The organism is Streptomyces phaeofaciens, assembly GCF_014648915.1.
Classification (GTDB): Bacteria; Actinomycetota; Actinomycetes; order Streptomycetales; family Streptomycetaceae; genus Streptomyces; species Streptomyces phaeofaciens.
Window position 1 is genome coordinate 1 of sequence record NZ_BMSA01000022.1, and the last position, 55,990, is coordinate 55,990.

Consider the following 55,990-nt stretch of genomic DNA (forward strand, 5'->3'; position numbering starts at 1 on the left):
CATCCCGCGTCATCAGCGTCACCCCGTGACGAGCGCCCGTGTCATCGGTGACGCAGAGCCCACCCCGCTGCGTCACCGAAACCCGCAGGTCAGAGGCCTGATTGACGCAGGTGACGCGATGACGCAGAAATCCGCGCTTCGGACACAGTCCGGCATACCGGGGACTCGCTCTCTCCTTTTTCCCCGCAGGAAGGACGGCATGAAGAAGTACCTGACGACTGCGGAAGTCGCCGAGCGCTACCGCACGTCGCCCTCAACTGTCCGCTACTGGCGCTACGCCGAAACCGGCCCGCAGTGCTTCATCAAGCGCGGTCGACATGTTCTGTACGACGCCGAAGCGCTCGACAAGTACGACGCCGAGGAGATCGGAAGCCGACGCGCAGCATGACCCGAAACAGCAACAAACCGCACCTCATGGCCGACTTGACGTGCCCTGAGAGGGAGGGGAACTGATGGCTGACGTGTACGACCGCTGGCACCTCTCCCGACCGCCAGCCGACGCCGAGCCGTGCGAGGCGCACAGCAGCAAGACGCAGACGGTGTACCCCACCACCGCGCACGGCGTAGGGAAACGCTGGCAGGTGCGCTACCGGGACTTGTCCGGCAAGCAGTGCAAGGAGAACTTCGAGAAGAAGACTGCTGCGGACTCCCGAGCCGCCAAGGTGACAACTGAACTCGACGGCGGCACCTTCGTGAACCGGGAGTTGGGCCGGCAGAAGTTCAGAGCCATCGCTGAGCGCTGGCAGGAGACGGCCGTACACCGCGAGCGGACCGAGACGAACGTTGAGCGAGCCCTGCGGCTGCACATCTACCCGACGTTCGGAAACCGCGAGATCGGCCGTATCCAGCGGGCCGACGGGATGAAGTGGATCAAAGAGCGGTCGGCGGTCATCGCTCCGTCGACCTTTGCGACGCCCTGGAACGTCTGCACCAGCATCCTGAAGATGGCCCACCAAGAGGGGATCATCCCGAAGTACCCATGGGAGGGGCTGAAACCGCCAGAGGTCTTCTATCCGGAGATCCACCCGCTTCATCCGGAGGCGGTGAAGGCGCTCATCGTGACCGCGTCTCCCCGATACCGCGCCCTGGTGAGGCAAGCTGCATCGACCGGCCTGCGGCAAGGTGAGCTGTTCGGACTGGAGGACGGAGAACCTGCCGAGACTGTGATGGTCAAACAACAGTTGATCGGTCCCGACAAGGGGGTGCCGTACCTCGGGGAACCCAAGACCAGGCAGAGCTACCGGTCTGTCCCGCAAGGGCGTTCGGTCGTGGACGAGATCGCACGGCACCGTGAGAAGTTCCCGCCGCAGGTCGTGTACATCGAGGATCGAACGAACCCCAGGAAGCCCGTATGGCGCCACGCCCGACTGCTGTACACCAGCGAGACCGGCGGAGCGATCCGGCGCGGCAGTTGGGCAAAAGTGTGGGCCCGAAACGTCAAGCGGGCGAATGCCCACTTGAAGAAGTCGGGTGCCAAGGTGAGTGTCCCCGAAGACACGACGCTTCATGATCTGCGGCACTTCTACGCCTCAGTTCTGATCAAGAACGGGGCGACGCCCAAACAAGTGCAGATGAGGCTTGGTCACGCTAAGCCATCAATCACGCTGAATGTCTACACCCACCTGTGGGAGGCAGAGGACGACCGGACCGCCGACATGATGGAGGCCGCGCTGAACGATGTGCCCTGAGAGTGCCCTGTAAGTGGCGGTACACCCCGAACCCCCTGCTCAGGGGGTTGGTCTTGCACCCTGTGCGGGGGTGCCGCCCTCTTGTGGTTCCTGCGGTTTTTGGCTGAGGGTGGCTGGAAGTCGATCACCTGATGTGGTGGTCATGGGGAAGGCAGATCGTTTCTCTCTGTTTTCGTAGGGTTACAGTCCGTGATGCCTGGTGACTGTGGGAGTCGCTGGTGATCGCGGAGGTTCGTATGAAGAAGGTAGTGCTCGGCGTGGCCGCGCTCGGTCTGATGTTCAGCGCGGCGGTGGCGGCGTTTGCTTCGCCGCAGAAGGCGGATATCCCCACCCTCGAAACTGATGGAGTCAAATTCAGCGCGGGCAAGTACGAGTTCAACCGGCCGGGAGTCAATCACGGCGCGTTCGAATGGAAGGGGCGCCTCACGGACGCGTTGTCCGAAGATCGGCACAACGTCTATGTCGAGGTCAAGATCCACGGACACGACTGGGTCCGCTACTACGGCAAGCAGGGCGGTTCTGTTCGGCTGCACAAGTCCAACTGGGACGGTGCGCAGCGCTACACGGGGAAGGCGCGACTCCGAGTATGCCGAGACCGAGGCAGTCTGCGCCCGGACAACTGCGCGCCGGTGAAGGTCTTGTCTTACAACTGGGACCGCTGAACTCGTCCGGGTTCTCGAGCCCAGGTGAACACCTGGGCTCGCGCCTGATAGGGGAACAAGATCAACACGTCAGAAGTCTTGTCCGCCAGGGGAGTCGATCTCTTTTACGGGGATACGCCAGCCGTCCGGAGCGCGGAAATCTCTGTGCGGCGAGGAGAGGTCGCGGCGATCACCGGTCAGAGCGGGTCCGGTAAGTCCTCGCTGCTCTACTGTCTGGCAGGCGTGCTACCGGTGGCGCGCGGCGAGGTGTGTTTCGAGGGGCGTGCGCTGGGCGCAGTCGGCGACGAGGAACTCAGTGCGATCCGCCGTGAACGGTTCGGCTTCGTGTTCCAGTACGGCGAACTGCTGCCTGAGCTGACGGTGGAGGAGAACACCGCACTGCCGCTCCGGCTCGCCGGCCAACGTAAGTCCGACGCCCTCGCGGCAGCCGGTGAGATCCTCGGCCGGCTCGGCCTGTCGGAATTGCGTGGGAGGCGTCCCTCGCAGGTATCCGGGGGGCAGAGCCAACGCGTTGCTGTAGCAAGGGCATTGGTGCACAAACCCACTGTCGTCTTCGCCGATGAGCCGACCGGTTCGCTGGACAGCGGCAACGCCACTGCCGTACTCGAGGAGTTTCTCCACCTCGCGCGATCACAAGGAACCGCGGTGCTCCTCGTCACCCACGACGCACAGGTGGCGGCTCGCGCGGACAATCGCTACACGATGCGCGACGGAGTTCTCACCGCCCAGGTGCGGGAGGCGTCATGAAGGAACTCCTGCTGGGACTGAAGCTGTTGATGGGCAGCGGGCGAACCAACCGCGTGCGCTTCCTGCTCATGACTACGGGCAGCGCGATCGGGGTGTGCTGTCTTGCCGTCGTCCTCGCGATTCCCGGCATCCTGGCCGCACAGGACGCTCGCAAAGCCGCCCGTGAGCCCGACTGCTCGAACGGCCGTGGCGCCTGCCTGTCGACTGGCGGGGAGGGGCTGGCGCTCACCCGAGTGGATCCCTATGGTTCGGAGACGCTGATCCGGATCTTCGTGGCTGCGGGCGGGACGTCCATCGAGCCACCGCCTGGTCTGGACAGGCTTCCCGGCCCTGATGAGGTCTACGTCTCCCCCCGGCTGCACGCGCTCGCCGAAGTCGACCGCGACCTTGCCCGTCTCCTGCCAGGAAGGGAAAGGGGGATCATCTCGGCCCAAGGGCTGGCGCACCCTGATGAGCTCTACGCCTACGTCGGCGGGAGCCGTGAAGAGCTGAGGGACGGCGGACACCTGTCTGCCTTCGGTGATCGATCCGCGCGCTACCCCACCGTGGAACCCTCGACTCTCGACATCCTCCGCTTCACCCTGGCCGGCGTCGTACTGCTTCCCCTCGCGGTGTTTCTTTCCGTCTGTACTCGGTTGTCCGCCGCCTCTCGTATGAGGCGGTTGGCCGCCTTGCGTCTGCTCGGACTGAGCAGGAAGGGCACGCAGCGCGTCAATGCTGCGGAGACGGTAGCCGCGGCCTTCCTGGGATCCCTACTGGGACTGGGCGCCTACTGGGTCGTCAACCAGCTGGTGTCGCGGACCGGGCTGCCCGGGTTCAAGTGGTACCCGGCCGACGGCACACTGTCTGGATACCCGCTCCTCGTCTGCCTGGTGGGCTGTCCTGCGCTGGCCTGGTTCGTCGGCCGGGCCGGGGCGAAGAAGGCCGCCACCAACCCGTTGGCCGTGCGGCGCAGTGCCGTGGAGAAGCCGCCCCGCTTGTGGGGCCTGATCCCGCTCGTGCCCGGGATGGCCATCGTTGTCGGCTACTGCTGGGTCGGAGCCGTGGGGAATGTTCCCACGGACACCGCGCTCTCCTCGATCCTGATGCCACTGGCCGTCGTGCTGGTCGGCACCGGGCTGGTGCTGTCACTTCCGGTCCTGTCACGGGCCCTGGCCAGGAAAGTGGCCCGCAGCACCGGTTCGCTGTCGCTCGGCCTTGCCATGCGTCGCAATGAGGTGGAACCGGGTGGCGCCCTGCGCGTGGCGACGGGGCTCGTACTGCTGGTCTTCGCGGCCTCGCTCACGCAGGGAGTGCTCATCGAGCTGGACCAGGTGTCCAAGAACAACGCGCCGGTCCAGCTCTACACGATGCCTTTGAAGGAAGTTCCCCGGGGGAGGGAACAGGACGTGGCGGAAGTGCCAGGGGTTCTGGGATATGCCGTGTCGATGCGCTCATGGACCGACCCGGAAAGCGACGACATCCCGCCGAGCATCGAAGGGCTCATCGCCACCTGCGAGCAGTTGCAGAGGGTGGCGTCAGTTGTCGAGAACTGCGTCGAAGGGCGTAGGGCACGGTTGGTGGTTCCAGGCGTTACTGAAGATCAGTTCAGCAAGCCTGGCAGCCGTTTTCCCTTCCATCTGCGGAACTCTGAAGGGCAACTCCGCGTCGTCGACGTAGAGGTGCCACGGCAAACCGTTCGCTACCACGACGACTCGCTGACGCAGTTGGCCGACTATGGAGCGGTCCTGATCCCCCCGTCATCCCTCCCCGCAGGATTCCGACCCCAAGGGGAAGCCACCCTGGCTCTGATGAGTCGGTCCGGCTCCAAGGTGGTGACCTCCGTACTCGCGGGCATCGCAGGGGTCGACCCCACGATCGAGGTCGACACGGAAGGCGTCGACGCCGCGGCCCTTCAGCAGATCAGCGTCATCAAGACCCTCCTCGCCGTAGGTATGGTCCTGGGCCTCATCATCGGTGTCGCCGCGTATCTCGTCGCCGCCACGGACCGGGCTGTCGAGCGTCGGCCGCAGGACACCGCGTTGGCGTTGCTCGGGGCCAGGCCCTGGACCTTGCGGGCCGTTCAGGTCGCGCAGGTCGTGCTGCCCCTGGTGGTCGGGCTCGTGCTGGCCGTCGTGACGGGGAAGATGGCGGAGTCCAGCTACCTGGTGACGGGTGGCGGGTCCGTCTTCTGGGACGGTGAGGGGCTCCCGCTGCTGCTCGTCTGCGCACTCGGCGTCGTGGTGGTCGCCGCACTGGGTGCGATGCCCCTTGTCGGTCGGCGGATCGACCCCGAGCTGATTCGGCGGGATTGACGACCGTAAGCAGGCGAGGAAGGGGCGGCACCCTGTGAGGGTTCCGCCCCTTCGTGCTGCGGGCGCGCCCCCGGGCCGGCCTGTTCCGCAGGGCTAGGCGAAGGCCCAGCCGCTCCACTGATCGACTCTGACGGCCACCACGGGACCTTGGGGAGGTGAGCCCTCGTACTGGGTGTACTTGGCGCGCAGCAGTTCGAGCGCCCGTTGCCTCTCCAACCCGCCTTCCAGCACTTCGCCATGGCCGTCGGCGCGTGCCCACCACAAGGTCGACCAGTCGTCGTCGTAGTGGTCGACCAGCACCGTCGTGGCGGGGTTCTCCCGGAGGTTGCGCAGTCGCCGCAGATCCCAGGTGCTCTTGGGCTTGTGGTCCACCGCGAAGTACAGGACGTCATCCATGACGGCGAAGGTCACCGGGACCGCGTGAGGGATTCCATGGGCGTCGGCTGTCGCGAGTCGGGCGACGGGCGACGCGACGAAGCGGTCCCGGGCGATGTGCGGCGAGAGCCTCATGAGCCAACGGTAGCGAGGCGGCTGTGACGCGTCCGGCCGAGTGAGCCTCGGTAGGGTCCGTGGGCATGACCGATGAATGGCGGAAGGACCGGATCGGCAGTGCCCTGCGGGGGGAGAATCCCACCGTGCTTCGCAGGCTCGGAGCCGGGTTTGCCGTGATGGGGGACGTGCAGTTTCTGCCCGGGTATTCCGTGTTGCTGGTGGACGATCCCCGGGTGCGGCGGTTGTCGGAGTTGCCGAAGGGGAAGCGGCTCGGCTTTTTGAGTGACATGGATCGGTTGGGGGAGGCGGTCGAGCGGGCCTGTCGGCGGCTGGATTCGGGGTTTCGGCGGGTGAATCTGGAGATTCTCGGGAACACCGATCCGTTCCTGCACGCGCATGTGTGGCCGCGGTTCGACTGGGAGCCGGGCGAGCTGGTGGGGCTGCCGGTGTGGCTCTATCCGCGTGAGCGGTGGAGTGAGGAGGAGTACGCGCTTGGGCCGCGGCACGACGTGCTGCGGGCGGCGATCGGGGAAGAGCTGGATCGGCTCGGTGACGGGTGAGGCTCTGAGGCTCATTCGCAGGCGGTGCCGTCGCCGTCGCGGTCGAGGTGGCGGCCGTAGCCCGGGTCGCCCGTGTGGAGCGGGGTGACTCCGGCCGCCCGTGCCTCCGAGCAGTTGCCGTAGTAGGCGCTGGTCGAGTCGGCGGTGTCGGCGGTGTCGGCGGAGTCGTCGGCTTCGGCCGCTTTCGGCGCCGCCGCCGTCACTGTCTCGGTCTCCGTGACACGGACCGTCGCCGTCACCGTCGTCGCCGGTTCCGTCTCCGTCGCCGTCGCTGTGACTGTCACCGTCGGGCGTGGTTTCGCGGCGGCCGGTTCGGGGTCGCCGTTCCCGTCGGCGCCGATGCCCATGCCGATGAGCAGGGCCAGCGCGAGGGCGGGCAGGACGTACCGCTTCCGGGCCCAGCGGGGAGTGCGTGGGCCCGGCGCGTACGGGTTGGTCATGGTCGTCCCCCTGGGGTATCGGTGCGAGGGGACGACGTTATGGGGGCTTTCCGGGGCGTGAAGGACAAGTGTCCGTTCTGTGACCCTTGGGGGTTACGACCGGAACGGGCCCGTCACCTCGTAGGTGATCCCGCCGGACGAACTCCCGCTGGTCCCGCGCTGACTGGAGAAGTACAGGCGGGTGCCGTCCGGGGAAAAGGCCGGGCCGGTGATCTCCGAGGAGGACTGGCCGTCGATGCGGAGGAAGGGGGCCACGACGTCGTCGGGGGTGATGAGGCAGATCTCCATGTTGCCGCCGTCCTCCGCCACGAACAGGTCGCCCGAGGAGGAGCCCGTGACGTTGTCCACGCCGGTGAGGGGGGCCGTGCCGCCGGTCACCAGGGAGTCGTCGTAGGCGAGTTCGATGGTCTGGGCCGCCGCGTTGTACTGCCAGACCCGGTTGTCGCCCTTCGTGGTGAACCAGCAGGTGTTGTCGGCGTAGTGGCAGCCCTCGCCGCCGTTGAAGCGCTTCGCGCCGGAGACCTGGTTGCGGGTGGCGGTGGCGCCGGTCGGGTCGGGGACCGCCGCCCAGGTGACGGGTCCGCTGGTCCCGGTGCCGGCGACCAGGACCTCCAGGGTGCCGGACGTCAGGCTGCCCCAGGTGGTCGGGCGGAAACGGTAGAAGCAGCCGTTCGTCTCGTCCTCCGTCAGGTAGATCACCTGGCGGACCGGGTCGGCGGCCGCCGCCTCGTGCTTGAAGCGGCCCAGGGCGTCGCGCCGCACCGCCGCCGTCACGCCCCAGGGGTCCGTCTCGTAGACATAGCCGCGGTCCACCTCCTCGCAGGACAGCCAGGTGTTCCACGGGGTCTTCCCGCCGGCGCAGTTCTGCCGGGTGGAGGAGAGGATGCGGTAGGCGCCGGTGATCGCGCCCGCCGTCGAGAACTTCACCGCGCTCGTCCCGCCCGAGGGGTTGATCTCCGAGTTGGAGACGTAGATCCAGCCCGTGCCGTCCGCGTAACAGGCGCCGCCGTCGGGGGCGTTGTGCCAGGTGTACGACGTGCCGGACACGGTCTGGCCGGAGCGGGCGATCACCCGGCTGGTGAAGCCGCCGGGGAGGCGGATGCCGTTGGCGTTCGGTGCGCCGAGGGCCCCGTAGGGGCCGGTGCCGGGCTGTGCCGGAGCCGCGTACGCGGCCCCGCGCCAGAGGGTTCCGCCGAGTACGGCCGAGGAGCCGCCGATCGCGGCCGCACGCAGGAAGGTACGACGTTCCACGCTCACTCCCGAGGGTGTGTGAACGGCCCGGCGACGGTCGGCGCCGGGGTCGTGCGCTGCCGAACGCTAGAAGCGCGGGGTGGCTGCGCCATGGACATGTCGTGACCGGGAGATGCGCGGTGCGTGACCGGCAGCGCCGTAGGCTGCGCTGGACAGCGGCGGAAGGGGTACGGCCATGGCCGGCTGGAACGCGCACGACATCCCCGATCAGAGCGGTCGCACGGCCGTCGTCACCGGGGCCAACGGCGGCCTCGGGTACGTCACCGCGCGCGAACTGGCCCGCAAGGGCGCCAGGGTGGTGCTCGCCTGCCGCAGCGAGGCCCGGGGCAAGGAGGCCGTCGAGCGGCTCGCCCTCGAAGTGCCGCACGCGGTGGTGGAGTTGGCGCGGCTGGATCTCGGGGACCTCGCCTCCGTGCGGGAGTTCGCCGCCGCGCGGTCGGACGGCCGGCTCGACCTGCTCCTCAACAACGCCGGCGTGATGGCGATGCCGTACGGCACCACCGTCGACGGGTTCGAGACGCAGTTCGGGGTGAACCACCTCGGGCACTTCGCGCTCACCGGGCTGCTGCTGCCCGCGCTGCTCGCCACGCCCGGCGCCCGTGTCGTGACCGTCTCCAGCATGGGCCACCTGCTCGCGAACATCGACCCCGGCGATCTCAACTCCGAGCAAGGCTACCGCCGTTGGATCGCCTACGCCCGTTCCAAGACCGCCAACCTGCTCTTCACGCACGAGCTCGCGCGCAGGCTGGCGGCGGCCGGGGCGGACGTCGTGGCGGCGGCCGCGCATCCGGGGTACGCGGCGACCGACCTCCAGACGGCCGGGCCGCGCGCGGAGGGGCGCCGTACCGCCGAGCGGCTGATGGCACTCGGCAACCGGGTGATCGCCCAGTCCGCCGAGGCCGGGGCGCTGCCCGCCCTGTACGCGGCGACCGCGCCCGGGGTCCGCCCGGACTCCTTCACCGGACCGTCCCTCGCGATGTGGCGCGGGGCGCCGGCACCCTCGTGGCGCGCGCCCTGGACCCGTGACGACCGGGCCGCCCGGCGGCTCTGGACCGACTCCGAGCGGCTCACGGGCGTCTCCTACGACGCCGTCGGCGCCTGAGCGGTCAGCCGAGCGTCGTGTTGCAGCCGGTGGCCACGCGTACCTTGTTGGACCAGGTGTCGGTGGCGATGTCCCACACCATCAGCGTCGAGTCCTTCGGGTAGCGGTACGCGGTGCAGTCCAGCAGGCCCGTCGCCACGTCGAAGGAGCCGCCGGGGCGGCCGACGATCCGGCGGGCGGTGGCGTCCTTCGTCCAGACCGGGATGCCCCGTGGGCCGGAGTCCCTGAAGAGGGCCAGACGTACCGTGCCGCCGCGGGTGAAGCCCCGGCCGTGCAGATCGAGGCCGTAGATGCCGATCCTGCTGCCGTGCCGGGTGGCCCAGGCGTACGGGGCGGCGCGGTACGCCCGGCTCACGACGGTGTCCCCGGGAGCCGAGGCGGCGGCCTGCCTCACCGGCGCGGGCGTCGTCAGGGCCGCCGCGGCCGTCCCCTCGGCGTGGCCGTCGCCCGATCCGCATCCGGTGAGCGTGGTGATCGCCGCCGCGACGACGGTCGTGACGGCGAGTGCGGTGGTGCGGGAAAGGTTCATGGTCGTCCCCTGATCTCCGCCGGCCGGGTCTGCGGTGCCCGGCCGATGTCCTCAGGGACACCGGGCCGCGCACCGGGGTTGCGGCCGCGCCGGGGGTGCGGAGGCACGGGGGTGGTCGGCGGAGGGACATGGGGTGGTACGGCGTCCCGGCGCGCGTGACGTGCGGGATCCCGTGGGGCACGCGCACCGCCGTCACCGGAACGATGAGCCGCGCACCGCCGTCACCGGAACGATGAGCCGAGTACCGCTGTCACCGGAACGACGAGTCGTGGTACGCCTCCCCGTGTCCCCGCGCCCCGCCGGGCGCGTACTCCTCCGCGTAGCGCCGCGCGAAGTCCTCCGGCATCGGTGTGGTGTCCAGGTAGAACCACTCGGCGGTGGGGCCGGGGGACACGGGGGCGGGGGCGGGCGCCGGGGTGGTGGTGGGGCGGCGGGGGAGCGGGCCGGGTCGCGTCGGGAGGCCGGCCCTCGCGGGTGGTGTCGGTGCCGTCGTGGGTCCGGGCGTCGGATCCGGGGCCGTGGGCGGCACTTTCGCCGGGCCAGGCATCAGCAGTTCCACCCGCAGGCCCTTGCCCCGCTGCTGGGCGGTGAACTCCTCCACCTGGCTGCGGCAGGCGTGGTCGAGGTGGGTCACCCCGGTGAGGTCGAGCCGGATCCGGGGCCTGCCCGCCTCGGCGGCGGCCTCCAGCGCCTCGATGACCTGCGGCAGCCGGAGGAAGGTCGCGTTCCCGGCCATGACCACCTTGGCGGTGTCCTCCTCGACGTGCTGCCGGATGACTGTCTGCGACATGCGCACCGCCGCCAGGACGATGCCCGCCGCGAGGCCGAACAGGACGCCCTCCAGCAGGGCCGTCGCCACGATGACCAGGGTGGTCAGCGTCATGACGGCGAACTCGCCCCGGTCCTGTCGCCACAGCTTCGGGAACTCCTCGGGTGCGAAGAGCTTCCAGCCGCTGTGCACGAGGACGCCCGCGAGGACGGAGATCGGGATCAGGGCCAGCACCTGGGGGAGGAGCAGCGCGAAGGCCAGGAGCCACAAGCCGTGCAGGGTGCGGGAGAGCCGGGTCTTCGCGCCCGCCTGGACGTTCGCCGAACTGCGCGCCACCACCGCCGTGATGGGCAGCGCGCCGAGCAGGCCCGCGATCGTGTTGCCGGCGCCCTGGGCGATCAGCTCGGGGTTGTAGCGGGTGCGGGGGCCGTCGTGCATACGGTCCACCGCGGCCGCAGTGAACAGTGACTCCGCGGAGGCGATCACCGTGAAGGTGAGGATCGCCGAGATGATGCCGAGGTCCGCCAGACCGGCGAACTGCTCCGGGCCGGGTACGTCGACGGAAGCCAGCAGATTGCCCACCTGGAGCGTCTTGACCTCGACGCCCGGGAGCGCGGCGACCGCGATACCGATGCCGACGGCGACCAGGGCGGCCGGGACCTTCCGGACCGGGCCCGGTGCCTTCTTCCACAGGAAGCTCAGGACGACCGTGACGATGCCGAGGCCGGCCGCGATCAGGGCCTGCGGGTCGGCGAACGTGTCGGCGAGCAGGCCGGGGAGGCCGGCCATGTTCTCGATCGGGGTGCCGGGGGCCTTCGCGTCCATCGCCGGGTACGCCTGGCTGAACATCAGCGGCAGACCGATGCCGGCCAGCATCCCCTGGACGACGGCCAGGGAGATCGCCTGGAAGAACCGGCCCAGTCGCACCAGACCGAGGACGATCTGGAGGAGGCCGGAGAAGAGCACGATCACGCCGAGCATGGCCACGCCGTACTCCAGCACGGTCTCCGCGACCAGCGCGGCGAGTCCGGCGGCCGGGCCGCTCACCTGGAGCGTGCTGCCCCGGGCCGCGCCCACCACCAGACCGCCGATGACACCGGAGATGATGCCCAGCTCGGCGGGGACTCCGGAGGCGACGGCCACGCCGATGCACAGCGGGAGGGCGACCAGGAAGACGACGAGGGACGCCGTGATCTCGGTGGCCAGATCGGCCTTCGGGGCCTTCGGGGCCGTTGAGGTCTTTGAGGTCTTTGAGGCCCTCGGGGCTTTCGGCGCGGGGGACTTGGGGGCGTCGGCCTCCGCGGCTCCGAAGCCGGCCGCTTCGAAGCCGGCCGCTTCGAAGCCGGCCGCTCCGAAGCCGGCCGCTCCGAAGCCTGCCGCTCCGAAGCTCGGTGCCTCGAAGCCCGCCGCCCCGGCGGCCAGGTCGTCGAAGGCCAGGTCGTCGAAGCCTCGCGTCGCGTGGTCCGAAGCCGGTGCGGGGCCGCTCATGGGCGGGGCTCCCGTCGGCCGGGGCGGATAGGCCAGCCCGCCCGCCTCCCGGAAGGTGCGCCCCGCCCCCGGGGCGCCGCCCGCCTCCTCCGACCCTGTGCCGCCGCGGCCCCGGGAGTGCCGGGCGTGTGCGCCGCTCATGCCGCGTGCACCCGGAACAGACCGTCCTCGTCCAGCTCCTGCACCTGCCCGGTGTCCACCTCGTAGTACCAGCCGTGCAGCCGCAGCAGCCCCGCGTCGAGCCGGCGGCGCGCGGCCGGGTGACTCCGCAGCACGGCCAGCTGGTTGACGACGTTCAGCTGGGCGACGTCCGGCAGTCGCGGATCCCCGACGGCCCCGTCCAGCACGGGCGCCAGCCTCGGCCGGGCCAGTTGCAGCCAGGCGTCCACACCGGGCAGGGCGGACAGGTCGTCACCGGACTTGAGGGCGCCCATCGCGCCGCAGTGGGAGTGGCCGCACACCACGACGTCCTGAACGCCGAGCACCTCCAGCGCGTACTCGATGGTGGCGGCCTCGCCCGAGGCGCCCTGCCTGCCGTGCGGCGGAACGATGTTTCCCGCGTTGCGCAGCTCGAATATCTCGCCGGGCCGCGCGCCCGTTATCAGTGCTGGAATCACCCGCGAGTCCGAGCAGGTGATGAACAATGCCTCGGGATATTGGCCTTCGGCCAGCCGACGATATTCGCCGCTTTCGAAGTCGACCCGTCGCTTGAACGAGCGGGCGCGATCCAGCAGAGCCTTCATTCAGTCCTCCCAGGTCAGATCTGGTCGGCATGGGGGACCGGCCAGTTCCTCATCACCGTAGAGGAGCGATTGCCAGGCGAAGGTTAGAGGAACACTAAACCGCCGACAAGAAGGGGACATTTTTTGATCCGTGCTGAGCCGCTGCTCACATTGTCCGGGATCTGTTCGGTCTTTTAGTGACCGTTCTTGTAGCGTGACGGGTCCACGGAACACGCGAATTCGGTTCACGGGAGAGACGGGAAAGCATGGGCGTACGAGTCCTGCTCATCGAGGACGACCAGACGATCGCCGAACCGCTAGTCGAGGGCCTCGCCCACTTCGGGCTGACGGTGCAGCACGTCCGCACCGGGCACGAGGGGCTGAGGGGGCCGTACGGCGATGTCGTGCTGCTCGATCTCGGGCTGCCCGACGTGGACGGCATCGACGTCTGCCGGGGGATCCGGCAGACCTCCGACGTCCCCATCATCATCCTCAGCGCGCGGGGGGAGGAGGCCGACCGTGTGCTCGGTCTCGAACTGGGCGCCGACGACTATCTGGCGAAGCCGTTCAGCATGCGTGAGCTCGTGGCCCGCGTGCGCGCGGTGACCCGGCGAACCCAACGGGGCTTGACGGACAGGGAGTTCACCGGAACGGGTGCCGTCCCCCAGGTCCCCCAGGTCCCTCAGGCCCCCCAGGTCCCCCAGGTCCCCCAGGCCCCCCAGGCCCCTCAGGCCCCTCAGGTCCCCGAGGCCGCGGCCGGCCCCCTGGTCGTGGACCGCCGTACCCGGCAGGTGTGGGTCGGGGAGGAGACGGTGACACTGACGCCCAAGGAGTTCGAGCTGCTCGCGCTGCTCTCCGAGGACCCGGGGGCGGTGTACTCGCGGCAGCAGATCATCGACCGGGTGTGGGACCCGCACTACCAGGGGCCGACGAAGACGCTCGACGTCCATGTGGCCACCCTGCGCCGCAAGTTGGGCAACCCCGCCTGGATCCAGACGTTGCGCGGAGTGGGCTTCCGGCTGGCGGTCCACACCGCGCTCCCGGGCCCGCCATCGCCGTACGGGCCGCCGCAGGACGCCCCGCCGGCCCCCGCCCCCGCCCCTGCGTACGAGGCCCCGGGCCATGAGCCCCTGCGCCGCGACCCCCCGCACTACGAGCCCGCCGCCCACCACTCCTTCTCCTACGAGCCCCCGCACTCGCCCTCCCACCAGCGGCCGGCGGCCTTTCGGTGACCCGTCGGCTGCTGCTCAGCTATCTGACGCTCGCCGCGCTGCTGCTGATCTGCCTGGAGATCCCGCTGGGGTTCGTCTACTCGCGGGGTGAGCGGGAGCGGGTGATCAACGCGGCGAAGGACGAGGCCGAGTCGGTGTCCGCGTACGCCTCGCTGTCCATCGCGGAGGGCCGGGCGGCGCAGGATCTGCCCGAGCGGGCCGCGCACTGCGCCGAGCGCATCGGCGGCAAGGTGCTGATCGTGGACGAATCCGGTGCGCTGCTGGCGAGTTCGCATCCGCTCACCGCACGCGAGGAGGGCAGTCTCGCCTCCTGGCCGGGTATCGCCGCCGCCCTGCGCGGCACGGCCACGGAGGACGTCCGTACGTCCACCATCGGCGGTGTCGAGTACCTCGCCGTGGCCGCTCCGGTGCGGCACGGGGCCCAGGAGCAGGGTGCCGTCCGGATCACCGTGCCGACCCGGACGGTGTCCGAGCGGGTGCACCACGTCTGGCTGTTGCTGGCGCTCGGGGGGCTCGCCGCACTGGCCGCGGTCGCCGCCCTCGGCTTCGTGATCGCCTGCTGGACCGGTCGTCCCATCCGTGAACTGGAGCACGCCACCAAGGAGTTGGCGGTCGGCGGTACCGCCGTCCCGGTGGCGATCACCAAGGGGCCGCCGGAGGTGCGCAGTCTCGCCGCGACCTTCAACCGCACCGCCGCCCGGCTGGAGCATCTGCTGGCCTCCCAGCGGGCCTTCGCCGGTGAGGCCTCGCACCAGCTGAAGACCCCGCTCGCGGCGCTGCGGCTGCGCCTGGAGAATCTGGAGAACGACATCGCCCTGCACGCGCGGGGCTCGCTCACCGCCGCACTGACCGAGACCGACCGGCTGGCCCGGATGGTCGAGGGGCTGCTGGCGATGGCCCGGCTCGACGAGAGCGCCGCGGAGCGGGAGCGGGTCGACCTGGGCCGGGTGTGCGGGGAGCGCCACCGCGCCTGGACGCCGCTGTTCGAGCGGCACGGGGTGTGGCTCGCGCTGGCCGGGGACTACCCGGGCGAGGTGATGGCCCTGCCCGGCGCGGTGGAGCAGATCCTCGACAACCTGCTCTCCAACGCGCTGAGGGTGGCGCCCCCGGGCTCCACGGTCTCCGTCGACCCGCGGCTGCACGCGCCCCACGAGCGGCGCTTCCCGCACCGCGCGGCCGCTCCCGGCTGGGTCGAGCTGCATGTGATGGACGAGGGCCCCGGTATGACCGAGGAGCAGCGCCGCCGTGCCTTCGACCGCTTCTGGCGCGCCCCGGACGCCCCCAAGGGCGGTACGGGCCTGGGCCTGGCCCTGGTGCAACGGCTCGCCCACGCGAGCGGCGGCGAGGCGGTGCTGCGGCGGGCGCCGCGCGGCGGCCTGGACGCGGTGGTGCGGCTTCCGGCGGTACCGGGCGGGCCCCACCCCGCCGCTCCGGCCGCCCCCTCCGCCCGCCCGCCGAGACGGCTCCAGACGACGACGCCGGGCCAGGGGTGAGACGGCTCCAGACGACGACGCCGGGCCAGGGGTGAGACGGCTCCGGACGACGACGCCGGGTCAGGGACGAGACGACGACGCCGGGCCTGGGGTGAGGCGACGCCCACCCGGGCCCGGCGTGCGGCGAGGCTCAGGCGGCCCGGACCTCGTAGGTCTCGATGCGCACCGTGTCGTCGTCCAGGCACACCCCGCTCGTCAGGTCGAAGCGCTGCTTGAGCAGCGGCGAGGCGACGAACGGGCGGCCCTGGTGGGTGCCGGTGAGGCCGCGGGAGAGGACCGCCGCGCCGCCGAACGGGTCACGGTTGTCGACGGCGTACAGCTCGCCGGCGCGGTCGCGGAACAGGGCGACCTGGCGGCCGTCCGGCAGCAGCGCGGCCACTCCGCGGCCGGGCGTCAGCGCGGTCAGGTCGCAGATGGTCAACCAGTCCTCGTCCAGCCGGAGCTGGATCTTCAGGTCGGTGGTCTCCGGGGCCAGGGTCATCGCTGGGCACTCCCTTCCAGGGGACGGTGGCCGATGGTCAGCAGCGGCAGGTCGGGCTTGATCTGGTCGCGCTCCGGGACGAAGCCGACGACCGGGTCGGGGGTGTCCGGAGCGTTCACGAAGGACACGAACCGGGCGAGCTTCTCGGGGTCGTTGATGGTGGTGGCCCACTCGTCGGCGTAGTGCGCCACGTGGTCCTTCATCAGGGACTCCAGCTCCTCGCAGATGCCGAGGGAGTCCTCCACCACCACGTCGCGGACGTGGTCCAGGCCGCCGGGGATCCGGTCCAGCCAGGTCGAGGTGCGCTCCAGGCGGTCGGCGGTGCGGATGTAGAACATCAGGAAGCGGTCGATCAGCCGGATCAGCTCGGTGTCCGACAGGTCCTGCGCCAGCAGGTCCGCGTGGCGTGGGGTCGCGCCGCCGTTGCCGCCGACGTAGAGGTTCCAGCCGTTGGAGGTGGCGATGATGCCGAAGTCCTTCGACTGGGCCTCGGCGCACTCGCGGGCGCAGCCCGACACCGCAGACTTCAGCTTGTGCGGTGAGCGCAGGCCCCGGTAGCGCAGCTCCAGGTCGATCGCCATGCGGACGGAGTCCTGGACGCCGTAGCGGCACCAGGTCTGGCCCACGCAGGACTTCACCGTGCGCAGGGACTTGCCGTACGCGTGGCCGGACTCGAAGCCGGCGTCCACCAGCCGGGTCCAGATCAGCGGGAGCTGTTCGACGCGGGCGCCGAACATGTCGATCCGCTGGCCGCCCGTGATCTTCGTGTAGAGCCCGAAGTCGCGGGCGATCTCGCCGATCACGATCAGGCCCTCGGGGGTGATCTCACCGCCGGGGATGCGCGGGACGACCGAGTACGAGCCGTTCTTCTGGAGGTTGGCCAGGAAGTGGTCGTTGGTCTCCTGGAGGGCCGCCTGCTCGCCGTCCAGGACGTAGCCGCTCGCGCCGATCGTCGGGGCGAGGGAGGCGATGATCGAGCCGACCGCCGGCTTGCAGATGTCGCAGCCGTCGCCGCCGCGGGCGCCGTCGCGGCCGTAGCGGTCGAGGAGGTCCTGGTAGGTGTTGACGCGCAGGGCGAGGACGATCTCGTACAGCTCCTCGCGGGTCTGCGCGAAGCAGCCGCACAGGCCCTTGTCGACCTCGACGCCGCTCGCCTCCAGCTCGGCGGTGACCAGCTGGCCGAGCACCTTGACGCAGCTGCCGCAGCCGGTGCCGGCCTTGGTGCACTTCTTCACCTCGGGCACGGTCGTGCAGGAGTGTTCCGTGACCGCGCCGCGGATCGTGCCCTTGGACACGTTGTGGCAGGAGCAGACGATCGCCTCGTCCGGCAGTGCGGAGGGGCCGAGCTGGACGGACTCCCCGGCACCGGCCGGCAGGACCAGCGACTCGGGGGAGACGGGCGGCACGGACCCGGTGAACGCGCGCAGGGTGCCGTACGCCTCCGCGTCGCCGACCAGGATGCCGCCGAGGAGCGTGCCGTCGCGGGCGATGACCAGCTTCTTGTAGAGGCCGGAGCGGGAGTCGGAGTAGACGACGTCCAGGCAGTCCTCGGCGGTGCCTTGCGCGTCGCCGAAGGACGCCACGTCCACGCCGAGCAGCTTCAGCTTGGTGGACAGGTCGGCGCCGGTGAACGTCAACTGTTCCGTCTCGTCGGCGGCGATGGTCGCGGCCGCCGTCGCGGCCTGCTCGTAGCCGGGGGCCACCAGGCCGTACACCCGGCCGTCGGCCGCCAGCGCGCACTCGCCGATCGCGAAGACGTGCGGGTCGTTCACGGTGCGGCACTGCTCGTCGACGGAGATGCCGCCGCGTTCGCCGACGGTGAGTCCGCAGTCCCGGGCCAGCTGGTCGCGGGGGCGGACGCCGGCGCTGAACACCACCAGGTCGGTGGCGAGTTCGGAGCCGTCGGACAGCTTCATGCCGGTGACCGCGCCGGCCTCGTCGGTGATGATCTCCTGCGTGCCCACCCCGGTGTGGACGGACAGGCCCATCTCCTCGATGGTGCGCAGCAGCGCGGCGCCGCCGCCCTCGTCGACCTGGACGGGCATCAGCCGGGGCGCGAACTCCACGATGTGGGCGCTCAGTCCGAGGCCCTTGAGGGCGCCCGCGGCCTCCAGGCCGAGCAGACCGCCGCCGACCACGGCACCCGTCGTCGCCTTCGTCCTCGCGTACTCCTCGATGGCGAGGAGGTCCTCGATCGTGCGGTAGACGAAGCAGCCCTCGGCGTCCTTGTTCGGGACCGGCGGTACGAACGGGTACGAGCCGGTGGCGAGGACGAGGACGTCGTAGTCGACGACGAGGCCGGAGCGGGAGGTCACCCTGCGCGCCTCACGGTCGACGGTGACCGCCGGGTCCCCGAGGTGCAGCTCGACGCCGTGCTCGCGCAGGAACTCCAGGTCGGTCAGGGAGAGGTCCTCGGGGGTCTTGCCCGAGAAGTACGAGGTGAGGGCGACGCGGTCGTACGCGGGGCGCGGCTCCTCGCACAGCACGACCACCCGGTGCGTGGCGGTCAGGCCGCGCTCGGCGAGCGCTTCGAGGAAGCGCTGGCCGACCATGCCATGGCCGACGAGCACGATCGTGGGGCGGGGCCGGTCCCCGACAATTGCGGTCGTGGTCATCAGGAGCCTCCATCGTTGGTGAGCAGGTGGAGCAGAGGGCCGTTGTCGGGGAGCGGCTCTGCTCCCTCCCAGGCGCGGGCGAGCGCGCCGACGGTGCCGAGTTCGCCGACGAGGACCCCGCCGACCAGGCGGTCGTCGCGGACGACGACCTTGCGGTAGGTGCCGCGGGTGGCGTCGGCGAGCTGCACGACGTCGTCGCCGGGGCGCGGCTCCGTCTCGCCGAACGCGGCGAGGTCGAAGGGGCTGTGCCCGGCGAGGGTGAGGCGGGTGAGGGAACGGGTGCCGGTGTAGCGGGCGCCGGCGTTCCCCGCGAGCGACTCGGCGAGCGCGTCGGCCTGTTCGAGGGCCGGTGCGGCCAGCCCGTACACGGTTCCGTCGTGCTGGGCGCAGTCGCCGATCGCGCGGATGTGCGGGTCGGAGGTGCGGAGTTCGTCGTCGACCAGGACACCCTTGTGGACGGCGAGCCCGGCGGCCTTGGCGAGACCGGCGCGTGGGGAGACCCCGCAGGCCAGCACCACCAGGTCGGCGTCGAGGGCGTAGCCGTCGGCCATCTCGACCGAGCGGACGGCGCCGCCGACGCAGCGCACGTCCCGGACCCGGCACTCGGTGTGGATCTCGACGCCGAGGTCCACGAGGTGCCGGCGCACCAGCCGGGAGGCGGCCGGGTCGAGCTGGCGCTCCATGAGCCGCTCGCCCTGCTGGGCGAGGACGACCTGGGCGCCGCGCAGGGCGAGCGCGCGGGCCGCGGAGACCCCGAGCAGTCCGCCGCCGATGACCACGGCCCGGACGCCGGGCCGTACGGCCTTCGACAGGCCCAGGCAGTCGTCCATGGTGCGGAAGGCGTGGACGCCCTCGGGCAGCACGTGGTCGGGGGTGAACAGACCGCGCAGGGGCGGCAGCACCGGGTTGGAGCCGGTGGCCAGGACCAGCGTGTCGTATGCGATCTCCGCGCCGTCGGCGAGGGCGACGGTCCGCCGGTCGCGGTGGATCCCGGTGGCGCGGGCCCGGACCAGTCCGTCAGGCGCGGGCAGCGCGATCACCTCGGGGGCGTACCGTCCGGCCAGCACCTCGGCGAGCAGGACCCGGTTGTAGGGCCGGTGCTCCTCCTCGCCGACGAGCAGCGCGGGCAGGCCCAGCTCGCCGAGCCGGCGGGCGAGTCGTACGCCCGCGAGGCCGGCGCCGAGCACCACCACACGCGAATTCGAGGTCATGTCCAGGAGCGTGCGGTGCCGACGTTACCCGGCAGCATCACGGTTGTTTCCCGCGAGGAACGCTGCCCTCAGCGGGGGCGGGTGAGGGGTGTGAGGGTTCCGGGGGTGCGTGGAGGGGGCGTGTGAGGTCGCCGACCGGGCGGGTTACCTCAGAAGATCCTCAGGTGCGTGGCCTGTACATATGGTGGGGCCGTAGGGTCCCGCTCATGCCCGACATAGCTCTGACCACGATCGCCGTCCTGTGCGTCGCCGCGCTCGCGGCCGGCTGGATCGACGCGGTGGTGGGCGGGGGCGGGCTGCTGCTCCTGCCGGTGCTGCTGCTCGGCCTGCCGGCCGGCACCCCGGCCGCGTACGCGCTCGGCACCAACAAGGCGGTGGCGATCGTCGGCACCTCGGGCGCGGCGGTCACCTACGCGCGCCGGGCGCCGGTCGATGTGCGCACCGCGGTCCGGATCGGGCTCGCGGCGGTGGCGGGTTCCTCGGCGGGGGCGTTCTTCGCGGCCGGGATGAGCACGGACGTCCTCAAGCCGGTGATCATGGTCGTGCTGCTGGCGGTGGCCGCGTTCGTGATCCTGCGGCCGGCCTTCGGCACCGCCCCCGCGACCGGCCCCGCCGGCCCTCGCCGGGTCCTCGCGGCGATCGGTCTCGCGGGCCTCGGCATCGGCTTCTACGACGGTCTCGTCGGACCCGGCACGGGCACGTTCCTGGTGCTCGCGCTCACCGCCGTCCTCCACCTCGATCTGGTCAGCGCCTCGGCCACCGCCAAGATCGTCAACTGCTGCACCAACGCGGGCGCCCTCGCGACCTTCGCCTGGCAGGGGACCGTGCTGTGGCAGCTGGCCGCGCTGATGGCCGTGTTCAACCTCGCGGGCGGCACGCTCGGCGCCCGCACGGCCCTGAAGAAGGGCAGCGGTTTCGTCCGGGTCGTCCTGCTGACGGTGGTCTTCGCGCTGGTGGGGAATCTGGCGTACGAACAGTGGCTGGCCTAGGGCGAGTCGGCGTCGCGAGCCGGGCGGGACTTTGCGGAAACGGCCCAGGGTCTGTTCTCGCGGGTGCCGGTGAGGTGGGCGAAGACGACCACGTTGCCCTGGTAGCCGGTCGCCCTGGAGTAGGGGCCGCCGCAGGTGATCACCCGGAGTTCGGGGCGGGCGGCCGGGCCGTAGACCTTCTCGTCGGGGAAGCGGCGGGCGTCGTAGACCTCGACGGCGTCCACCGTGAAGACGGCGACGGTGCCGTCCCGCCGGTCCACCTCGACGGTGCTGTGCTTGCGCAGGGAGCCCAGGCCGTAGAAGACGGCGGGGCCGTCGGCGTTGTCGACATGGCCGGCGAGGATCGCGGTGCCCGTCTCGCCGGGGGTGGTGCCGGCCCGGTACCAGCCGGCGAGGTCGCGCCGTTCGGCGGGCGGCGCGTCCAGGCTGCCGGCGGGGGTGAGCCCGAGGCCCGTGAGCGGGGCGTCGACGTGCAGGGAGGGGATGCGGACCCGGTCGGGCGGGGAGGGCGGCAGGGGCGGCAGGGCGGGCGCGGACCGTATCTCCTCCCCGCCCGAGCGGGCCTGCGCCGCGGACGGCTGCGGCGGGGCGGACGCCTCGGCGCCGCTGTGCAGCAACCACGCGCCCGCGCCCAGGGCGACCGCGGTCACGGTCGCTATCGCGGTGTCGGTGACCTTGCGCATCGCACCCCTTTTCCGTGATCGGGCCCCGTGCCCCCCTCCGGGCCACGAGGGGCGTCGGACCCGGAGGGGGAGGGGACATGCGGTACCGGCGGACGGACAGCGGAGGGTGTCCGTCAGATCCCGTCGCCTCTCGCCCGGCGATGCAGGAGCCAGGTACCGCCCGCGGCGGCGACGGCGAGAGCCGCCACACCGGCCGCGGTCTGTACGGGGTCGGGACCGAGTGCGCCACCGACCCCCGTCTTCACAATTCCGCGCGGAGCCACCGGCTGCCGGGCCGAGGCCAGTGTCACCACCAGGTCCCCGGTCAGCCGCCGGCCGCCCGCGGCACAGTCCGCGACGATCTCGTACGTCCCCGGCTGCGCGCTCGGCGGCACCCGGAACTCGCCGCTCGCCCCGCCCCGTCGTGTGCCGGGTGCGAGGGTGAACCGTCCGGCGCCCACCGCGCCGGCGTCACCGGCGGCCGCACCGGCCGGCCCGCACGCCGCCGTGCGCACCGTGACCCGCTCGCCGGGCACCACGCCGACGGGGCGGACCTCCAGGCCCGCGGTGCCGGTGCCCGTGGCGTGGGCGGGTGCCGCGGGCCCGGCCGCGGCGACGGCGGCGAGCACGCCACCGGTCAGCAGCCGTGCGGTACGTCGCATCTCTGCTCCTTCGAGCCTCTCGGGTCGCGTCCCTGCCCTTCCGAGGTAAGTGCCCGCGCGGCGAGCGCGCTTCCTGAGAGTGCGTCAGGAATGGGATGAACGGGTGTCGGACGCTGCGGTGCCGGGCGCGTCCGGGCCACTGTTTCGGCAGGTCACCGGCGTGCGGACGGCGCGGTGCGGAGGCGTGCGGAAAAGCCCTCGCGGAGGGTGTGAACGGGTGACCGTCAGCGGCGGGCCCGCCAGTCCCCGCCCCCGATCGGCGTGCCCGCGGCGCGCAGTCCGGCGGCGACGGAGGGCGCGGCGACGTACACCCAGGCGTACGCGGAGCCGTCGCCGACGGCCACCTCCCGCGCCACCCGCTCGTACAGGTTGTGCGGGTCGCCCGGCCGGTACTCCTCCAGCCGGTCGAGTTCGGCGAGCAGTCGCGCGTACGCCTCGGGCCGTGCGGTGACCAGTTCGCCGGCCACGGTCCCGCCGGGCTCCTCCACGGCGTAGGGGTAGTCCGGGCCGTCGTAGAGGACCGCCCCCGTCAGCAGGGCCGGTTCCTCGCGGAGGGTGCGGCCGCGCAGGAAGAGGCCGTGGTTGACCTCGCCGGGGCGGAGCGTGCCGTAGACGAAGAACGGCAGGCCGGGGGCGGACGGTGCGGTCGAGGTGCTCACGGAAACGATTCTCTCCCCTCACGTCACCGGCACGTGGGCGCTCTGGACATGACTTGTCATGCCCTCTTAAATCGCAGGACGACCTCAGCGCCACCCCCACACGCGCCCCCACGGCGCCTTCCCGAGGAGACCGAGCAGACCGATGAGTCGGATACGGCAGCACGTCCGAGGTTCTCGTCTCGCCAGCGCAGGCATCGCCGTCACCACGGCCGCCCTGCTGGCCGCCGCACTCTCCCCGGCCGCCGACGCGGCCGACAGACCCACCCGCGCCACCGCGCTGGACAACGCGGCCGCCGCCCTCGCCGACCGGGCCGCGAGCCTGGGCCTCACCGCCCCCCAGGGCGCCGACGTCCGTGACGTCGTCATCGACAAGGACGGCACCCAGCACGTCCGCTACGACCGAACCTTCCGCCGACTGCCCGTCCTCGGCGGCGACTTCGTGGTCCACCTGGCACCCGACGGCACCTACCGCAACGCCGACCGCGCGACGAAGGCCACGATCTCCCTGGCGAGCATCACCCCGCAGGTGTCCGCCCCGAAGGCCGCCGGCACGGCGGTGAACGCACTGCGCGCCGCCCACCTCGGCGAGCCCCTGAAGCAGGCCAAGGCCAAGCCGGAGCTGGTCGTCGACGCCCTGCACGGCACCCCGAGACTCGCCTGGCGGACCAACGCCGTCGCCCTGGACTCGCTCGGCAACCCGGTCGCCCGCACCGTCCTCACGGACGCGCGCACCGGCGCCCAGATCGACGCCTGGGACACCATCGAGACCGCGAGCGGCGACGGCACGTCCCTCTACGGCGGCACGGTCCCGCTGGAGACGACCCTCTCCGGCTCCGCCTACCAGCTCAAGGACCCGACCCGCGGCAACACCTACACCGGCGACGCGGCGAACAAGACCGACCTGTGCATCTTCGGCATCTGCATCAGCCGCGCCCCGGCGACGCTCTTCACCGACACCGACAACCACTGGGGCACCGGGGCCGCCGCGGACCGCTCCACGGCCGCCGTCGACGCCCAGTACGGCACCGACAGAACCTGGGACTACTACAAGAACGTCCACGGCCGCAACGGCATCGGCAACGACGGCAAGGGCTCCTACAACCGCGTCCACTACGGCAACAGCTACAACAACGCCTTCTGGGACGACAGCTGCTTCTGCATGACCTACGGCGACGGCGACGGCTCGGTCTTCGGGCCCCTGGTCTCCCTCGACGTGGCCGGCCACGAGATGTCCCACGGCGTCACCTCGAAGACGGCCAAGCTGACCTACTCGGGCGAGTCCGGCGGCCTGAACGAGGCCACCTCCGACATCTTCGGCACGCTGGTGGAGTTCTCCGCGGGCAACTCCTCCGACCCCGGCGACTACCTGATCGGCGAGAAGATCGTCCGCTCCGGCTTCGGCCGGGACGCCCTGCGGTACATGGACAAGCCGAGCAAGGACGGCAACTCCGCCGACTACTGGAGCAGCTCGGTCGGCAACCTCGACGTGCACTACTCCTCCGGCGTCGCCAACCACTTCGCCTTCCTCCTCGCGGAGGGCAGCGGCACCCGGGTCGTGGGCGGCGTCACGTACAACTCCCCGACCTCCAACGGGTCGACGGTCACCGGCATCGGCCGGGACAAGCTCGGCGCCATCTGGTACCGCGCCCTGACCGTCTACATGACGTCCTCGACCAACTACGCGGGCGCCCGCACCGCCACCCTGAACGCGGCCCGCGACCTCTACGGCGCCGGCAGCACGGAGTACGGCACGGTGGCCGCCGCCTGGAGCGCGGTCAACGTGAACTGACGCACGGCGAAGGCCGGCGCCTTCGCGGCGCCGGCCTTCCTCGCGTCCTCCCCGGATGTGTCAGGCCACCGGTTCCCGCTCCTGCCGCGGGGTCTCGGCCGCGCGGTCCGGCTTGCTGTCCCGCATCACCAGCGTCGCCAGGACCGCCGCGGCCAGGACGCCGATCGCGCTGACCGTGAAGGTCGTCGCCATCGCGTCGGTGAAGGCCTCCCGGGCCGCCCGCGCCAGGCCCGTGTCCTGGCCGGCCACCGCCAGGGCGCCGCCGATCGACCGGCGGGCCGCCTCGGGGGCGTCGGCGGGCATCCCGGCGGCGTAGCCGCTGGTCAGCAGGGAGCCGAGGATGGCGATGCCGAGGGCGGTGCCGGCCTGCTGGATGGTGTCGTTGAGGGCCGAGCCGACGCCCGCCCTGTCCTCGGGGATGGTGCTCATCAGCGCGCCGACCGCGGCCGGCATCGCGAGACCGGCGCCGAGGCCGAGCAGACCGAGGGAGATCGCCGCGGCGGTGAAGCCCGAGCCGGCGCCGACCGTCGTCAGCAGGGCGAAGCAGGCGACCATCACCAGCATGCCGGCGAGGATCACGAACCGGTTGCCGATCCGCTCGGCCAGCTTCACGCCCGCGCCGTTGCCGATCAGCGCGGCGACCGCGAGGGGCAGGAAGGCCAGGCCCGCCTCGACGGGGGAGTACCCGAGGACGAACTGAAGGTACTGGGTGAGGACCAGCAGCAGACCGCCGTTGCCGATCTGGACCAGGGCCAGCGAGAGCGAACCGCCGCTGAAGTTGCGGTGCTTGAAGAGGACCAGCGGGACCATGGGCGCCTTCGTCATGTTCTCCCAGACCACGAACCCGGCGAGGGCGACGACCGCGACGGCGAGGGTGAGGGCCGAACGGCCGCCCAGGGCGCCGTGCTCCGGGATCTCGATGATCCACCAGATCAGGGCGGTCATGCCCACCGCGGAGAGCACGGCACCCAGCGGGTCCGGCTTCTGCCAGGGCGCCCGGGACTCCGGCATCAGGGCCACCCCGGCGACGAGGGCCAGCAGCACGACCGGGACGTTGATCAGGAAGATCGAGTGCCAGGTGAACCGGTCGATCAGCACACCGCCGAGCACCGGGCTGCCGACCAGCCCCAGCATGGACACCGAGCCCCAGGCCGCCATCGCCCTGCCGCGCTCCTGCTCGTCGAAGACGGTGATGAGGATCGAGAGCGTGGACGGCATGATCAGCGCCCCGCCGACCCCCATCGCGGTGCGGACGGCGATCACCTCGCCGGGGCTGGTGCAGAGCGTGGCCGCCAGGGAGGCCGCCCCGAAGAGGACGAGGCCGATCAGCATCACCCGCCGGCGCCCGAAGCGGTCACCGAGGCCGCCCGAGGTGAGCAGGAGGCCGGCGAAGACCAGGATGTAGGAGTCCAGGATCCACTGGGTGTCCTGGGCGCTCGCACCGAGGTCCGCGGTCATGGAGGGCACCGCGACGGTGAGCGCCATGCTGTCGATCGTCAGGACCACCGTGCTCAGGCAGAGCACGACGAGGATCCACCAGCGTCGTGGATCGCGGGCTTCCACCAGGGCTTCCATGAGGGCGTCCTTTCGTCGTGCGCACAGCGTTCCTGCGCTGCGAACACTGTTCCGGCTGCTGCGTACGGTGTTCCGTTCGATGCGAACACTGTACGCACGGCGGAACAGTGTTCGCAAGCCTTGAACGGTGTGCGCTCCTCGTGGACTCTGTACGCTGAAGCGCACGATGTACGCACCGCGGAGGACGACGCCGCGGAACCCGGCACCGAGGAAGACGAAGGGGAGGCCCGTGGCCGCCGCGACGAAGAACCCGAACCCCGTCCCGTCCGTCTGGGCCCGGCAGAAGCGCGAGCCCGACCAGCCCGCGCTCAGCCGGGACGCGATCGTCCGCGAGGCGGTCGTGATGCTGGACGCCGACGGCGTCGAGGCGCTCAGCATGCGCAAGCTCGGCGCCCGCCTCAACGCCGGCGCGACCTCCCTGTACCGGCACGTGGCCACCAAGGACGAGCTGATGGAGCTCGCCGTGGACCAGGTCGCCGCCGAGATCCACGTACCGCCCGCCGACGCCCCCGACTGGCGGGCCGCCGTCACCGAGGCCGCGTGCTCCTTCCGCGCGGTGGCGCTGCGGCACCCGTGGCTGTCCTCGGTCCTCGGGCAGGCCGGCCTCGCCTACCTCGGCCCCAACCTGATGTCGTTCATCCAGCGGCTCGCCGCCCTGTTCACCGCGGCCGGTTTCGCCGAGCCGGCCCGGGCCCTGGAGCCACCGCTGAACTACGTCATCGGCGTGAGCACCACCGAGGCGGCCTGGCTCACCACGGTCGCCCGCTCCGGCGAGTCCGAGGCCGGGTTCATCGCCCGCCTGATGCCCGCCGCCCAGCAGGCCGCCGCCTCCTACGGTCTCCCCGCCGACGAGTACACCGCCGGCACGACCGACCCGACCGACCCGGTCGAACTCCGCGACGCCAAGTTCAGGTACGGCCTGGACGTCGTCCTGGACGGCCTGGCCCTGCGACTGCCGGACACGGCCTAGGGGGCGTCTCGCCGATCATGCCGGGCTCGCGGGGTCCGGCCTGATCGACGAGACACCCCCTAGGGCGTATGGCGCCCGTCGTACGGGCGAACTCGCCCCGTACGCCTACGACTCGGCCGTCTCCACCCGCACCGCGCACACCTTGAACTCCGGCATCCGTGAGGTCGGGTCGAGGGCCGGGTTGGTCAGGGTGTTGGCGCGGCCCTCGCCCGGCCAGTGGAACGGCATGAAGACGGTGTCGGGGCGGATGCCGGTGGTGATGCGGGCCGGCGCTACGGCCCGGCCCCGCCGGGACACCACCGACACGGGATCGCCCTCGGCCGCCCCGATGCGCGCCGCCAGCCGGGGGTGCAGCTCGACGAACGGGCCGGGCGCGGCGGCGTTCAGCTCGTCCACCCGGCGGGTCTGGGCACCGGACTGGTACTGGGCCACGACCCGCCCGGTGGTGAGCAGGACGGGGTAGTCGTCGTCCGGCTCCTCGGCGACGGGCCGGTGGGTGACCGGCACGAACCGGGCCCGGCCGTCCGGCGTGGCGAACCGGTCGAGGAAGAGACGGGGCGTGCCGGGGTGGTCCGGCCCGGAGCCGGAGCCGGAGCCCGGGTCCCGTGCGGGTTCGGCGTCCCGTGCGGAGCCGTCGGCTCCGTTCCCCGGCGCCTCCGCGGGCGCCGGACACGGCCAGAACACCCCGTTCTCCGCCGCCAGCCGCCCGTAGGTGATGCCGGAGTAGTCGGCGATCCCGCCCGCGCTGGCCCGCCGCAGCTCCTCGAAGACCTCCTCGGGGTCGGCCGGGAAGCCCTTCTCCACGCCGAGTCGCGCCGCGAGTTCCCGCAGCACCTCCAGGTCGCTGCGCACCCCGTCCGGAGGGCTGATCGCCTGCCGTCGCAGCAGCACCCGTCCCTCCAGGCTGGTCGTGGTCCCGGTCTCCTCGGCCCACTGGGTGACCGGCAGGACGACGTCCGCGAGGGCCGCCGTCTCCGACAGGACGACGTCGCAGACGACCAGGAGGTCGAGGGACCTGAGGCGCTCCTCGACATGGGACGCGTGCGGCGCGGACACCACCGGGTTGGACCCCATCAGCAGCAGCGAGCGGACGTCCCCGCCGAGCGCGTCCAGCAGTTCGTAGGCGCTGCGTCCCGGGCCGGGCAGGCTGTCCGGGTCCACGCCCCAGACCTCCGCCACGTGCCGTCGCGCCGCGGGATCGTCCAGCTTGCGGTAGCCGGGCAGCTGGTCGGCCTTCTGGCCGTGCTCGCGCCCGCCCTGTCCGTTGCCCTGCCCGGTGAGGCAGCCGTAGCCGCTGAGCGGGCGGCCCGCGCGGCCGGTGGCCAGACACAGGTTGATCCAGGCGCCGACCGTGTCGGTCCCCTTGGACTGCTGCTCGGGCCCGCGCGCGGTGAGCACCATCGCGGCCTCGGGTTCGCAGAACAGCCGCACGGTCTCCCGGAGTTGCGGAACGGACACCCCCGTGATCCGTTCCACGTACTCCGGCCAGTGGGCCATGGCCGCCGCCCGGGCCTCCTCCCAGCCGGTGGTGCGCTCCCGGACGTACTCCTCGTCGACCCGCCCCTCGGCGACGATCAGGTGCAGCAGTCCGAGTGCCAGCGCGAGGTCCGTGCCGGGCCGGGGCATCAGGTGCAGGTCGGCCTGCTCGGCGGTCCTGGTCCGGCGGGGGTCGACGACGATCAGCGTCCCGCCGTTCTCCCGCAGTTCGCTGAAGAAGCGGAGCGAGGGCGGCATGGTCTCCGCGAGGTTGGACCCGACGAGGATCACGCACCCGGACCGCGGGATGTCCTCCAGCGGGAACGGCAGTCCCCGGTCGAGCCCGAACGCCTTGACGCCGGCCGCCGCGGCGGACGACATGCAGAAACGGCCGTTGTAGTCGATCTGCGAGGTGCCGAGCACGACCCGGGCGAACTTGCCGAGCGCGTACGCCTTCTCGTTGGTCAGCCCGCCCCCGCCGAACACGCCCAGCGCGTCGGGCCCGTGCTCGTCCCGGATCCGCCCCAGCCGCCCGGCGATCCGGTCGAGTGCCTCGTCCCAGCCGGCCGGTACGAGCGAGTCGCCGGAACGCACCAGCGGGGAGGTGAGCCGCACCCGGGACGAGAGCAGCGCCGGCGCGGTACGGCCCTTGCCGCACAGCGCACCCCGGTTCACCGGGAAGTCCGCACGCTCGACCACCTCGACGCCCCCCGTGGGCAGGGGCGACAGGGCCATCCCGCACTGCAGGGCGCAGTACGGGCAGTGGGTGGGTGTCGAGGTGGTCGGCATGCGGTTCAGCGTGCGTCGGCCGTGTTACACGCCGTGCGGTCTCCTGTTACGGGGGTGTGGTGGTGCCCTCCCGGCGGGCCACCGGCGCGCGTGAGGCCGAGCGCGACGGGGCCGGGTCGATCGGCCGGGTCGCCCGGCCGGTCGTTCGGCCGGTCATTCGGCCGCGGCCAGGGCCCGCCGCACCCCGGGCTCCCGCGGGCCGAGGAACCGCGGGTCCGGTTCGAACACGGCGTCCAGCGCCGCCTTCCCCGCCGCGAGGACCTCCCGGGCGCCCCCGTAGTACCAGGTCACGTCGTGCTTGGCGTCGACCCCGACACCGTACGACTCGACGCCCGCGGCCTCGCACAGCGCCACCGCCCGCCGGATGTGGAAGCCCTGGCTGATCAGGACGGCCTTGTCGACGCCGAAGATCTTCTTGGCGCGCACGCAGGAGTCCCAGGTGTCGAAGCCCGCGTAGTCGCTGACGATCCGCGCGTCGGGCACGCCGTGCCGGGTGAGGTAGGCGCGCATGGCGTCGGGCTCGTCGTAGTCCTCGCGGCTGTTGTCGCCGGTGACCAGCACGACCTCGACCCGCCCCTGCCCGTACAGCCTCGCCGCCGCGTCCAGCCGGTGCGCCAGGTACGGCGACGGCTCGCCCTCCCACAGCCCGGCGCCGAAGACCACCGCCACCTCGGTGCGCGGCGCGTCGTCGGTCGTGCCCAGCCGGCCGGCCGTCGAGACGAACAGCCAGGTGGCCGGCAGCAGCGCGAGCACGCACGCGCCCATCACGGCCTGCACCAGCCGCCGCCGTCCGGCACGGGTGCGCGGCAGACGCGGTCGACGGATGTCCATACGGTGTTCTCCCCGGGTCGGCAACCCCTACGGCCGGGGAAGACGCGCCGTACGCCGATCCGGTTCGTCCCGCCGCGCGGGGCGTACCTCACACCGCCCGCACCGCCGCCGTGAACGCACGGAAAATACTCGTGACGGTCAGGCAACGGCGGCGCAACCTCCCGCCGCCAGGATCGATCCATGACGGCGTCGCCCTTGTTGCACGACGAGTCCGAGTACGACGAGCCCGCACCCCACCTCGACAGTACGGCGTACCTCATGAACCGGATCAGCACCCAGCTCACCAGCCAGCTCAGCCTCGTCCGGCTCGACGGACGGCGGCGCTCCGGGCCGCCCGCGCTGGTCGTCGTCGCCCACGGCAGCCGCGACCCGCGCGCCCTGAGCACCGTCCGTACCCTCCTCGACCGGGTCCGCGAGCAGCGCCCCGGCCTGCCCGTCCACCTCGGCCACATCGAGCTGAACGAGCCCCTGCTGACGGACACCCTGGCCGACCTCGACGCGCACGGCACGACGGACGCCGTCCTGGTCCCCCTCCTCCTCGCCCGCGGCTACCACGTCCGGCGCGACATCCCCGAGATGGCGGCCGGCGCACGGCTGCGCGCACGGGTGGCGGCCCCGCTGGGCCCGCACCCGCTGCTCGTGGAGACCCTGTACACACGCCTGCTGGAGGCGGGCTGGAGCACGCGGATGACGCCGCAGGAGCGCCGCACGAGCGCGGTCGTCCTCGCGGCGGCCGGCTCCCGCGACCCGGACTCGGCGCTCGACACGAACCGCACGGCCGCGCTCCTGGCGAAGCGTCTGGGCGTCCCGGTGGTGGCCGCCTACGCCTCCACGGCGGCCCCCACGGTCCCCGACGCCCTGCGCGCGCTGGCCGCGCGCGGCCGCGACAGGGTGGCCGTCGCCTCCTACTTCACGGCCCCCGGCCGCTTCGCGACGGAGTGCGCGCAGGCGGCGCCGTGGGTGGCCTCGGCCCCCCTGGGCACCCACCCCGCGATGGCGAGCCTGCTGCTGCACCGCTACGACCAGGCACTGGGGGTGAGCGGCTCGATCAACGCCGCCTGAGCCGGACAGGCACGTACGCCCCCATTTGTCAGTGCCGCCGCTTACTGTCGAGTCATGCCCTACGACCCGCAGTCGACAGAACGCTGGGCGCCCGAGCCCGACAAACGCCCGGGCCGCACCGCTTTCGAACGGGACCGCGCGCGCGTCCTGCACTCCTCGGCGCTCAGAAGACTCGCGGGCAAGACCCAGGTGGTCACGCCGGGGGAGCGCAGCCCGGTCTGGGACGCGACGCCCCGCACCCGGCTCACCCACTCCCTGGAGTGCGCCCAGGTCGGCCGTGAGCTGGGTGCCGCGCTCGGCTGCGACCCCGACCTGGTGGAGGCGGCCTGTCTCTCCCACGACCTCGGCCACCCGCCCTTCGGCCACAACGGCGAACAGGCCCTGAACGACTTCGCGCACGACTGCGGCGGCTTCGAGGGCAACGCCCAGTCGCTCAGGCTCCTCACCCGTATCGAGCCCAAGCGCTTCACCGACGAAGGCTCCGTCGGCCTCAACCTCACCCGCGCCACCCTCGACGCCGCCACCAAGTACCCCTGGCCGCGCGGCGCCCACCCCACGGACCTGGCCTCCCGCAAGTTCGGCGTCTACGAGGACGACCGGCCCGTCTTCGACTGGATCCGCAAGGAGGCTCCCGGCACCCGCACCTGCTTCGAGGCGCAGGTCATGGACTGGGCGGACGACGTGGCCTACTCGGTGCACGACGTGGAGGACGGCCTGCACGCCGGTCACATCGACCCCAACCTGCTGCACGCCGAACCGGAGCGCCGGGACGTCTTCCGGGTCGCCGTCGGCCGGTACGTGCCCGCGGACACCGACCCGGCCGAGCTGGCCGCCGCCCTGGACCGGCTCCTGGACGCGCGGTGGTGGCCGCACGGCTACGACGGCACGGCGGTCGCCCAGGCCCGGCTGAAGGACGCGACGAGCCAGCTCATCGGCCGCTTCTGCCTGGCCGCGGAGGCCGCCACCCGCGCGCGGTACGGCTCGGGGCCCCTCACCCGTCACGGCGCCGAACTCGTCGTCCCGCACGAGACCCGCCTGGAGTGCGCGGTCCTCAAGGCGGTCGCCGACCGGTACGTGATGCAGCGCGCGGAGCAGGCGCGGCTGCGCGCCGACCAGCGGGTGGTCATCACCGAGCTGGCCGAGGCGCTCACCGCCCGCGCGCCGGACGGACTGGACCCCCAGTTCCGGGCCCTGTATGACCGGGCGGCCGACGACCGGGCGCGCAAGCGGGTGGTCGTCGACCAGATCGCCTCGCTCACCGATGCCTCGGCCCGCTCGCTCCACACCCGGCTGACCGGACATCTATGAGCAGACCTGACCGGGTACGTCCAAACGGGCCCGAACCGCAACACTCCATGGCCTGATCGGACCCGTCCCCCTTCCCCCGCCCCGCTCCGTGCGGGACGCTCGCATGTGGCGGTTCGCACAGTGTTTTCTGGGGGGACACCCCCAGACCCCCGATCTGGAGGCATCACGTGGTCGACGCGGATCAGACATTCGTCATCGTCGGAGGAGGCCTGGCCGGAGCGAAGGCGGCCGAGACGCTGCGGGCGGAGGGCTTCACCGGCCGCGTGATACTGATCTGCGACGAACGCGACCACCCCTACGAGCGGCCCCCGCTCTCCAAGGGCTTCCTGCTCGGCAAGGAGCCCCGCGAGTCCGTCTTCGTGCACGAGCCCGCCTGGTACGCGCAGAACGACATCGAGCTGCACCTGGGCCAGACCGTCGACGCGATCGACCGCACGGCGAAGACGGTCCGGTTCGGCGACGACGGCACGCTCGTCCACTACGACAAGCTGCTCCTGGCCACCGGCGCCGAGCCGCGCCGGCTCGACATCCCCGGCACGGACCTCGCGGGCGTCCACCATCTGCGCCGGCTCGCGCACGCCGAGCGCCTCAAGGGCGTCCTGACCGCCCTGGGCCGCGACAACGGCCACCTGGTGATCGCCGGCGCCGGCTGGATCGGCCTGGAGGTGGCCGCGGCGGCCCGCGAGTACGGCGCCGAGGTCACCGTCATCGAACCGGGCCCGACACCGCTGCACAGCGTCCTCGGCCCCGAGCTGGGCAATGTCTTCGCCGAACTGCACCGCGAGCGCGGCGTCCGGTTCCGCTTCGGCGTGCGGCTCACCGAGATCGTCGGCCAGGACGGCATGGTCCTCGCCGCCCGCACCGACGACGGCGAGGAGCACCCGGCGCACGACGTCCTCGCGGCGATCGGCGCGGCCCCGCGGACCGCGCTCGCGGAGGCGGCGGGGCTGACCCTGGCCGACCGCGCGCACGGCGGGGGCGTCGCGGTGGACGAACTGCTGCGCACCTCCGACCCCGACATCCACGCCGCCGGCGACGTGGCGTCCTTCCCGCACGGACTGTTCGACACCCGGCTGCGCGTGGAGCACTGGGCCAACGCGCTGAACGGCGGCCCGGCGGCCGCCCGCGCGATGCTCGGCAAGGGCGTCCCCTACGACCGCGTGCCCTACTTCTTCACCGACCAGTACGACCTGGGCATGGAGTACAGCGGCTGGGCGCCGCCGGGGTCGTACGACGAGGTGGTGATCCGCGGTGACGCCGGCAAGCGGGAGTTCATCGCGTTCTGGGTGAAGGAGGGCCGCGTCCTCGCCGGGATGAACGTGAACGTGTGGGATGTCACAGAGCCGATCCAGAAGCTGATCGCCTCGCGGGCCGCCGTGGACACCGAGGCCCTGGCGGATCCCCATGTGCCGCTGGAGAGCCTCGGCGCCTAGGGGCCGCCCGGAACCGTCTCGCCGGTGCGGGCCGGGCGGGGCCGGCCGCGCCCGGTGCCGGTGCCGGGTCGCGCCGCCTCGGAGGGGCCGCGGCTCGCAGGGGATGTCGGCGCGCCCCCGTAGAATTCACGCGTGGCAGGACGGATCAACGACGAGGACGTGAAGGCGGTACGGGACGCGGTCCCGATCGACGCCGTGGTGTCCGAGTACCTCCAGCTGCGCAACGCGGGCGGCGGCAACCTCAAGGGACTCTGCCCGTTCCACGACGAGAAATCGCCGTCCTTCCAGGTCAGCCCGAGCAAGGGACTCTTCCACTGCTTCGGCTGCCAGGAGGGCGGCGACACCATCACGTTCGTGATGAAGGTCGACCACCTCACCTTCTCCGAGGTGGTCGAGCGCCTCGCAGCCCAGGCCGGCATCACGCTGCGCTACGAGGAGGGCGGCTACAACCCCTCCCACCAGCGCGGCGAACGCATCCGCCTGGTCGAGGCCCACAAGATCGCCGCCGACTGGTACGCGGAGCAGCTCGCCGAGGCCCCGGAGGCCGACACCGGCCGGATCTTCCTCGCCGAGCGCGGCTTCGACCAGGCCGCCGCCGTCCACTTCGGCGTCGGCTACAGCCCCCAGGGCTGGGACCACCTCACCCGCTTCCTGCGCGGCAAGGGCTTCACCGACAAGGAACTGATCCTCTCCGGCCTCTCCCAGGAGGGCCGGCGCGGCCCCATCGACCGTTTCCGCGGCCGCCTGATGTGGCCCATCCGCGACATCGGCGGCGACGTGGTGGGCTTCGGCGCCCGCAAGCTCTACGAGGCCGACAACGGCCCCAAGTACCTCAACACGCCCGATACGGCGATCTACCGCAAGAGCCAGGTGCTCTACGGCATCGACCTCGCCAAGAAGGACATCGCCAAGTCCTCCCGCGCGGTCGTCGTCGAGGGCTACACGGACGTCATGGCCTGCCACCTCGCCGGTGTGACGACCGCGATCGCCACTTGCGGCACGGCTTTCGGCGGCGACCACATCAAGATCCTCCGCCGGCTGCTGATGGACAACGGCAGCGCACGCGTGATCTTCACCTTCGACGGCGACGCGGCCGGCCAGAAGGCGGCCCTGCGCGCCTTCGAGGACGACCAGAAGTTCGCCGCCGAGACCTACATCGCCATCGCCCCCGACGGCATGGACCCCTGCGACCTGCGTCTGGCCAAGGGCGACGAGGCGGTCGCCGACCTGACCGAACCCCGCACGCCGCTCTTCGAGTTCGCGCTGCGCCAGATCGTCGTCCGCTACGACCTCGACACCCCGGCCGGCCGCGCCGCCGCCCTGGACGAGGCCGCCCCCATCGTGGCCCGCATCAAGAACAGCGGCGCCCAGCACGAGGTCGCCGTGCAGCTCGCCGGCATGCTCGGTATCCTCGACACCCAGTTCGTCGTCAAGCGGGTCTCCCAGCTGGCCCGTTGGGCCCGCGAGCGGGGCGGCGCGGGCCCCGCCCCCGGCAACCGCGCCTCCCAGCCGTACGAGGCCGCCCCGCGCGCCGCAGCGTCGGGCCCGGCCCTCACCCTCCGCAACCCCGTCTACGCCACGGAACGCGAGCTGCTGAAGCTCGCCCTCCAGCGCCCCGAGCTGGTCTCCCCGGCCTTCGACGCCTACGGCGTCGACGAGTTCACCGCCGCCCCCTACGCCGCCGTACGCCAGACCGTGCAGGACGCGGGCGGCGCCGAGTGGGGGACGCAGGACGCCCAGGAGTACCTGGTGCGGGTCCGGGAGGCCGCCCCCGACGACACGGTCCGCGCCATGGTCACCGAACTCGCCGTCGAGCCGATCATGCGCCGCACCGTCGACGACGTCTACGCCGGCACGGTCCTCGTCCAGGTCCGCCGCCGCGCCGTCGAGCGCCGCGTCCGCGACGTCCAGTCCCAGCTGGCCCGCCTCGCCGCCTCCGGCGACCAGGCCCAACTCGCCGCCGTGCAGAACGAACTCTGGATCCTCCAGCAGTACGACCAGGCCCTGCGCGAGCACGGAGCCGCAGCTCTCTGAGCGTGTCGCGCCCGGCGCGGTCACCGCCCGGTCACGGACCGGACGCAAAAAGTCACCGCACGCCCCTCGTGGCGGCGATGTGTCGTACTCCACACTGGGTTCCGGTGCCTGAGTCCTCGGAGCGCGGCCGATCCGTCCCCAGCGGGTCCCACACCCCCGCGGTTCCGCTCATCGCGTACGGGACGGACAGCGGCATGGCCGCCGGATCCGCCCCCGAAGTACCGCTGCCGCTCGCCTCAGCAGCGATCATCCTGGAGGTCGCCCCCGTGCAGACCCAGACCCTGACCCAGACCGACCGCACGACCGACAGCCCGCCCGACGGCACGGAAGCGGACGCCGAGACCGACGTCCTGACCGCGGTGCCGCCGCAGAACCGTGTCGCGCACCACCCGGAGACGGAGACGGAGACGGCGCCGGAGACGGAGCCGGAGGCGGAACCGCCCGTCGAGGCGCTGACGGAGCCCCCCGAGGCCCCGGAGCCCGTCCGGAAACCGCCCGCCCGCGCCACCGAGAGCGCCGGCCCGTCCTCCGACCTGTTCCGCCAGTACCTGCGCGAGATCGGCCGTATCCCGCTGCTCAGCGCGGCCGAGGAGGTCGAGCTGGCCCGCCGGGTCGAGGCCGGTCTGTTCGCCGAGGAGAAACTGGTCAGCACCCCCGACCTGGACAGCGAACTGGGCCTCGACCTCGACCGGCTGGTCGTCATGGGGCGGATGGCCAAGCGCCGCCTCATCGAGGCCAACCTCCGGCTCGTCGTCTCCGTCGCCAAGCGGTACGTCGGGCGCGGCCTGACCATGCTCGACCTGGTCCAGGAGGGCAACCTCGGGCTCATCCGGGCCGTCGAGAAGTTCGACTACGCCCGCGGCTACAAGTTCTCCACGTACGCCACCTGGTGGATCCGCCAGGCCATGTCCCGGGCGCTGGCCGACCAGGCCCGCACCATCCGCGTCCCGGTCCATGTCGTCGAGCTGATCAACCGGGTGGTCCGCGTCCAGCGGCGCATGCTCCAGGAACGCGGCTACGAACCGACCGCCGAGGAGGTCGCCGGCCAGCTCGACCTGGCGCCGGAGCGCGTCGGCGAGGTGCTGCGGCTGGCCCAGGAGCCGGTCTCCCTGCACGCCCCGGTCGGCGAGGAGGACGACGTGGCCCTCGGCGACCTCATCGAGGACGGCGACGCGGCCAGCCCCGTGGAGTCCGCCGCCTTCCTGCTCCTGCGGGAGCACCTGGAAGCCGTGCTCTCCACCCTCGGCGAACGCGAGCGGAAGGTCGTCCAGCTCCGCTACGGACTGGTCGACGGCCGCCCGCGCACCCTGGAGGAGATCGGGCGCATCTTCGGCGTGACGCGCGAGCGGATACGGCAGATCGAGTCGAAGACGCTGAACAAGCTCCGCGACCACGCCTTCGCGGACCAGCTGAGGGGCTACCTGGACTGACGAGGGGCCGCCCTCCCGAGGAGAGCGGCCCCTGCCGGTGGTGCCTGTCGGCGGTGCCTAGTCGACCTCCGCGACCGCCTGCGCGAACTGCGCCTTGTACAGGCGGGCGTACGCCCCGTCCGCCGCGAGCAGCTCCGCGTGGGCGCCCTGCTCCACGATCGACCCGTTCTCCATCACCAGGATCGTGTCCGCGTCCCGGATGGTGGAGAGCCGGTGGGCGATGACGAACGAGGTGCGTCCGTGCGCCAGCTTGGCCATCGCCTTCTGGATCAGCACCTCGGTGCGGGTGTCGACGGAGCTGGTGGCCTCGTCGAGAACCAGGATCACCGGGTCGGACAGGAACGCCCGCGCGATGGTGATCAGCTGCTTCTCACCGGCGCTGACCCCGCTGCCCTCGTCGTCGATCACGGTGTCGTAGCCGTCGGGCAGGGTCCGGACGAACCGGTCGGCGTGGGCCGCCCGCGCCGCCTCCTCGATCTCGCCCCGGGTGACCTCGCGCGAGGCGCCGTACGCGATGTTCTCCGCGATGGTGCCGCCGAACAGCCAGGTGTCCTGGAGCACCATGCCGATACCGGCCCGCAGTTCGTCCCGGGTCATCGACGCGATGTCGACGCCGTCGAGGGTGATGCGTCCGCCGGAGACGTCGTAGAACCGCATCAGCAGATTGACCAGGGTGGTCTTGCCGGCGCCCGTGGGGCCGACGATCGCCACCGTGTGGCCCGGTTCCACGGCCAGCGACAGATCCTCGATCAGCGGCTTCTCGGGGTCGTACCGGAAGGCCACGTCCTCCAGCGCCACCCGCCCGCGCAGTTCGGCGGGACGCTGTGCCGGGACCGGGTCGGCCTGCTGCTCCTCGGCGTCCAGGAGCTCGAAGATCCGTTCCGCCGAGGCCACGCCCGACTGCACCAGGTTCGCCATCGACGCGACCTGCGTCAGCGGCATCGAGAACTGGCGGGAGTACTGGATGAAGGCCTGCACGTCACCGATGGAGAGCGAGCCGGACGCGACGCGCAGCCCGCCGACCACCGCCACCAGCACGTAGTTGATGTTCGACACGAACATCATCAGCGGCTGCATGACCCCGCTGTTGAACTGCGCCCTGAACCCGGCCTCGTACAGCGCCTCGTTCTGCTCGGCGAACTGCTCGGCCGACTCCTGCTGGCGGCCGAACACCTTCACCAGCGTGTGCCCGGTGTACATCTCCTCGATGTGGGCGTTCAGCTTGCCGGTGGAGCGCCACTGCTGCACGAAGTGCGGCTGCGACCGCTTGCCGACCCGGGTGGCGACGACCGCCGACAGCGGCACGGTCACCAGCGCGACCAGCGCGAGCAGCCACGACACCCAGAACATCATCGCCAGCACACCGACGATGGTGAGCAGCGAGTTGACCAGCTGGCCCAGCGACTGCTGGAGCGTCTGCCCGATGTTGTCGATGTCGTTGGTCGCCCGGGAGAGCACCTCGCCGCGCTGGCGCTTGTCGAAGTACGACAGCGGCAGCCGCGACAGCTTCGTCTGGACGTCCTCGCGCATCCGGAACATCGTGCGGTTGACGGCCCGGTTGACCAGGCGCGTCGCCACCGCCATCAGCAGACCGGCGACCAGGAACACCCCGAGCGCGAACAGCAGGACCTCGCCGACCCGGTCGAAGTCGATGCCCTTGCCGGGGGTGAAGTCGGTGCTCTTCAGCATGTCGGCGACCGAGCCGTCGCCGCGCTCGCGCATCGAGTCGAGCACCTGCTCCTTGGTGGCGCCGGCCGGCATCTCCCGGCCGACGATCCCGGAGAAGACCAGGTCGGTGGCCTGGCCGAGGATCTTCGGCCCGATCACGTTCAGGCCGACGCTGAGCACCACGCAGAACAGCATCGCGTAGAGGGTGAGCCGCTCCGGCTTGAACTGGGCGAGCAGCCGCCGGCCGGACACCTTGAAGTCCAGCGAGCGGTTCTCGGGACCGGTGCCGGCCATCATCCGTCCCATGGGCCCGGCCATCAGGCGGCCTCCGCTTCCGTCAGCTGGGAGAGCACGATCTCCCGGTAGGTCTCGTTGTCGGCCATCAGCTCACGGTGGGTGCCCGTGCCGACGACCCGGCCCTCGTCCAGGACGATGATCCGGTCCGCGTCGCGGATGGTGGCCACCCGCTGGGCGACGATCACCACGGTCGCCTCCGCGGTCTCCTGCCCGAGCGCCGCGCGCAGGGCCGCGTCGGTGGCGTAGTCCAGGGCGGAGAAGGAGTCGTCGAAGAGGTAGATCTCCGGCCGCTGCACGAGCGTGCGGGCGATGGCGAGCCGCTGGCGCTGACCGCCGGAGACGTTCGTCCCGCCCTGGGCGATCGGGGCGTCCAGCCCGTTCTCCAGCCCGCTCACGAAGTCCTTGGCCTGCGCCACCTCCAGCGCGTGCCACAGCTCCTCGTCGGTGGCGTCCGGGTTGCCGTAGCGCAGGTTGGTGGCGACCGTACCGGCGAACAGGTACGGCTTCTGCGGTACGAGCCCGACGGTCCGCGCCAGGAGCACGGGGTCGATCTCGGCGACGGCGACCCCGTCGACGAGGACCTCGCCGTCGGTGGCGTCGAACAGCCGGGGGACCAGCCCGAGGAGGGTGGACTTGCCGCTGCCGGTCGAGCCGATGACGGCGGTCGTCTCACCGGGCCGCGCCACCAGGTCGACGGCCTTCAGAACGGGCTCCTCGGCACCCGGGTAGCGGAAGCCGCCGCCCCGGATCTCCAGATGCCCGTGTCGGCGCAGCTCGCGCACCGGGGCCACCGGCACCACCACCGACGACTCGGTGTCCAGCACCTCCTGGATGCGCTCGGCGCACACCTCCGCGCGCGGCACCATCATGAACATGAAGGTGGCCATCATCACGGACATGACGATCTGCATGAGGTAGGCGAGGAAGGCGGTCAGGTCGCCGATCTGCATCCCGCCGCTGTCGATCCGGTGGGCGCCGAACCAGACCACCGCGATCGACGACAGGTTCACCGTGGTCATGACCACCGGGAACATGAACGCCAGCAGATTGCCGGTCTTGAGGGAGATGTCGGTCAGATCGGCGTTGGCCTTGCGGAACCGCCCCTCCTCGTAGCCGTCGCGGACGAAGGCGCGGATCACCCGGTTGCCGGTGATCTGCTCGCGCAGCACCCGGTTCACGGTGTCCAGCCGCACCTGCATCGACCGGAACAGCGGCCGCAGCCGCCGCACGATCAGCGTCACACAGATGCCGAGCACGGGGACGACGGCGACCAGCACCGCGGACAGCGGCACGTCCAGGCCGAGCGCCATGACGATGCCGCCCACGCACATGATGGGCGCCGAGACCATCAGGGTGAAGGTCATCAGGGCCAGCATCTGGACCTGCTGCACGTCGTTGGTGGTCCGCGTGATCAGCGAGGGCGCGCCGAAGTGGCCGAGCTCCCGGGCGGAGAAGGACTGCACCCGGTCGAAGACGGCGCCCCGCACGTCCCGGCCGAGCGCCGCCGCCGTGCGCGCGCCGTAGTAGACGGCGCCGATGTTGCACACGACCTGGGCCAGCGAGATGCCGATCATCAGGCCGCCGAAGGACAGGATGTAGCCGGTGTCTCCTTCGACCACGCCGTTGTCGATGATGTGCGCGTTCAGGGTGGGCAGGTAGAGGGTGGCGCAGGTCTGTAGGAACTGGAGCAGCACCAGCAGGGCGATGGGTTTCTTGTAGGGCCTGAGATAGGTCCGCAGAAGTCGTATGAGCACGCTACGTCTCTCGCAGTCGGCGGGAGGGGCATTGGTTGCCCCTGGCCCCTATCGTGGAACACTCCACCCGCGTTACCTCAACCCATTAAGCCGACAGCGATGTGCTATGCGGCCTTACGGGTACACGTCACGCACCTCTGGTGGGTGCGCCTCACACCCGGAACGCTCCCGGATGCGTCTGCTCCCGCACGGACACGTACTGCTGGCGCACCGCCTGTCCCACGGCCAGTTCGTCGCCCGGGTCGAGCACCTGGGCCGCCGCCCCCTGCCAGACCGGCGGGGTCCGCGGATCGAGCGTGCCCTGCTGCGCCCCGAGCGCCCACGCGGCCTGCCGCGCCGCCCCGATCGCCGCGTAGTCGGCGGGCTGCGGTACGACGACCTGCGCGCCGAAGAGCGCGGGCGCCGCCGCCTGCACGGCGGGCAGCTCGGCCGCGGCGCCGAGCAGGAAGACCCGCCGTACGTCCACGCCCCGCCCGCGCAGCACGTCCAGCGCGTCCGCGAGCCCGCACAGCATGCCCTCGAACCCGGCCCGCGCGAAGTGCTCGGGCTTCATCGACTCGCGCCGCAGGCCGGCCAGGGTGCCGGCGGTGTGCGGCAGGTTCGGCGTCCGCTCGCCCTCCAGGTAGGGGAGCAGGACCAGCCCGTGCGAGCCCGGCGTCGACTTCATCGCCAGCTCGGACAGGCTCTCCAGGTCGGGCACCCCGAGCAGTTCGGCGGCGCCGCGCAGGGTCCGTACGGCGTTCAGGGTGGTGACCACCGGCAGATGCATGCCCGTCGCGTCCGCCAGGGAGGTGATCATCCCGCTCTGGTCGACGAGCGCCTCGGGGTGCACGGCCATCACGGAGCCGGACGCGCCCAGGGACACCACCGCGTCCCCGAGCCCGATGCCCAGACCGAAGGCGGCGGCCATGGTCTCGCCGGTGCCGGCGGAGATCAGCAGCCCCTCCGGGGTCGTGCCGGCCGCCTCGGACGGGCCGATCACCTCGGGCAGCATGACCTGGTGACCGAGCGCCAGCTCGACGAGGTCGGGCCGGTAGCCGCCGGTGGCCGCGGACCAGTAGCCGGTGCCGGACGCCCCGCCCCGGTCGGTGGTCCGTCTGACCGGCCGCCCCAGCAGCTGCCACACCAGCCAGTCGTGGGCCTGGAGCAGCACGGCGGTGCGCTGCGCGGCGTCGGGCTCGTTCTTGGCGAGCCAGCGCAGCTTGGTCACCGGCTGTCCGGCCTGCGGCACCGACCCCACGGCCTGCGCCCAGGCCTCGCGCCCCCCGAGCGCGTCGATCAGATCGGCCGCCGCGACCTGCGCCCGCTTGTCACCGCCGACCATCGCGGGCCGCACGGTGTTGCCCTGCGCGTCCACCGGCACGACGGCGTTCTGCTGCGCGGACACACCGATGGCCTGGACGCCCTCCAGGAGGCCGCCGCCGGCCGCCTCACCGAGGGACAGCAGCCATGCCTGCGGATCGACGTCGCTGGGCCGTGCCCCACCCGCGGGCCCCTCCAGCGGATGCGGCGCGTAGCCCTGCCTGAGCACGGCTCCGGAGTCGGCGTCGCAGACGACGATACGAGTGAAATCGGGCGAACTGTCCAACCCGGCGACTATCCCCATGGTGAAAATTCTGCCGCACCGCGCGGGGTGACCGTGTCGGGCCCGCACTCACTAGGTGTTGCTGGTGCCCCAGTCGTCCCCGCCGCCGTCGTGCGCGCTGCGCTCCCGCAGCGAACGGACCCGCCCGGCGACCGACTCCGGCATCCGGTCGCCGACCTTGTCACTCACCACGTGATAGGCCCGGCCGGCGAACTGGCGGCTCTGCTGCGCGGCCGTCTCGGCGGTGTTGCGCACGGCGGGGTTCTGCGCGACTTGACGCGCGGACTTCTTCAACTGCTCGTAACGCTCCCGCCCGGCCCGCGTGCCCAGCACGTAACCCACGGCGAGTCCGACGACGAACGTGAGCCGGTAGCGCATGACGGCCACCCTTCCCTTGTGTACGTCCCTGGCACGGTCAGCGGCGCCGGGGGGAACCGATTGGCGGAGCACCCCCCTGCTTGCGCTAATGTATGTGTCGCAGCGAGCGAGCGCCCCCTGGCGAATACCCAGGTAGGTACGTTCGATGCAACGAGGCATTCCCCTGTAGCTCAATTGGCAGAGCAGCCGGCTGTTAACCGGCAGGTTACTGGTTCGAGTCCAGTCGGGGGAGCTCGGTCCTCCGTAGCTCAATTGGCAGAGCAGCCGGCTGTTAACCGGCAGGTTACTGGTTCGAGTCCAGTCGGGGGAGCATCGTGAACGAGGACCCCGTAGGGGTCCTTTTTCATGTCGGTGTCACGCCGACGGGAACCGCGCAGGCAGCAGCGCGGTCTCCATGGTCGTACAAGGTCGACCAGCCGAAGCGTGAGATCGTATGAGCGGCTATGCTGCGGCAGACGGCGCGCACACATGTACGCGACACGCCGCTATGGGGCGGTAGCTCAGCCGGTTAGAGCAGCGGACTCATAATCCGTCGGCCGTGGGTTCGAGTCCCACCCGCCCCACTTCTCGCTACGCGGGAAGAACCGTTTCCACCTGCGATGAACCCCCGAGCCCCTTCGAGCGAAGGGGCTTACGTCGTTCCTGACGCAGCTCGGCCGGGATGCGAGGCGGTTCCCCCCGTTGGATGGTGGAGCCATGAACCATCGCCCTCACCAGTCCCAGCGGACGATCGAGATCGACACCCGGCTTCTCACGACCGGTGCCGTGCTGACCGCGGCCGGTGCCGTGGTGGCGTGCTTCGGCATGACCATCGCGGCCGTCGCCGTGTTCACGGCAGGCCGGCGCATGATTCGCGGCATGGAGGTGCCGCCCGGTCAGCAGGCGGCCATGAAGTGGCGACAGGCCAAGGAGGCGTCCCTCGCGGGCATGCAGGCGTGGCAGTCCGCGTCCGACGCCCAGAAAGGCTCGCTCGCCCGCTAGGGCCTTCCCTTCGGGCGAAGCCGCTCCTCCGCCCGCCGGGTCCCGATCCCGGTGGGCGGAGTCGGTGTTGCCGCCGGTCGGACGCCGCTCGGGCATGCTCCGGCACCTGACGTACCTGACGCACCGACAGCCGACGTCCGCCCGGCGCCCGCGCACGGCCGCACCGGGGGGACGTTGTACCTTCGTCGAGGGGAAGGGCGGTCGGCTCCGGGCCTTGCCCCTACGAGAGGGGATGGTGGGGATCACCACGCAGGCCGGCTCCGCCACACAGCCCCGCACACCGCTGAGCAAGGTACGGGTGCTGGACGCCGCCGTCGCCCTGGCCGACGAGGGCGGGGTCGACGCGCTCAGCATGCGCAAGATCGCGCAGGCGCTCGATGTCGTCCCGATGGCGCTGTACAAGCACGTGGCCAACAAGAACGAACTGCTCGACGGCATGATCGACGTCCTCGTCGGGGAGATCGACCCGCCGGCCGGCGACACCGACTGGAAGACCGCCGTCCGCCGACGGGTGCTGTCTGCCCGCCGCATGCTGCTGCGCCACCCGTGGGCGCCCGAGGTCATCGAGTCGCGGATCAAGGCGCGGTCCACCCCGACGCCCGCGGTCATGGCGTACCTGGACTCGATGATCGGGATCTTCCGGGCCGGAGGGTTCTCCGTCGACCTGGTCCATCACGCGCTGCACGTCATGGGCAGTCGCCTGCTGGGCTTCTCCCAGGAGCTGTTCCAGGACTCGTCCGACGGCGAGCCGGATCCGGACGCGTTGGCGCCCGAGGAGATGGCCGCGCGCTACCCCCACATCACCGAACTGGCCATGGCGGTCGCCCACGACCAGGAGTCCGTCGTCGGCTCGGGCTGCGACGACCAGTTCGAGTTCGAGTTCGCCCTGGACCTGACGCTGGACGGTCTGGAGCGGCTCCGGCTCGGGACCCGGTAGCGCCCGCCCGAGGCGCTCGGCCGTCTTCGTCGCCCTCACGCACTCCCTTCCGCGGCACCTCCCCCCACCCCTTGACGGGTGTACGGCGTACACCTACCGTGCCGTCATAGGGGTGTACGCCGTACACCCCTACGGGAGGAGGTCCGGATGAAGGCGATCGTTCAGGAGCGGTTCGGCCCGCCGGAGGTGCTGCGGGTGGCGGACGTCGACCGGCCGGTGGCCGGGGCCGGGCAGGTGCTGGTGCGTGTGCGTGCCGCCGCGGTCAATCCCTACGACTGGCACATGATGCGCGGCGACCCGTACGTGGCGCGGCTGCTGGGAGCCGTGGGTCTGGTCCGGCCGAAGTGCCGGGTGGCCGGGATCGACGCGGCCGGACAGGTGGAGGCGGTCGGCGCCGACGTGAGCGGACTCGGGCCCGGCGACGAGGTGCTGGGCTTCTGCCCGGGCTCCTTCGCCGAGTACGCGCTCACCACGCCGGAACTCCTGGTGCCCAGGCCCGCGAGCCTGACCTTCGAGCAGGCCGCGGCCGTACCGATGGGGGCGGTGACCGCGCTGCGCGGCATCCGGACCGTGGGCCGGACGCGGGCCGGGCAACGGGTGCTGGTCAACGGCGCCGGCGGCGGCGTGGGCACGTTCGCCGTACAGATCGCCGCCGCCCTGGGCGCGGAGGTCACCGGGGTGTGCAGCGCCCGCAACGTCGACCTGGTGCGCTCCCTGGGCGCCGCGCACGTCGTCGACTACGCCCAGGAGGACTTCACCGACCGGGTCGCGCACTACGACGTGATCCTCGACAACGTGGGCAACCGTCCGCTGGGCCGGCTGCGCCGGGCGCTCGCCCCCACGGGGACCCTGGTGGCCAACGGCGGCGGCTCGCCCGGCCGGGTGTTCGGGGCGATGGGCTCCCTGCTGCGGACGAGCGCGGTCGACGTGTTCGCCCGGCAGCGGCTCCGCCCGATCCTGCCGTCGGCGCCGGCCGGGCCGACCCACGAGGACCTGCTCGCCGTCACCGCGCTCATCGAGTCCGGCAGTCTCACCCCGGTGGTCGACCGGACCTACTCCCTGGCCGACACCGCCGCGGGCGTATGTCATGTGGAGCGCGGCCACGCCCGCGGCAAGGTCGTCGTCACCGTGGGGTGAGCACCCGGGGCGGTGGACCCGCTCGGGTGGTCTGCCGCGCGTTGTTCAACTCGCTGGTTGACAACGCCGGAGTGCGAGCCTAAGGTATTTAACCAATCGGTTGAATATGTGAGGTGCGTGATGGCCGACGACCGGCTGTCCCAGGTGTTCGCCGCCCTGGCCGACCCGACCCGGCGCGACATGGTGGCCCGGCTCGCCGCCAAGGACGCCACGGTCAACGAACTGGCCGAGCCGTACGACGTCACGGTGCAGGCCGTGTCCAAGCACATCAAGGTCCTGGAGGACGCCGGCCTGGTGAGTCGCAGCAGGGACGCCCAGCGGCGGCCCTGCCACCTCGAAGCAGAGGTCTTCGACCTGATGACGAAGTGGATCGAGCGATACCGGAGAGAGGCGGAGGACCGTTTCCGTCGTCTCGACGTGCTCCTCGAGCAGATGGACGAGCAGCCGGTACCGGGAACCCCGACGGAGGAGGCGGCGTCATGAGCGCCACCGGCACGCAGCACCACAACGAGACGCGGATCGTGGCCGACCCGGCTCTGCCCACGATCGTGATCACCCGGGAGTTCGACGCTCCGCCGGAGCGGGTGTTCCGGGCGTACACCGACCCCGATCTGGTCGTCCGGTGGCTCGGCCCTCGGCGGCTCACGATGTGGATCGAGCGGTACGACGCGCGCAGCGGCGGCTCCTATCGCTACGTGCATCGCGAGGACGACGGGACCGAGTACGGCTTCCACGGCGTGTTCCACGAGGTGCGCCCCGACGAGCGCATCGTGCAGACGTTCACCTTCGAGGGCTTCCCCGACGGCGTCAGCCTGGAGACGGCCGTCTTCGAGGACCTCGGCGGCCGCACCCGGGTCACCACCACGTCGCTCATGGGCTCCATCGAGGACCGCGACGCGATGATCTCGAGCGGCATGGAAGGCGGCCTCCGCGAAGGCTACGAGCGGCTCGACGAGCTGCTCGACGGCGGCCGGAGCGACAGCGCCGACCGACACACCGACAGGGAGATGACGTCATGACCGAAGCGGCCGACGAACACCGCACCGTCGCGCGCGTATTCACCGACCGGGTGCGCGGCACGCGTCCGGAGGCATGGGACGACCCGGCGCCGTGCGAGGGATGGGTCGCCCGAGACGTGGTGCGTCACCTCGTCGAATGGTTCCCGGACTTCCTGAAGGCCGGCGCGGGCGTCGACCTGCCGAAGGGGCCGTCGGTGGACGACGACCCCGTGGCCGCCTGGACGGTGCACAGCGACGCGGTGCAGGCTCTCCTCGACGATCCCGCCACGGCGGAGCGGACGCTGTCGAACGAGCACGTCGGACAGCTCCCGCTGGACCGGGCGGTCGACCAGTTCTACACGTCCGACGTCTTCCTGCACACCTGGGACCTGGCGCGGGCCACCGGCCAGGAGGAACGCCTCGATCCCGGCAGGTGCGCCCGGATGCTCGACGGGATGCTGCCGCTCGACGAGATCCTCCGCAAGAGCGGACACTACGGCCCACGTGTCGACGTGCCCGAGAGCTCCGACGTGCAGACCCGCCTGCTCGCCTTCATCGGCCGCAAGCCCTGACGCCCGGCCGCCGGGTGCCGCCCGCCGCGGCGACTCAGCCCCGGCGTCCCGTCAGGCGCACGCCGCCGACGGCGCCCGTCGTGAAGAGGGCGCTCACGGTGTCGTAGAACCGCAGCAGACGCTCGGCGAGGGGCCTGCCGTGCAGGTGGGCGCGGTTCTCGAAGTCGTGCCGGAAGGCGGCGGCGCGGTCGCGGACCCAGGGCAGCCACAGGGCGGTGGCGTCCGTCCAGGCCACGTCGATGAGGCCGGACCCGGCGAGGTCCTCGCGGTAGCGGGTCTCGTCCGGGAGGTAGGGGCAGGCGACGAGGTCCGCGAGGTCGGCCCGCTCCCCGGCGGTCAGGGGGCGGCGGGCGTAGAAGTCCTCGACGTAGAAGGTGCCTTCGGGGCGCAGGAGGTCCCGGCAGACGCCGAAGAGTCCGGCGCGGTCCGGGATGTGCAGGATCGCCAGCAGGGAGATCAGATGGTCGTAGCTCTCGGACCAGCCCGTGCCGCCCAGGGTCAGGGCGTCCGCCCGGACGGCCCGGACGCGCTCCGACAGCCCGCACAGCGAGGTGAGCTCCTCGCTCAACCGGTGCAGTTCCGGCTGGAGTTCGACCGCCGTGACCCGGCAGCCGTACCGCTCGGCGAGATAGCGGGCGGGCCCGCCGAGCCCCGCGCCGATGTCCACGACCTCCGCGCCGGGCCCGGCGCCCAGCCGCGTGACGGCGTGGTCGAGTGCCCGGTGGCCGAGGTAGTGCAGCTGGTCGTACGGTTCGAGGTCGGCCGGGGTGGGCGGGGCGGGGCGGTCCAGCAGCGGGGCCAGGGCGTCGCGGACGTGCTGGAGGTCGTACAGGGCCATGCCGTCGAAGCGGCTGTCGCGGTGTTCCGTCACGGCCCGCATCCTTCACCGCGCAACGGCACGGCGGCGGCCGCCCGGACCCGTGGCGCCTCCCCGGGCGAGGGGTGCGGCGCGGCGGCCGCGGGTGTCTAGGGTGGAGCCCATGTCCCCCACAACACCCGCACCGCAGACCGCCGTTGACCCCGCCGAGCTGCTCGCGGACCCGTACGCGGTGTACGCGCGGCTCCGCGAGGCGGGACCCGTCCACCGCATCACCGGAACGGATGGTCTCCCGGCCTGGCTGGTCACCCGCTACGACGACGTCCGCCAGGCCCTCGCCGACCCCCGGCTCGCCCTCGACAAGCGCCACGCGAAGCCCGGCGGCTACCACGGGCTCGCGCTGCCGCCCGCGCTGGACGCGAACCTGCTGAACATGGACCCGCCGGACCACACCCGTATCCGGCGGCTGGTGGTGAAGGCGTTCACCCCGCGCCGGATCGCCCTGCTGCGCGAGCCCGTCCGCGAGGCCGCCGACGCGCTGCTGGACGCCATCGCCCCGCTCGGCCGCGCCGACCTCATCGCCGCGTACGCCGGCCCGCTGCCGATCACCGTGATCTGCGATCTGCTGGGCGTGGCCGAGAGCGACCGGCCGGACTTCCGGGTGTGGACCGACGCCCTGGTCGCCCCCGATCCCGCCCGTCCGCAGCGGGCGAAGGAGGCCGTCCGCTCCCTGCTGGGCTATCTGGCCGCTCTCCTCGCGTCCAAGCGGGCCGACCCCGCCGACGATCTGCTCTCCGACCTGGTCGCCGTACGCGACGAGGAGGACCGGTTGAGCGAGGACGAGCTGATGTCACTGGCCTTTCTCGTCCTGTTCGCCGGGTACGAGAACACCGTCCACCTGATCGGCAACGCCGCCCTGACCCTGCTCACCCACCCCGAGCAGCTGGCCGAGGTCCGTGCCGAGCCCGGCCGGCTGGGCGACGCGGTGGGGGAGCTGGCCCGCTACGACGGCCCCGTCCCGCTGGCGATCCGCCGTTTCCCCACCGAGGACATCACCGTCGGCGGGGTCGGCATCCCGGCCGGGGAGACCGTCCTGCTGTCCCTGGCCGCCGCCCACCGCGACCCGCGCCGCTTCGCCGACCCCGACCGGTTCGACCTCGGCCGCGACGCGAGCGGCCATCTCGCCCTGGGCCACGGCATCCACTACTGCCTGGGCGCACCGCTCGCCCGCCTGGAGACCGAGATCGCCCTGGCCGCACTCCTGGAGCGCTTCCCCCGGCTCGCCCTCGACGTCGCCCCGGACGCCCTGCTCTGGCGGCCCTCGATGCGGTCCCGCGGCCTGCGGGAGCTTCCGGTGCGGTACTGACGGGGAGCGGGCCCGGTCGGGCCCCGGCCGGACCGGGCCCGCTCCCCGCCCGGTGCCGGACCGGCCCACCCGGCCCGGCACCGCCGTCCGTCACGCGCCCGACGTGACCTCGGCCTTGGAGTCCGAGGCGGTGTCCCGCGGGTCGTCCCCCGCGCCTTGCGGCCCCTCCGGGTCCGCTGCCGCGAGCGCCCTGTTGCGGCGGACCGACGACAGGAAGGACGCCGCGATCAGCACCACTCCGATCAGGCCGGTGACGATCTCGTCGATCTGGTGCTGGACGGTGACCAGGAGGATCCCGGCGAGGGCGCCGATCGCGTAGTGGGCGCCGTGCTCCAGGTAGACGTAGTCGTCCAGGGTGCCCTGGCGGACCAGGTAGACCGTGAGCGAGCGGACGTACATGGCGCCGATACCGAGGCCGAGGGCCATCCAGAAGATGTGGTTGGTGATGGCGAAGGCGCCGATCACGCCGTCGAAGGAGAAGGACGCGTCCAGGACCTCCAGATAGAGGAAGAGGAAGAACGCGGCCTTGCCGGCGAGGGCGGCCACCGAGACCGGCCGGCCCTCGGCGCGGGCCTTCTCCTCCTCCGCGTGCTCGTGTTCCTCCTCGTCCTCGAGCCGGTCCTCGAAGTAGCCGGAGAGGCCGCCGACCACGAGATAGGTGATGAGCCCGGCGATCCCGGAGAGCAGCACCGTCGCGGACCTGTCCGCGTGGCCCGTGCTGACGTGCGCCTGGGCCGCGAAGGTCGTCGCCGTGATCAGCAGGGCCGCCAGGGCGACGCAGACGGACAGCATGTCGACCTTGCCGAGCCTGGCCAGCGGGCGTTCCAGCCAGGCCAGCCACTTGATGTCCCGGTCCTCGAAGACGAAGTCGAGGAAGATCATCAGCAGGAACATGCCGCCGAAGGCCGCGATCGCCGGGTGGGCGTCGGTGACCAGGTCCTCGTACCGCCCCGGTTCGTCGAGGGCCAGCCGGACCGCCTCGACGGGGCCGACCTCGGCGCTGATCGCGACGATCACGACCGGGAAGACGAGCCGCATGCCGAACACCGCGACCAGGATGCCGAGGGTGAGGAAGATCCGCTGCCAGAAGGCGTTCATCTTCTTCAGGATCCCGGCGTTGACGACCGCGTTGTCGAAGGACAGCGAGATCTCCAGGACACAGAGGATCAGGACGATCCCGAAGGCCTCCCACCCCCACTGCCAGGCCGCGAAGGCGAGCCCGAGCGCCGTGACGGCCAACGACCAGCCGAAGGTCTTGAGGATCATGCCGCCGCCTTCACCGCGAGGACCGGGCAGCCGGCGTCCAGCAGGATCTGCTGTGCGGCGGAGCCCATGATCAGTTTGCCGACCGCGCTCCGCCGCCGGAGCCCGATCACCACCAGGGACACCTCGGCCCGCTCGGCCAGGGCGACGATCTCCTCGGCCGCGTCGCCGCCGAGCACCTGCCGGACGTCGAAGTCGACGCCGAGGGCGGCCAGGTCCTCGCGGACATGGGCCAGCTCGGGCTCCTGCGCGAACCGCGGGTCCACCAAGGCGTCGCCGCGCGAGGTGTTCAGCACCAGCAGCTTCTCCCCGCGCAGCCGGGCCTCGTCGATTCCGGCGCGCAGTGCCGCCTCACCCTCGGGCGAGGGGACGTATCCCACCAGGACGGTCATGCTCGGACTCCCTCTCGGGACAGGGGACGGGGGACGAACCGCCGGACCAGCGGCCAGAGGAGCACCAGGGCGATCACCGTGTAGACGGCGTAGGACACCGGCCCGCCCACCAGGCCCGACAGCTCGCCGCCGGACAGTTGCAGCGAGCGCCGGCCCTGGAGTTCGGCGCGCGGGCCCAGGATGACGCCGACGATCAGCGGCAGCACCGGCAGTCCGAACCGGCGCATCGCGAAGCCGAGGAGGCCCAGGATCAGCAGCAGGAACAGGTCCAGGGGCTGTGCGTTGACGGCGTAGGCGCCCATCGAGGCGAAGAACAGGATCCCCGCGTACAGATAGGGGCGCGGGATCCGCAGCAGCTTCGCCCAGGCCGGCGCGAGCGGCAGGTTCAGCAGGAGCAGCAGCAGGTTGCCGACGAACAGGCTGGCGATCAGCACCCACACCAGGCTCGACTCGCGCGCGAACAGCAGCGGGCCGGGCTGGATGCCGTACGACTGGAAGGCGGCGAGCATCACCGCGGCGGTCGCGTTGGTCGGCAGGCCGATGGCCAGCATCGGGACCAGGGTGCCCGCGGCGGAGGCGTTGTTCGCGGCCTCCGGGCCCGCGACGCCCTCGATGGCGCCCTTGCCGAACTCCTCGGGGTGCTTGGTCAGCCGCTTCTCGGTCGCGTACGACAGGAAGGTGGGGATCTCGGCGCCGCCGGCCGGCAGTGCGCCGAACGGGAAGCCGAACAGCGTGCCCCGCAGCCAGGGCTTCCACGACCGCTTCCAGTCGCTCTTTCCCAGCCAGGGCCGGCCGACCGGGATGATCTCGGCGGGTCTGCGCCGCAGATGCGCGGCCACCCACAGCGCCTCGCCGACGGCGAAGATGCCCACGGCGACGACGACCACGTCGATCCCGTCGGCGAGCTGGGGTATGCCCAGGGTCAGCCGCTGCTGCCCGGACACCGCGTCGATGCCCACCAGGCCGACGGTCAGGCCGAGCAGCAGGGAGACCAGGCCGCGCAGGCGGGAGGCGCCCAGGACGGACGTGACCGCGACGAACGACAGCAGCATCAGCGCGAAGTAGTCGGGCGCGCCCAGGCTGACCGCGAAGTCGACCACGAACGGGGTCACCAGGACCAGCAGCAGGGTGCCGATGGTGCCCGCCACGAACGAGCCGATCGCGGCGGTGGCCAGGGCCTGCGAGGCCCGGCCCGCCTTGGCCATCTTGTTGCCCTCGATGGCCGTCACCACCGAGGACGACTCCCCGGGGGTGTTCAGCAGGATGGAGGTGGTCGAGCCGCCGTACATGCCGCCGTAGAAGATGCCGGCGAACATGATGAACGCCTGGACCGGCTCCATGCCGTAGGTGACCGGGAGCAGCAGGGCCACGGTCATCGCCGGGCCGATGCCCGGCAGGACGCCGACGGCGGTGCCGATGACGACGCCGACCAGCGCCAGCAGCAGGTTCATGGGGGCGACGACGTCCGCGAAGCCCTGCATGAGGTTGTTCAGGTTGTCCATCACAGGATTCCTTGCAGGACACCGGCCGGGAGGTTCACACCGAGCCCGATCGCGAAGGCGTAGAACGTGGCGAGGGACAGCGTCACCGCGATCAGCAGATTGCGTACGTAGTGCCGGTTGCCGAGGGCGAAGGCCGTTCCCCAGAACAGCAGGGTTCCGCTGATCACCCAGCCGAGCGGCTCGATCAGCACCGCGTTCACCACGAACGCGCCGGTCAGCAGCAGTACCGTGCGCCAGTCGCTGCCCTGGGAGAGGTCGACGTCCTCGCCGGCCTCCGGCTCGCCGCGGCCGCCGCGGGCCACGTCGACGGCGTACAGGGCGGCGACCACCACCAGCAGGACGCCCAGGGCCAGCGGCACCGCGCGCGGTCCGACCGGGTCGGTGCCGCTGGTGATGTGCGGGATGCCGAGGCCGTCCACGATCACCGCCGTGCCCAGCAGGGCGAGGAACGCGCACATGCCGTACTGTGCGCGGTCCCCGCCCCGGGGCGGACGGGTCTCCCGCGTGGTCAGCTCGTCCGTCGCGGAGCTCATGCCAGCCCGAGCTCGGTCAGCAGGCTGGCGACGGACTTGTCCTGGTTCTTCAGGTAGGTGCCGAAGTCGTCACCGGTGACGAAGGCGTCGGTCCAGCCGCGCTTGGTCAGCTCGGCCTTCCACTGCTCGGAGTCGTGCATCTTCGTCATGGCGTCGATCCAGGTCTTCTTCTGCGCGTCGCTGATCCCCGGAGGGGCCACGATCCCGCGCCAGTTGGTGAAGACCAGGTCGATACCGGAATCCTTGAGGGTGGGGGCGTCCGCGACCGCCTCGATCGGCTTCTCGCTGGTCACCGCGAGGACCCGGACCTGGCCGGCCTCGATCTGGTCGAGGAACTCGCCGAACCCGCTGGCCCCGAAGGCGATCTTGTTGCCGAGGATGGCGGGCAGCAGCTCGCCGCCGCCGTCGTAGCCGACGTAGTTGACCTGCTTCGGCTCGATGCCCACGGCCTGCGCCAGCTGCATCGGCAGCAGGTGGTCGGGGCCGCCCGGCGAGGAGCCGCCGCCCACGGCCACCTTCTTCGGGTCGTTCTTCCACGCGGTGACCAGGTCGCCGATCGTCTTGTACGGGGAGTCCTTGGAGACGACGATCGCGCCGGCCTCCTCGATCAGCTTGGCGATCGGCGTGGTGTGGGTCAGCTTGGCGGACGACTTCGAGGTGTAGGCGGCACCGACGACACCCAGGCCCATCTGCATGGCCAGCTTTCCGTTGCCGTCCTCGTTCACCAGGCGCTGCAGGCCCACGGTGCCGCCGGCGCCGGGCAGGTTGTACACCTGGACCCCGGAGGCCACCTCGGAGTCCTGCATGACCTGGGCGACGGTCCGGGCGGTGGTGTCGTATCCGCTGCCCGGGGTGTTGGGCACCATCAGCCGCAGACCGCTGACGGGCTTGTCGCCGCCGCTTGCGGCGTCCTCCTTGTCCGCGGTGGCGCCGCAGGCACTGACGGCGAGCAACGACACGGTGGCAAGAGCGGAGAGAAACGCGGCTCTGCGAGATCTCATGGCTCATCTCTTTCGCTTGGGCGGGTCCGGCGCCATGATTGTGCGATCCCTCGGACACCCCGTCTGCCTTGTGTGACCATTGAAGGTTGAGTTCATTGTGGTCGTGACGTCCCGCCGCCCCACGCTCGCCGGTGAGCTGCTGGTACTCCAGCTCGCCATCGTGGTGGTCGTGCTGGTCGCGGTCGCCGCGGTCTCGCTGGCGCAGTCGAAGGCGACCTTCGACCGGGTCGAGGGACGCCGGGTCACCGCCCTGGCCGAGGAGCTGGCCGGAAATCCCCTGTTGCGCAGCCAGCTCGTCAGCCCCGCGCCCGCCGAGACCCTCGCGCCGCTGCTCCAGACCCGGCGGACCCAGTCGAACGTCTCCTCCGTCACGGTCGCCGACGCGTACGGCGAGATCGTCGCCGCCACCGACCCCACCCTGGTCGGCGCCCGGCTGCCGGTCGCCGGGCCCGAGGCGGCCCAGGGGCGCGGCTGGTCGGGGGAGCTGGCCGTGGACGGGGTGCGCGAGCTGGTGGCCCAGGTCCCGGTGCTCGGCGCCGACCCGGACCACCTCGGCGACCATCTCGGCACGGTCATGATCGGCCGGGTCTCCCCGACGGTCTGGCAGCGCCTCGGCGGGGCCTCGTCCTATCTGCTCGCCTACCTCGGCATCGCGAGCGTCCTCGGGGTGGCCGGCTCCTGGCTGCTGGCCCGGCGGATCAAGCGCCAGACCCTCGGCCTGGAACCGCGTGAGATCGCCGGCCTCGCCGAGCACCGCGAGGCCATGCTCTTCGGCCTCGCCGAGGGGGTGGTCGCCCTCGACCCGCAGCTGCGGCTCACCCTGGTCAACGAGGTCGGCCGCGGCCTGCTCGACCTCCCCGAGGACTGCGTCGGCAGCAGCCTCGCCGACCTGGGCATCGAGGGCAGGCTCTACGACGTCCTGGCCGGCACCGGCGCGGAACGCCGCGACGAGGTGGTGCTGCGCCGGGGCCGGGTGCTGGTGATGAACCGCATGGACGTCACCAAGGACGGCCGCCGCCTCGGCTCGGTCACCACCCTCCGGGACCGCACCGAACTCGCCCAGCTGGAGCGCGAGCTGGGCTCCTTCCGCAGCAGCACCGAGCTGCTGCGCGCCCAGGCCCACGAGTTCTCCAACCAGCTGCACACCATCTCCGGGCTCATCCAGATCGGCGAGCACGACGAGGTCGTCCGGTACGTCCGCGCCCTGCGCCGGCACCGGGAGTCGCTCGACCTGACCCTCACCAGCCGGGTCCGGGACCGGGCCGTCGCCGCCCTGCTCATGGCGAAGTCGGCGCTCGCGGCGGAGCGCAAGGTCCGGCTGCGGATCTCCGACCGCACGGCCCTGGACAAGCTGGAGCCCACCG

At 71.7% G+C, this 55,990-nt stretch carries 49 protein-coding genes, 3 tRNA genes and 1 pseudogene (1 of these 53 cut by a window edge); 28 read left to right on the forward strand and 25 right to left on the reverse strand.

What is annotated here, in order from left to right:
- Positions 1-199: 199 nt before the first annotated feature.
- From IE275_RS30970 to IE275_RS30990, 5 genes are all read left to right on the forward strand, one after another.
- The gene (locus IE275_RS30970; protein WP_189715265.1) at positions 200-388 is read left to right on the forward strand and encodes a helix-turn-helix domain-containing protein; all 189 of its coding nucleotides are present in this window, start codon (positions 200-202) and stop codon (positions 386-388) included.
- 64 nt (positions 389-452) lie between these two features.
- Complete coding sequence (locus tag IE275_RS30975; RefSeq protein ID WP_189715267.1) at positions 453-1,688, forward strand: tyrosine-type recombinase/integrase; 1,236 nt, start codon at positions 453-455, stop codon at positions 1,686-1,688.
- Positions 1,689-1,924: 236 nt separating this feature from the next.
- Positions 1,925-2,350, forward strand: a complete 426-nt coding sequence (locus IE275_RS46200) for a hypothetical protein (RefSeq protein ID WP_229870737.1) — start codon at positions 1,925-1,927, stop codon at positions 2,348-2,350.
- Between the two features lie 60 nt (positions 2,351-2,410).
- Positions 2,411-3,097 (forward strand): ABC transporter ATP-binding protein, encoded by a 687-nt coding sequence (locus IE275_RS30985; protein ID WP_189715568.1) that lies wholly within the window; start codon positions 2,411-2,413, stop codon positions 3,095-3,097.
- The gene (locus tag IE275_RS30990) at positions 3,094-5,391 is read left to right on the forward strand and encodes an FtsX-like permease family protein (protein WP_189715269.1); all 2,298 of its coding nucleotides are present in this window, start codon (positions 3,094-3,096) and stop codon (positions 5,389-5,391) included. The genes IE275_RS30985 and IE275_RS30990 overlap by 4 nt, the downstream gene beginning before the upstream one ends.
- A 93-nt stretch (positions 5,392-5,484) precedes the next feature.
- Here the strand turns inward: IE275_RS30990 and IE275_RS30995 are convergent, their stop codons facing one another.
- Positions 5,485-5,901: a TIGR03668 family PPOX class F420-dependent oxidoreductase gene (locus IE275_RS30995; protein ID WP_189715271.1), complete on the reverse strand. Its 417-nt coding sequence runs from the start codon at positions 5,899-5,901 to the stop codon at positions 5,485-5,487.
- A gap of 65 nt (positions 5,902-5,966) precedes the next feature.
- Here IE275_RS30995 and IE275_RS31000 point away from each other — a divergent pair, with 65 nt between their 5' ends.
- A complete protein-coding gene (locus tag IE275_RS31000; protein ID WP_189715273.1) occupies positions 5,967-6,443 on the forward strand; it encodes an HIT family protein in 477 nt (158 codons plus the stop codon).
- An 11-nt stretch (positions 6,444-6,454) separates the two neighbouring features.
- Here the strand turns inward: IE275_RS31000 and IE275_RS31005 are convergent, their stop codons facing one another.
- Both IE275_RS31005 and IE275_RS31010 read right to left on the reverse strand, forming a co-directional pair.
- Positions 6,455-6,883: an excalibur calcium-binding domain-containing protein gene (locus IE275_RS31005; RefSeq protein ID WP_189715275.1), complete on the reverse strand. Its 429-nt coding sequence runs from the start codon at positions 6,881-6,883 to the stop codon at positions 6,455-6,457.
- Positions 6,884-6,976: 93 nt separating this feature from the next.
- Positions 6,977-8,134 carry an alkaline phosphatase PhoX gene (locus IE275_RS31010; protein WP_189715277.1) on the reverse strand — a complete coding sequence of 386 codons (1,158 nt, stop codon included), beginning with the start codon at positions 8,132-8,134 and terminating at the stop codon, positions 6,977-6,979.
- Between the two features lie 175 nt (positions 8,135-8,309).
- Here IE275_RS31010 and IE275_RS31015 point away from each other — a divergent pair, with 175 nt between their 5' ends.
- Positions 8,310-9,236 carry an oxidoreductase gene (locus IE275_RS31015; protein WP_189715278.1) on the forward strand — a complete coding sequence of 309 codons (927 nt, stop codon included), beginning with the start codon at positions 8,310-8,312 and terminating at the stop codon, positions 9,234-9,236.
- A gap of 4 nt (positions 9,237-9,240) precedes the next feature.
- On the opposite strand, the gene IE275_RS31020 is transcribed toward IE275_RS31015, so the two are convergent.
- From IE275_RS31020 to IE275_RS31030, 3 genes are all read right to left on the reverse strand, one after another.
- Positions 9,241-9,765, reverse strand: a complete 525-nt coding sequence (locus IE275_RS31020; protein ID WP_189715279.1) for a hypothetical protein — start codon at positions 9,763-9,765, stop codon at positions 9,241-9,243.
- A gap of 250 nt (positions 9,766-10,015) precedes the next feature.
- Positions 10,016-12,163 (reverse strand): SulP family inorganic anion transporter, encoded by a 2,148-nt coding sequence (locus tag IE275_RS31025; RefSeq protein ID WP_229870738.1) that lies wholly within the window; start codon positions 12,161-12,163, stop codon positions 10,016-10,018.
- The gene (locus tag IE275_RS31030) at positions 12,160-12,765 is read right to left on the reverse strand and encodes a carbonic anhydrase (protein WP_189715280.1); all 606 of its coding nucleotides are present in this window, start codon (positions 12,763-12,765) and stop codon (positions 12,160-12,162) included. The genes IE275_RS31025 and IE275_RS31030 overlap by 4 nt, the downstream gene beginning before the upstream one ends.
- A gap of 245 nt (positions 12,766-13,010) precedes the next feature.
- Between IE275_RS31030 and IE275_RS31035 the strand changes: the two genes are divergently transcribed.
- Both IE275_RS31035 and IE275_RS31040 read left to right on the forward strand, forming a co-directional pair.
- The gene (locus IE275_RS31035; RefSeq protein WP_189715281.1) at positions 13,011-13,976 is read left to right on the forward strand and encodes a response regulator transcription factor; all 966 of its coding nucleotides are present in this window, start codon (positions 13,011-13,013) and stop codon (positions 13,974-13,976) included.
- On the forward strand, positions 13,973-15,469 hold the full coding sequence (locus IE275_RS31040; RefSeq protein WP_189715283.1) for a sensor histidine kinase: 1,497 nt from the start codon (positions 13,973-13,975) through the stop codon (positions 15,467-15,469). Before IE275_RS31035 ends, IE275_RS31040 begins: the two co-directional genes overlap by 4 nt.
- A gap of 130 nt (positions 15,470-15,599) precedes the next feature.
- On the opposite strand, the gene nirD is transcribed toward IE275_RS31040, so the two are convergent.
- The 3 genes from nirD to IE275_RS31055 are packed head-to-tail and all read right to left on the reverse strand — an operon-like array spanning position 15,600 to position 19,776.
- Entirely contained in the window at positions 15,600-15,950 is a 351-nt protein-coding gene (gene nirD, locus IE275_RS31045) for a nitrite reductase small subunit NirD (protein ID WP_189715285.1), read from the reverse strand.
- Entirely contained in the window at positions 15,947-18,565 is a 2,619-nt protein-coding gene (gene nirB, locus IE275_RS31050) for a nitrite reductase large subunit NirB (RefSeq protein ID WP_189715287.1), read from the reverse strand. Before nirB ends, nirD begins: the two co-directional genes overlap by 4 nt.
- Positions 18,565-19,776, reverse strand: a complete 1,212-nt coding sequence (locus IE275_RS31055) for an NAD(P)/FAD-dependent oxidoreductase (protein WP_189715289.1) — start codon at positions 19,774-19,776, stop codon at positions 18,565-18,567. The genes nirB and IE275_RS31055 overlap by 1 nt, the downstream gene beginning before the upstream one ends.
- Positions 19,777-19,982: 206 nt before the next feature.
- On the opposite strand from IE275_RS31055, the gene IE275_RS31060 reads away from it, so the two are divergent.
- Positions 19,983-20,765: a sulfite exporter TauE/SafE family protein gene (locus IE275_RS31060; RefSeq protein ID WP_189715291.1), complete on the forward strand. Its 783-nt coding sequence runs from the start codon at positions 19,983-19,985 to the stop codon at positions 20,763-20,765.
- Positions 20,766-20,824: 59 nt separating this feature from the next.
- Here IE275_RS31060 and IE275_RS31065 read toward each other — a convergent pair.
- From IE275_RS31065 to IE275_RS31075, 3 genes and pseudogenes are all read right to left on the reverse strand, one after another.
- A pseudogene (locus IE275_RS31065) lies at positions 20,825-21,448 on the reverse strand (class F sortase); the annotation flags it as partial.
- Between the two features lie 113 nt (positions 21,449-21,561).
- Positions 21,562-22,089, reverse strand: a complete 528-nt coding sequence (locus IE275_RS31070) for a hypothetical protein (RefSeq protein WP_189715295.1) — start codon at positions 22,087-22,089, stop codon at positions 21,562-21,564.
- Between the two features lie 224 nt (positions 22,090-22,313).
- A complete protein-coding gene (locus IE275_RS31075) occupies positions 22,314-22,748 on the reverse strand; it encodes a gamma-glutamylcyclotransferase family protein (protein WP_229870740.1) in 435 nt (144 codons plus the stop codon).
- 142 nt (positions 22,749-22,890) lie between these two features.
- Here IE275_RS31075 and IE275_RS31080 point away from each other — a divergent pair, with 142 nt between their 5' ends.
- Positions 22,891-24,537: a M4 family metallopeptidase gene (locus IE275_RS31080; protein WP_189715297.1), complete on the forward strand. Its 1,647-nt coding sequence runs from the start codon at positions 22,891-22,893 to the stop codon at positions 24,535-24,537.
- Between the two features lie 60 nt (positions 24,538-24,597).
- Here IE275_RS31080 and IE275_RS31085 read toward each other — a convergent pair whose 3' ends face one another.
- Positions 24,598-26,112, reverse strand: coding sequence for an MFS transporter (locus IE275_RS31085; protein ID WP_189715299.1), 1,515 nt, complete (start codon positions 26,110-26,112; stop codon positions 24,598-24,600).
- A 229-nt stretch (positions 26,113-26,341) separates the two neighbouring features.
- Here IE275_RS31085 and IE275_RS31090 point away from each other — a divergent pair, with 229 nt between their 5' ends.
- Positions 26,342-27,082: a TetR/AcrR family transcriptional regulator C-terminal domain-containing protein gene (locus IE275_RS31090; RefSeq protein ID WP_229870742.1), complete on the forward strand. Its 741-nt coding sequence runs from the start codon at positions 26,342-26,344 to the stop codon at positions 27,080-27,082.
- Between the two features lie 105 nt (positions 27,083-27,187).
- Here the strand turns inward: IE275_RS31090 and IE275_RS31095 are convergent, their stop codons facing one another.
- Together IE275_RS31095 and IE275_RS31100 are read right to left on the reverse strand one after the other, a co-directional pair.
- Complete coding sequence (locus tag IE275_RS31095; protein WP_189715303.1) at positions 27,188-29,347, reverse strand: molybdopterin oxidoreductase family protein; 2,160 nt, start codon at positions 29,345-29,347, stop codon at positions 27,188-27,190.
- Between the two features lie 153 nt (positions 29,348-29,500).
- Positions 29,501-30,178: a SanA/YdcF family protein gene (locus tag IE275_RS31100; protein WP_189715304.1), complete on the reverse strand. Its 678-nt coding sequence runs from the start codon at positions 30,176-30,178 to the stop codon at positions 29,501-29,503.
- A 180-nt stretch (positions 30,179-30,358) separates the two neighbouring features.
- On the opposite strand from IE275_RS31100, the gene IE275_RS31105 reads away from it, so the two are divergent.
- From IE275_RS31105 to IE275_RS31125, 5 genes are all read left to right on the forward strand, one after another.
- Positions 30,359-31,240, forward strand: a complete 882-nt coding sequence (locus IE275_RS31105) for a sirohydrochlorin chelatase (protein ID WP_189715306.1) — start codon at positions 30,359-30,361, stop codon at positions 31,238-31,240.
- Between the two features lie 54 nt (positions 31,241-31,294).
- Positions 31,295-32,548 carry a deoxyguanosinetriphosphate triphosphohydrolase gene (locus IE275_RS31110; protein WP_189715308.1) on the forward strand — a complete coding sequence of 418 codons (1,254 nt, stop codon included), beginning with the start codon at positions 31,295-31,297 and terminating at the stop codon, positions 32,546-32,548.
- Between the two features lie 167 nt (positions 32,549-32,715).
- Positions 32,716-33,981, forward strand: coding sequence for an NAD(P)/FAD-dependent oxidoreductase (locus IE275_RS31115; protein ID WP_189715310.1), 1,266 nt, complete (start codon positions 32,716-32,718; stop codon positions 33,979-33,981).
- Positions 33,982-34,113: 132 nt separating this feature from the next.
- Complete coding sequence (gene dnaG, locus IE275_RS31120; protein ID WP_189715311.1) at positions 34,114-36,015, forward strand: DNA primase; 1,902 nt, start codon at positions 34,114-34,116, stop codon at positions 36,013-36,015.
- A gap of 104 nt (positions 36,016-36,119) precedes the next feature.
- Positions 36,120-37,445: an RNA polymerase sigma factor gene (locus tag IE275_RS31125; protein ID WP_189715313.1), complete on the forward strand. Its 1,326-nt coding sequence runs from the start codon at positions 36,120-36,122 to the stop codon at positions 37,443-37,445.
- A 57-nt stretch (positions 37,446-37,502) separates the two neighbouring features.
- Here the strand turns inward: IE275_RS31125 and IE275_RS31130 are convergent, their stop codons facing one another.
- The 4 genes from IE275_RS31130 to IE275_RS31145 form a co-directional block, all read right to left on the reverse strand.
- Positions 37,503-39,431 (reverse strand): ABC transporter ATP-binding protein, encoded by a 1,929-nt coding sequence (locus IE275_RS31130; RefSeq protein ID WP_189715315.1) that lies wholly within the window; start codon positions 39,429-39,431, stop codon positions 37,503-37,505.
- Positions 39,431-41,164, reverse strand: a complete 1,734-nt coding sequence (locus IE275_RS31135) for an ABC transporter ATP-binding protein (RefSeq protein WP_189715317.1) — start codon at positions 41,162-41,164, stop codon at positions 39,431-39,433. Before IE275_RS31135 ends, IE275_RS31130 begins: the two co-directional genes overlap by 1 nt.
- Before the next feature lie 151 nt (positions 41,165-41,315).
- Positions 41,316-42,770, reverse strand: a complete 1,455-nt coding sequence (locus IE275_RS31140; RefSeq protein WP_189715318.1) for a xylulokinase — start codon at positions 42,768-42,770, stop codon at positions 41,316-41,318.
- Positions 42,771-42,821: 51 nt separating this feature from the next.
- Positions 42,822-43,127, reverse strand: a complete 306-nt coding sequence (locus IE275_RS31145; RefSeq protein ID WP_189715320.1) for a YtxH domain-containing protein — start codon at positions 43,125-43,127, stop codon at positions 42,822-42,824.
- A 159-nt stretch (positions 43,128-43,286) separates the two neighbouring features.
- On the opposite strand from IE275_RS31145, the gene IE275_RS31150 reads away from it, so the two are divergent.
- From IE275_RS31150 to IE275_RS31190, 9 genes are all read left to right on the forward strand, one after another.
- Positions 43,287-43,359: transfer RNA gene (locus tag IE275_RS31150), tRNA-Asn, on the forward strand.
- Between the two features lie 5 nt (positions 43,360-43,364).
- Positions 43,365-43,437: transfer RNA gene (locus IE275_RS31155), tRNA-Asn, on the forward strand.
- A 179-nt stretch (positions 43,438-43,616) separates the two neighbouring features.
- Positions 43,617-43,690 (forward strand) — tRNA-Ile (locus IE275_RS31160).
- Positions 43,691-43,823: 133 nt separating this feature from the next.
- The gene (locus tag IE275_RS31165) at positions 43,824-44,108 is read left to right on the forward strand and encodes a hypothetical protein (RefSeq protein WP_189715322.1); all 285 of its coding nucleotides are present in this window, start codon (positions 43,824-43,826) and stop codon (positions 44,106-44,108) included.
- A 232-nt stretch (positions 44,109-44,340) separates the two neighbouring features.
- A complete protein-coding gene (locus IE275_RS31170) occupies positions 44,341-45,045 on the forward strand; it encodes a TetR/AcrR family transcriptional regulator (RefSeq protein ID WP_189715324.1) in 705 nt (234 codons plus the stop codon).
- A gap of 147 nt (positions 45,046-45,192) precedes the next feature.
- Positions 45,193-46,182, forward strand: a complete 990-nt coding sequence (locus IE275_RS31175; RefSeq protein ID WP_189715326.1) for an NAD(P)-dependent alcohol dehydrogenase — start codon at positions 45,193-45,195, stop codon at positions 46,180-46,182.
- A 120-nt stretch (positions 46,183-46,302) separates the two neighbouring features.
- Positions 46,303-46,665 (forward strand): ArsR/SmtB family transcription factor, encoded by a 363-nt coding sequence (locus IE275_RS31180; protein ID WP_189715328.1) that lies wholly within the window; start codon positions 46,303-46,305, stop codon positions 46,663-46,665.
- Positions 46,662-47,201 (forward strand): SRPBCC family protein, encoded by a 540-nt coding sequence (locus IE275_RS31185; RefSeq protein ID WP_189715330.1) that lies wholly within the window; start codon positions 46,662-46,664, stop codon positions 47,199-47,201. Before IE275_RS31180 ends, IE275_RS31185 begins: the two co-directional genes overlap by 4 nt.
- Positions 47,198-47,752: a TIGR03086 family metal-binding protein gene (locus IE275_RS31190; protein ID WP_189715332.1), complete on the forward strand. Its 555-nt coding sequence runs from the start codon at positions 47,198-47,200 to the stop codon at positions 47,750-47,752. The genes IE275_RS31185 and IE275_RS31190 overlap by 4 nt, the downstream gene beginning before the upstream one ends.
- 34 nt (positions 47,753-47,786) lie before the next feature.
- On the opposite strand, the gene IE275_RS31195 is transcribed toward IE275_RS31190, so the two are convergent.
- Entirely contained in the window at positions 47,787-48,623 is an 837-nt protein-coding gene (locus IE275_RS31195) for an SAM-dependent methyltransferase (protein ID WP_189715334.1), read from the reverse strand.
- Positions 48,624-48,732: 109 nt separating this feature from the next.
- Between IE275_RS31195 and IE275_RS31200 the strand changes: the two genes are divergently transcribed.
- Positions 48,733-49,935 (forward strand): cytochrome P450 family protein, encoded by a 1,203-nt coding sequence (locus tag IE275_RS31200; protein ID WP_189715336.1) that lies wholly within the window; start codon positions 48,733-48,735, stop codon positions 49,933-49,935.
- Between the two features lie 90 nt (positions 49,936-50,025).
- Here the strand turns inward: IE275_RS31200 and IE275_RS31205 are convergent, their stop codons facing one another.
- From IE275_RS31205 to IE275_RS31225, 5 genes are read right to left on the reverse strand one after another with little or no spacing between them, the layout of a single operon-like run.
- Positions 50,026-51,201 (reverse strand): DUF475 domain-containing protein, encoded by a 1,176-nt coding sequence (locus IE275_RS31205; RefSeq protein ID WP_189715338.1) that lies wholly within the window; start codon positions 51,199-51,201, stop codon positions 50,026-50,028.
- Positions 51,198-51,590 carry a universal stress protein gene (locus tag IE275_RS31210; protein ID WP_189715340.1) on the reverse strand — a complete coding sequence of 131 codons (393 nt, stop codon included), beginning with the start codon at positions 51,588-51,590 and terminating at the stop codon, positions 51,198-51,200. The genes IE275_RS31205 and IE275_RS31210 overlap by 4 nt, the downstream gene beginning before the upstream one ends.
- On the reverse strand, positions 51,587-53,092 hold the full coding sequence (locus tag IE275_RS31215; protein ID WP_189715342.1) for a tripartite tricarboxylate transporter permease: 1,506 nt from the start codon (positions 53,090-53,092) through the stop codon (positions 51,587-51,589). The genes IE275_RS31210 and IE275_RS31215 overlap by 4 nt, the downstream gene beginning before the upstream one ends.
- A complete protein-coding gene (locus IE275_RS31220; protein ID WP_189715344.1) occupies positions 53,092-53,625 on the reverse strand; it encodes a tripartite tricarboxylate transporter TctB family protein in 534 nt (177 codons plus the stop codon). The genes IE275_RS31215 and IE275_RS31220 overlap by 1 nt, the downstream gene beginning before the upstream one ends.
- The gene (locus IE275_RS31225) at positions 53,622-54,626 is read right to left on the reverse strand and encodes a Bug family tripartite tricarboxylate transporter substrate binding protein (protein ID WP_189715346.1); all 1,005 of its coding nucleotides are present in this window, start codon (positions 54,624-54,626) and stop codon (positions 53,622-53,624) included. The genes IE275_RS31220 and IE275_RS31225 overlap by 4 nt, the downstream gene beginning before the upstream one ends.
- Positions 54,627-54,723: 97 nt before the next feature.
- Here IE275_RS31225 and IE275_RS31230 point away from each other — a divergent pair, with 97 nt between their 5' ends.
- Positions 54,724-55,990, forward strand: partial view of a sensor histidine kinase gene (locus tag IE275_RS31230; RefSeq protein WP_189715348.1) — the 5' portion only. 374 nt of this gene lie beyond the right edge of the window; only the first 1,267 of its 1,641 coding nucleotides appear in the window; its start codon is at positions 54,724-54,726; its stop codon lies beyond the right edge, outside the window.

What these genes read in the sequence shown, in the direction of transcription:
- IE275_RS30970 (WP_189715265.1), top strand. Translation starts at nt 200, where the DNA reads ATGAAGAAGTACCTGACGACTGCGGAAGTCGCCGAGCGCTACCGCACG.
- IE275_RS30975 (WP_189715267.1), top strand. Translation starts at nt 453, where the DNA reads ATGGCTGACGTGTACGACCGCTGGCACCTCTCCCGACCGCCAGCCGAC.
- IE275_RS46200 (WP_229870737.1), top strand. Translation starts at nt 1,925, where the DNA reads ATGAAGAAGGTAGTGCTCGGCGTGGCCGCGCTCGGTCTGATGTTCAGC.
- IE275_RS30990 (WP_189715269.1), top strand. Translation starts at nt 3,094, where the DNA reads ATGAAGGAACTCCTGCTGGGACTGAAGCTGTTGATGGGCAGCGGGCGA.
- IE275_RS30995 (WP_189715271.1), bottom strand. Translation starts at nt 5,901, where the DNA reads ATGAGGCTCTCGCCGCACATCGCCCGGGACCGCTTCGTCGCGTCGCCC.
- IE275_RS31000 (WP_189715273.1), top strand. Translation starts at nt 5,967, where the DNA reads ATGACCGATGAATGGCGGAAGGACCGGATCGGCAGTGCCCTGCGGGGG.
- IE275_RS31005 (WP_189715275.1), bottom strand. Translation starts at nt 6,883, where the DNA reads ATGACCAACCCGTACGCGCCGGGCCCACGCACTCCCCGCTGGGCCCGG.
- IE275_RS31015 (WP_189715278.1), top strand. Translation starts at nt 8,310, where the DNA reads ATGGCCGGCTGGAACGCGCACGACATCCCCGATCAGAGCGGTCGCACG.
- IE275_RS31020 (WP_189715279.1), bottom strand. Translation starts at nt 9,765, where the DNA reads ATGAACCTTTCCCGCACCACCGCACTCGCCGTCACGACCGTCGTCGCG.
- IE275_RS31025 (WP_229870738.1), bottom strand. Translation starts at nt 12,163, where the DNA reads ATGAGCGGCGCACACGCCCGGCACTCCCGGGGCCGCGGCGGCACAGGG.
- IE275_RS31030 (WP_189715280.1), bottom strand. Translation starts at nt 12,765, where the DNA reads ATGAAGGCTCTGCTGGATCGCGCCCGCTCGTTCAAGCGACGGGTCGAC.
- IE275_RS31035 (WP_189715281.1), top strand. Translation starts at nt 13,011, where the DNA reads ATGGGCGTACGAGTCCTGCTCATCGAGGACGACCAGACGATCGCCGAA.
- nirD (WP_189715285.1), bottom strand. Translation starts at nt 15,950, where the DNA reads ATGACCCTGGCCCCGGAGACCACCGACCTGAAGATCCAGCTCCGGCTG.
- nirB (WP_189715287.1), bottom strand. Translation starts at nt 18,565, where the DNA reads ATGACCACGACCGCAATTGTCGGGGACCGGCCCCGCCCCACGATCGTG.
- IE275_RS31055 (WP_189715289.1), bottom strand. Translation starts at nt 19,776, where the DNA reads ATGACCTCGAATTCGCGTGTGGTGGTGCTCGGCGCCGGCCTCGCGGGC.
- IE275_RS31060 (WP_189715291.1), top strand. Translation starts at nt 19,983, where the DNA reads ATGCCCGACATAGCTCTGACCACGATCGCCGTCCTGTGCGTCGCCGCG.
- IE275_RS31070 (WP_189715295.1), bottom strand. Translation starts at nt 22,089, where the DNA reads ATGCGACGTACCGCACGGCTGCTGACCGGTGGCGTGCTCGCCGCCGTC.
- IE275_RS31080 (WP_189715297.1), top strand. Translation starts at nt 22,891, where the DNA reads ATGAGTCGGATACGGCAGCACGTCCGAGGTTCTCGTCTCGCCAGCGCA.
- IE275_RS31085 (WP_189715299.1), bottom strand. Translation starts at nt 26,112, where the DNA reads ATGGAAGCCCTGGTGGAAGCCCGCGATCCACGACGCTGGTGGATCCTC.
- IE275_RS31095 (WP_189715303.1), bottom strand. Translation starts at nt 29,347, where the DNA reads ATGCCGACCACCTCGACACCCACCCACTGCCCGTACTGCGCCCTGCAG.
- IE275_RS31100 (WP_189715304.1), bottom strand. Translation starts at nt 30,178, where the DNA reads ATGGACATCCGTCGACCGCGTCTGCCGCGCACCCGTGCCGGACGGCGG.
- IE275_RS31105 (WP_189715306.1), top strand. Translation starts at nt 30,359, where the DNA reads ATGACGGCGTCGCCCTTGTTGCACGACGAGTCCGAGTACGACGAGCCC.
- IE275_RS31110 (WP_189715308.1), top strand. Translation starts at nt 31,295, where the DNA reads ATGCCCTACGACCCGCAGTCGACAGAACGCTGGGCGCCCGAGCCCGAC.
- IE275_RS31130 (WP_189715315.1), bottom strand. Translation starts at nt 39,431, where the DNA reads ATGGCCGGGCCCATGGGACGGATGATGGCCGGCACCGGTCCCGAGAAC.
- IE275_RS31140 (WP_189715318.1), bottom strand. Translation starts at nt 42,770, where the DNA reads ATGGGGATAGTCGCCGGGTTGGACAGTTCGCCCGATTTCACTCGTATC.
- IE275_RS31145 (WP_189715320.1), bottom strand. Translation starts at nt 43,127, where the DNA reads ATGCGCTACCGGCTCACGTTCGTCGTCGGACTCGCCGTGGGTTACGTG.
- IE275_RS31165 (WP_189715322.1), top strand. Translation starts at nt 43,824, where the DNA reads ATGAACCATCGCCCTCACCAGTCCCAGCGGACGATCGAGATCGACACC.
- IE275_RS31170 (WP_189715324.1), top strand. Translation starts at nt 44,341, where the DNA reads ATGGTGGGGATCACCACGCAGGCCGGCTCCGCCACACAGCCCCGCACA.
- IE275_RS31175 (WP_189715326.1), top strand. Translation starts at nt 45,193, where the DNA reads ATGAAGGCGATCGTTCAGGAGCGGTTCGGCCCGCCGGAGGTGCTGCGG.
- IE275_RS31180 (WP_189715328.1), top strand. Translation starts at nt 46,303, where the DNA reads ATGGCCGACGACCGGCTGTCCCAGGTGTTCGCCGCCCTGGCCGACCCG.
- IE275_RS31185 (WP_189715330.1), top strand. Translation starts at nt 46,662, where the DNA reads ATGAGCGCCACCGGCACGCAGCACCACAACGAGACGCGGATCGTGGCC.
- IE275_RS31190 (WP_189715332.1), top strand. Translation starts at nt 47,198, where the DNA reads ATGACCGAAGCGGCCGACGAACACCGCACCGTCGCGCGCGTATTCACC.
- IE275_RS31200 (WP_189715336.1), top strand. Translation starts at nt 48,733, where the DNA reads ATGTCCCCCACAACACCCGCACCGCAGACCGCCGTTGACCCCGCCGAG.
- IE275_RS31205 (WP_189715338.1), bottom strand. Translation starts at nt 51,201, where the DNA reads ATGATCCTCAAGACCTTCGGCTGGTCGTTGGCCGTCACGGCGCTCGGG.
- IE275_RS31210 (WP_189715340.1), bottom strand. Translation starts at nt 51,590, where the DNA reads ATGACCGTCCTGGTGGGATACGTCCCCTCGCCCGAGGGTGAGGCGGCA.
- IE275_RS31215 (WP_189715342.1), bottom strand. Translation starts at nt 53,092, where the DNA reads ATGGACAACCTGAACAACCTCATGCAGGGCTTCGCGGACGTCGTCGCC.
- IE275_RS31220 (WP_189715344.1), bottom strand. Translation starts at nt 53,625, where the DNA reads ATGAGCTCCGCGACGGACGAGCTGACCACGCGGGAGACCCGTCCGCCC.
- IE275_RS31225 (WP_189715346.1), bottom strand. Translation starts at nt 54,626, where the DNA reads ATGAGATCTCGCAGAGCCGCGTTTCTCTCCGCTCTTGCCACCGTGTCG.